This window comes from Limnohabitans sp. T6-5 (assembly GCF_003063315.1).
In the GTDB taxonomy this organism is placed as follows: Bacteria; Pseudomonadota; Gammaproteobacteria; order Burkholderiales; family Burkholderiaceae_C; genus Limnohabitans_A.
This window is the reverse complement of sequence record NZ_NERV01000002.1, coordinates 904,787-962,457: the sequence shown is the minus strand read 5'-3', so window position 1 is coordinate 962,457 and position 57,671 is coordinate 904,787. Positions and strand designations below refer to the sequence as shown.

The 57,671-nt window shown below is 56.3% G+C and carries 53 protein-coding genes and 1 riboswitch (2 of these 54 running past the window's edge); of the genes, 33 read left to right on the top strand and 20 right to left on the bottom strand.

Translation table 11 applies throughout. The annotated features are described in order from the left end of the window. Positions 1-97, top strand: partial view of a cytochrome c gene (locus B9Z51_RS10290; RefSeq protein WP_108374248.1) — the 3' portion only. It extends 563 nt beyond the left edge of the window; 97 of the gene's 660 nt are visible here — the last part of the coding sequence; the start codon falls outside the window, past its left edge; its stop codon occupies positions 95-97. Positions 98-163: 66 nt separating this feature from the next. Here B9Z51_RS10290 and B9Z51_RS10285 read toward each other — a convergent pair whose 3' ends face one another. Beyond that, positions 164-598, bottom strand: coding sequence for a DUF1841 family protein (locus B9Z51_RS10285; RefSeq protein ID WP_199227520.1), 435 nt, complete (start codon positions 596-598; stop codon positions 164-166). Between the two features lie 160 nt (positions 599-758). Here B9Z51_RS10285 and pcaF point away from each other — a divergent pair, with 160 nt between their 5' ends. The 7 genes from pcaF (at position 759) to B9Z51_RS10250 (ending at position 9,174) form a co-directional block, all read left to right on the top strand. Continuing rightward, on the top strand, positions 759-1,961 hold the full coding sequence (gene pcaF / locus B9Z51_RS10280; protein ID WP_108374244.1) for a 3-oxoadipyl-CoA thiolase: 1,203 nt from the start codon (positions 759-761) through the stop codon (positions 1,959-1,961). A 572-nt stretch (positions 1,962-2,533) separates the two neighbouring features. Then, positions 2,534-3,409 carry a branched-chain amino acid ABC transporter permease gene (locus B9Z51_RS10275; RefSeq protein WP_108374242.1) on the top strand — a complete coding sequence of 292 codons (876 nt, stop codon included), beginning with the start codon at positions 2,534-2,536 and terminating at the stop codon, positions 3,407-3,409. A gap of 9 nt (positions 3,410-3,418) precedes the next feature. After that, a complete protein-coding gene (locus tag B9Z51_RS10270; RefSeq protein ID WP_108374240.1) occupies positions 3,419-4,495 on the top strand; it encodes a branched-chain amino acid ABC transporter permease in 1,077 nt (358 codons plus the stop codon). After that, positions 4,492-5,322 carry an ABC transporter ATP-binding protein gene (locus B9Z51_RS10265; protein WP_108374238.1) on the top strand — a complete coding sequence of 277 codons (831 nt, stop codon included), beginning with the start codon at positions 4,492-4,494 and terminating at the stop codon, positions 5,320-5,322. The genes B9Z51_RS10270 and B9Z51_RS10265 overlap by 4 nt, the downstream gene beginning before the upstream one ends. Continuing rightward, the gene (locus tag B9Z51_RS10260; protein WP_108374236.1) at positions 5,319-6,110 is read left to right on the top strand and encodes an ABC transporter ATP-binding protein; all 792 of its coding nucleotides are present in this window, start codon (positions 5,319-5,321) and stop codon (positions 6,108-6,110) included. The genes B9Z51_RS10265 and B9Z51_RS10260 overlap by 4 nt, the downstream gene beginning before the upstream one ends. Positions 6,111-6,113: 3 nt before the next feature. Further along, a complete protein-coding gene (locus B9Z51_RS10255; RefSeq protein ID WP_108374234.1) occupies positions 6,114-7,970 on the top strand; it encodes a long-chain fatty acid--CoA ligase in 1,857 nt (618 codons plus the stop codon). Between the two features lie 37 nt (positions 7,971-8,007). Continuing rightward, positions 8,008-9,174: an ABC transporter substrate-binding protein gene (locus B9Z51_RS10250; RefSeq protein WP_108374232.1), complete on the top strand. Its 1,167-nt coding sequence runs from the start codon at positions 8,008-8,010 to the stop codon at positions 9,172-9,174. Between the two features lie 301 nt (positions 9,175-9,475). Here the strand turns inward: B9Z51_RS10250 and B9Z51_RS10245 are convergent, their stop codons facing one another. The 3 genes from B9Z51_RS10245 to B9Z51_RS10235 form a co-directional block, all read right to left on the bottom strand. Beyond that, entirely contained in the window at positions 9,476-10,648 is a 1,173-nt protein-coding gene (locus B9Z51_RS10245; RefSeq protein ID WP_108374230.1) for an acyl-CoA dehydrogenase family protein, read from the bottom strand. A gap of 30 nt (positions 10,649-10,678) precedes the next feature. Then, entirely contained in the window at positions 10,679-11,362 is a 684-nt protein-coding gene (locus B9Z51_RS10240; protein WP_108374228.1) for a TetR/AcrR family transcriptional regulator, read from the bottom strand. A 124-nt stretch (positions 11,363-11,486) separates the two neighbouring features. Continuing rightward, a complete protein-coding gene (locus B9Z51_RS10235; RefSeq protein ID WP_108374226.1) occupies positions 11,487-12,650 on the bottom strand; it encodes an acyl-CoA dehydrogenase family protein in 1,164 nt (387 codons plus the stop codon). Between the two features lie 68 nt (positions 12,651-12,718). On the opposite strand from B9Z51_RS10235, the gene B9Z51_RS10230 reads away from it, so the two are divergent. The 4 genes from B9Z51_RS10230 to B9Z51_RS10215 all read left to right on the top strand — a co-directional run bounded on the left by B9Z51_RS10230 (position 12,719) and on the right by B9Z51_RS10215 (position 19,823). Further along, on the top strand, positions 12,719-13,981 hold the full coding sequence (locus B9Z51_RS10230; RefSeq protein WP_108374224.1) for an acetyl-CoA C-acetyltransferase: 1,263 nt from the start codon (positions 12,719-12,721) through the stop codon (positions 13,979-13,981). 22 nt (positions 13,982-14,003) lie between these two features. Continuing rightward, positions 14,004-16,157 (top strand): 3-hydroxyacyl-CoA dehydrogenase NAD-binding domain-containing protein, encoded by a 2,154-nt coding sequence (locus B9Z51_RS10225; RefSeq protein WP_108374945.1) that lies wholly within the window; start codon positions 14,004-14,006, stop codon positions 16,155-16,157. Between the two features lie 781 nt (positions 16,158-16,938). Continuing rightward, complete coding sequence (locus B9Z51_RS18825) at positions 16,939-17,607, top strand: hypothetical protein (RefSeq protein WP_233254904.1); 669 nt, start codon at positions 16,939-16,941, stop codon at positions 17,605-17,607. Then, positions 17,604-19,823 carry a hypothetical protein gene (locus B9Z51_RS10215; protein WP_108374220.1) on the top strand — a complete coding sequence of 740 codons (2,220 nt, stop codon included), beginning with the start codon at positions 17,604-17,606 and terminating at the stop codon, positions 19,821-19,823. Before B9Z51_RS18825 ends, B9Z51_RS10215 begins: the two co-directional genes overlap by 4 nt. A gap of 116 nt (positions 19,824-19,939) precedes the next feature. On the opposite strand, the gene B9Z51_RS10210 is transcribed toward B9Z51_RS10215, so the two are convergent. From B9Z51_RS10210 to B9Z51_RS10200, 3 genes are all read right to left on the bottom strand, one after another. After that, positions 19,940-22,897, bottom strand: coding sequence for a DEAD/DEAH box helicase family protein (locus B9Z51_RS10210; protein WP_108374218.1), 2,958 nt, complete (start codon positions 22,895-22,897; stop codon positions 19,940-19,942). Then, complete coding sequence (locus tag B9Z51_RS10205; RefSeq protein WP_108374216.1) at positions 22,894-25,737, bottom strand: MIT C-terminal domain-containing protein; 2,844 nt, start codon at positions 25,735-25,737, stop codon at positions 22,894-22,896. The genes B9Z51_RS10210 and B9Z51_RS10205 overlap by 4 nt, the downstream gene beginning before the upstream one ends. Positions 25,738-25,849: 112 nt before the next feature. Further along, entirely contained in the window at positions 25,850-28,027 is a 2,178-nt protein-coding gene (locus B9Z51_RS10200) for a site-specific DNA-methyltransferase (RefSeq protein WP_108374214.1), read from the bottom strand. Positions 28,028-28,146: 119 nt separating this feature from the next. On the opposite strand from B9Z51_RS10200, the gene B9Z51_RS10195 reads away from it, so the two are divergent. Then, positions 28,147-28,560, top strand: coding sequence for a transcriptional regulator (locus B9Z51_RS10195; protein ID WP_108374212.1), 414 nt, complete (start codon positions 28,147-28,149; stop codon positions 28,558-28,560). Between the two features lie 66 nt (positions 28,561-28,626). Further along, the gene (locus tag B9Z51_RS10190; protein ID WP_369958943.1) at positions 28,627-28,947 is read left to right on the top strand and encodes a hypothetical protein; all 321 of its coding nucleotides are present in this window, start codon (positions 28,627-28,629) and stop codon (positions 28,945-28,947) included. Between the two features lie 124 nt (positions 28,948-29,071). Here B9Z51_RS10190 and B9Z51_RS10185 read toward each other — a convergent pair whose 3' ends face one another. From B9Z51_RS10185 to B9Z51_RS10160, 6 genes are all read right to left on the bottom strand, one after another. Beyond that, positions 29,072-29,476: a YkgJ family cysteine cluster protein gene (locus tag B9Z51_RS10185; protein WP_108374210.1), complete on the bottom strand. Its 405-nt coding sequence runs from the start codon at positions 29,474-29,476 to the stop codon at positions 29,072-29,074. Between the two features lie 70 nt (positions 29,477-29,546). Continuing rightward, positions 29,547-30,704: an NAD(P)/FAD-dependent oxidoreductase gene (locus B9Z51_RS10180; RefSeq protein WP_108374208.1), complete on the bottom strand. Its 1,158-nt coding sequence runs from the start codon at positions 30,702-30,704 to the stop codon at positions 29,547-29,549. Between the two features lie 12 nt (positions 30,705-30,716). Continuing rightward, positions 30,717-30,881: a rubredoxin gene (locus B9Z51_RS10175; protein WP_108374206.1), complete on the bottom strand. Its 165-nt coding sequence runs from the start codon at positions 30,879-30,881 to the stop codon at positions 30,717-30,719. Between the two features lie 45 nt (positions 30,882-30,926). Then, positions 30,927-31,400, bottom strand: a complete 474-nt coding sequence (locus tag B9Z51_RS10170; RefSeq protein WP_108374943.1) for a rubrerythrin family protein — start codon at positions 31,398-31,400, stop codon at positions 30,927-30,929. A gap of 297 nt (positions 31,401-31,697) precedes the next feature. Beyond that, a complete protein-coding gene (locus B9Z51_RS10165; RefSeq protein WP_108374941.1) occupies positions 31,698-32,660 on the bottom strand; it encodes a DMT family transporter in 963 nt (320 codons plus the stop codon). Positions 32,661-32,680: 20 nt separating this feature from the next. Then, complete coding sequence (locus B9Z51_RS10160) at positions 32,681-33,319, bottom strand: trimeric intracellular cation channel family protein (RefSeq protein WP_108374204.1); 639 nt, start codon at positions 33,317-33,319, stop codon at positions 32,681-32,683. Positions 33,320-33,466: 147 nt separating this feature from the next. Between B9Z51_RS10160 and B9Z51_RS10155 the strand changes: the two genes are divergently transcribed. From B9Z51_RS10155 to B9Z51_RS10110, 11 genes are all read left to right on the top strand, one after another. Beyond that, positions 33,467-33,961: an Rrf2 family transcriptional regulator gene (locus B9Z51_RS10155; RefSeq protein WP_108374202.1), complete on the top strand. Its 495-nt coding sequence runs from the start codon at positions 33,467-33,469 to the stop codon at positions 33,959-33,961. A 207-nt stretch (positions 33,962-34,168) separates the two neighbouring features. Beyond that, complete coding sequence (locus tag B9Z51_RS18820) at positions 34,169-34,402, top strand: hypothetical protein (protein ID WP_233254903.1); 234 nt, start codon at positions 34,169-34,171, stop codon at positions 34,400-34,402. A 12-nt stretch (positions 34,403-34,414) separates the two neighbouring features. After that, the gene (locus B9Z51_RS10150) at positions 34,415-35,842 is read left to right on the top strand and encodes an alpha/beta hydrolase (protein WP_233254902.1); all 1,428 of its coding nucleotides are present in this window, start codon (positions 34,415-34,417) and stop codon (positions 35,840-35,842) included. Between the two features lie 12 nt (positions 35,843-35,854). After that, on the top strand, positions 35,855-36,091 hold the full coding sequence (locus B9Z51_RS10145) for a DUF2789 family protein (RefSeq protein WP_108374200.1): 237 nt from the start codon (positions 35,855-35,857) through the stop codon (positions 36,089-36,091). 136 nt (positions 36,092-36,227) lie between these two features. Then, positions 36,228-36,983, top strand: coding sequence for a sulfite exporter TauE/SafE family protein (locus tag B9Z51_RS10140; protein ID WP_108374198.1), 756 nt, complete (start codon positions 36,228-36,230; stop codon positions 36,981-36,983). Positions 36,984-37,024: 41 nt separating this feature from the next. Continuing rightward, positions 37,025-38,011, top strand: a complete 987-nt coding sequence (locus tag B9Z51_RS10135; RefSeq protein ID WP_108374196.1) for an NADPH:quinone reductase — start codon at positions 37,025-37,027, stop codon at positions 38,009-38,011. Positions 38,012-38,108: 97 nt separating this feature from the next. Further along, positions 38,109-38,951: a GNAT family N-acetyltransferase gene (locus B9Z51_RS10130; RefSeq protein WP_108374194.1), complete on the top strand. Its 843-nt coding sequence runs from the start codon at positions 38,109-38,111 to the stop codon at positions 38,949-38,951. A gap of 83 nt (positions 38,952-39,034) precedes the next feature. Continuing rightward, complete coding sequence (locus B9Z51_RS10125; RefSeq protein ID WP_233254944.1) at positions 39,035-39,871, top strand: UDP-2,3-diacylglucosamine diphosphatase; 837 nt, start codon at positions 39,035-39,037, stop codon at positions 39,869-39,871. Next, a complete protein-coding gene (locus B9Z51_RS10120) occupies positions 39,868-40,938 on the top strand; it encodes a glycosyltransferase family 1 protein (RefSeq protein WP_108374192.1) in 1,071 nt (356 codons plus the stop codon). The genes B9Z51_RS10125 and B9Z51_RS10120 overlap by 4 nt, the downstream gene beginning before the upstream one ends. A 48-nt stretch (positions 40,939-40,986) precedes the next feature. Then, on the top strand, positions 40,987-43,071 hold the full coding sequence (gene ppk1, locus B9Z51_RS10115) for a polyphosphate kinase 1 (RefSeq protein ID WP_108374190.1): 2,085 nt from the start codon (positions 40,987-40,989) through the stop codon (positions 43,069-43,071). A gap of 7 nt (positions 43,072-43,078) precedes the next feature. After that, on the top strand, positions 43,079-43,543 hold the full coding sequence (locus B9Z51_RS10110) for a histidine phosphatase family protein (protein WP_108374188.1): 465 nt from the start codon (positions 43,079-43,081) through the stop codon (positions 43,541-43,543). Positions 43,544-43,558: 15 nt separating this feature from the next. On the opposite strand, the gene B9Z51_RS18245 is transcribed toward B9Z51_RS10110, so the two are convergent. From B9Z51_RS18245 to B9Z51_RS10095, 4 genes are all read right to left on the bottom strand, one after another. Then, the gene (locus tag B9Z51_RS18245; protein WP_146187738.1) at positions 43,559-44,101 is read right to left on the bottom strand and encodes a hypothetical protein; all 543 of its coding nucleotides are present in this window, start codon (positions 44,099-44,101) and stop codon (positions 43,559-43,561) included. Between the two features lie 63 nt (positions 44,102-44,164). Continuing rightward, on the bottom strand, positions 44,165-45,661 hold the full coding sequence (locus tag B9Z51_RS10100) for a Ppx/GppA phosphatase family protein (RefSeq protein WP_108374184.1): 1,497 nt from the start codon (positions 45,659-45,661) through the stop codon (positions 44,165-44,167). Between the two features lie 114 nt (positions 45,662-45,775). Then, positions 45,776-46,153 carry a GNAT family N-acetyltransferase gene (locus tag B9Z51_RS19080; RefSeq protein WP_369959067.1) on the bottom strand — a complete coding sequence of 126 codons (378 nt, stop codon included), beginning with the start codon at positions 46,151-46,153 and terminating at the stop codon, positions 45,776-45,778. A gap of 88 nt (positions 46,154-46,241) precedes the next feature. Beyond that, complete coding sequence (locus B9Z51_RS10095) at positions 46,242-47,024, bottom strand: acyl-CoA thioesterase (protein WP_233254901.1); 783 nt, start codon at positions 47,022-47,024, stop codon at positions 46,242-46,244. A 151-nt stretch (positions 47,025-47,175) separates the two neighbouring features. Beyond that, positions 47,176-47,380: riboswitch (cobalamin riboswitch) on the bottom strand. A 533-nt stretch (positions 47,381-47,913) separates the two neighbouring features. Here B9Z51_RS10095 and B9Z51_RS10090 point away from each other — a divergent pair. Continuing rightward, the gene (locus B9Z51_RS10090) at positions 47,914-48,864 is read left to right on the top strand and encodes a cation diffusion facilitator family transporter (RefSeq protein WP_108374939.1); all 951 of its coding nucleotides are present in this window, start codon (positions 47,914-47,916) and stop codon (positions 48,862-48,864) included. Between the two features lie 57 nt (positions 48,865-48,921). Here the strand turns inward: B9Z51_RS10090 and B9Z51_RS10085 are convergent, their stop codons facing one another. The 3 genes from B9Z51_RS10085 to B9Z51_RS10075 form a co-directional block, all read right to left on the bottom strand. Beyond that, positions 48,922-49,734 carry a CHAD domain-containing protein gene (locus tag B9Z51_RS10085; RefSeq protein ID WP_158272865.1) on the bottom strand — a complete coding sequence of 271 codons (813 nt, stop codon included), beginning with the start codon at positions 49,732-49,734 and terminating at the stop codon, positions 48,922-48,924. An 87-nt stretch (positions 49,735-49,821) separates the two neighbouring features. After that, entirely contained in the window at positions 49,822-50,643 is an 822-nt protein-coding gene (locus tag B9Z51_RS10080) for a PPK2 family polyphosphate kinase (protein WP_108374178.1), read from the bottom strand. A 9-nt stretch (positions 50,644-50,652) separates the two neighbouring features. Beyond that, positions 50,653-51,933, bottom strand: coding sequence for an MgtC/SapB family protein (locus B9Z51_RS10075; protein WP_158272864.1), 1,281 nt, complete (start codon positions 51,931-51,933; stop codon positions 50,653-50,655). Between the two features lie 239 nt (positions 51,934-52,172). On the opposite strand from B9Z51_RS10075, the gene pstS reads away from it, so the two are divergent. The 7 genes from pstS to phoR form a co-directional block, all read left to right on the top strand. Further along, entirely contained in the window at positions 52,173-53,189 is a 1,017-nt protein-coding gene (gene pstS / locus B9Z51_RS10070) for a phosphate ABC transporter substrate-binding protein PstS (protein ID WP_108374174.1), read from the top strand. A gap of 121 nt (positions 53,190-53,310) precedes the next feature. Then, positions 53,311-54,288: a phosphate ABC transporter permease subunit PstC gene (gene pstC / locus B9Z51_RS10065; protein WP_369959064.1), complete on the top strand. Its 978-nt coding sequence runs from the start codon at positions 53,311-53,313 to the stop codon at positions 54,286-54,288. Positions 54,289-54,310: 22 nt separating this feature from the next. After that, positions 54,311-55,159: a phosphate ABC transporter permease PstA gene (gene pstA / locus B9Z51_RS10060; protein WP_108374170.1), complete on the top strand. Its 849-nt coding sequence runs from the start codon at positions 54,311-54,313 to the stop codon at positions 55,157-55,159. 26 nt (positions 55,160-55,185) lie between these two features. Continuing rightward, a complete protein-coding gene (gene pstB, locus B9Z51_RS10055; protein ID WP_108374168.1) occupies positions 55,186-55,965 on the top strand; it encodes a phosphate ABC transporter ATP-binding protein PstB in 780 nt (259 codons plus the stop codon). Positions 55,966-55,979: 14 nt separating this feature from the next. Beyond that, positions 55,980-56,678, top strand: a complete 699-nt coding sequence (gene phoU, locus B9Z51_RS10050) for a phosphate signaling complex protein PhoU (protein WP_108374166.1) — start codon at positions 55,980-55,982, stop codon at positions 56,676-56,678. Then, on the top strand, positions 56,675-57,370 hold the full coding sequence (gene phoB / locus B9Z51_RS10045) for a phosphate regulon transcriptional regulator PhoB (RefSeq protein ID WP_108374164.1): 696 nt from the start codon (positions 56,675-56,677) through the stop codon (positions 57,368-57,370). The genes phoU and phoB overlap by 4 nt, the downstream gene beginning before the upstream one ends. Before the next feature lie 13 nt (positions 57,371-57,383). Further along, on the top strand, positions 57,384-57,671 hold the start of the coding sequence (gene phoR, locus B9Z51_RS10040) for a phosphate regulon sensor histidine kinase PhoR (protein WP_108374162.1). 1,041 nt of this gene lie beyond the right edge of the window; 288 of the gene's 1,329 nt are visible here — the first part of the coding sequence; it begins with the start codon at positions 57,384-57,386; its stop codon lies off the right edge, out of view.

Here is a 57,671-nt window from a genome sequence, read left to right as displayed (position 1 = left end):
CAAACAATTTTCCAATGCTGAACTCAAGGCTTTGGCAGGTTATGTGGGCTCTTTGGATGGCGATTTGAAGACTGTTCCCCAGTCCAAGTTCCGCTGAGCTTTCAGATTCACGCACAACATAAAACCCGCTTCGGCGGGTTTTTTGTTGTCTGCGACAAGGGGCTCAGTCTTTGGTGGCGTGGCGTTGCACGCAGGCAATGTACGCTTCTCCGTCGGGCATGCGGCCTGAGAGCTGGCTTTCATGCACCATGCGGCCCAGGCATTCCATGGCCTGGTGGTGGGCGTCGTGCAATGAATTGAGTCTGTGCGTCAGCAATTCGACGGCCTGGCGTATGCCCCGAGGCTGGTCGATGCTGCACTGTTCGCTGATCGACAAGTGCATGGACAGGTGCAAAAAAGGGTTTTGCTGGCTCGGGCTGGCCGTCTGCATGCTGGCCAGGGCGACATCGACATCGGCCAACTCAACGTGGTATTCGGGGTGCTCGTCAATCCACTGGCTGACCAGCATTTCCATTGGCTCCAGAGGGGCGGTCGTTCTCGCTTTGGCGTAGACACCACAAAAAAATCGCCGGACGTCGGCTTGGGAAGGTTGAATCAGCATGGGGTCAATTGTCCTATGTCTTGGCGGGGTAGCCTGGGCACAGGCATGGCTGGGCACATCCAGCCCTACTTCGGACAATTAAAGACCTAGAATCAAGCCAGCAAACCCCCAAAACATGCAATAAAATGCATGCAGCCCTATTCTGGAGACTGAAAACATGAACCAAGCTTACATTTGCGACGCCGTTCGCACCCCCTTTGGCCGCTACGGCGGTGCTTTGAGCAGCGTGCGCACCGACGACTTGGGCGCCGTGCCCCTGCGCGCCCTGATGGCCCGGAACCCGAATGTGGACTGGGCGGCAGTGACCGATGTGCTCTACGGCTGTGCCAACCAGGCCGGTGAAGACAACCGCAACGTGGCCCACATGAGCAGCCTGTTGGCCGGTCTGCCCATCGACGTGCCTGGCGCCACCCTCAACCGCCTGTGCGGCTCGGGCCTGGACGCCATCGGCACCGCAGCCCGCGCCATCAAGGCGGGCGAAGCCGGTCTGATGATCGCGGGCGGCGTGGAAAGCATGAGCCGCGCCCCCTTCGTCATGCCCAAGGCCGAGAGCGCCTTCAGCCGCAACAACGCCGTGTACGACACCACCATTGGCTGGCGCTTTGTGAACAAGCTGATGAAGGCGCAGTACGGCGTCGATTCGATGCCTGAAACGGCCGAGAACGTGGCCACCGATTTCAAGATCGAGCGCGAAGCGCAGGATTTGATGGCCTACAACAGCCAGTTGCGCGCAGTGGCCGCCATCAAAGCCGGTCACCTGGCCCGCGAGATCGTGGGCGTGAGCATCCCCCAGAAAAAGGGCGATGCCATCATTGTGGATACGGACGAACACCCCCGCGAAACCAGCCTCGAAGCGCTGGCCAAGCTCAAAGGCGTGGTGCGCCCGGACGGCACCGTGACCGCAGGCAACGCCTCGGGCGTGAACGACGGCGCTTGTGCGCTGCTGCTGGCCAATGAAACCACAGCTGCCAAAAACGGTTTGACGCCTAAGGCCCGCGTGGTCGGCATGGCCACCGCCGGTGTCGCGCCGCGCATCATGGGCATTGGTCCCGCGCCTGCCACGCTCAAGGTACTGGCTCAGACGGGTTTGACCATCGACCACATGGACGTGATCGAGCTGAACGAAGCGTTTGCCGCGCAAGGCCTGGCCGTGCTGCGCATGTTGGGCTTGAAAGACGACGATGCCCGCGTGAACGCCTGGGGCGGCGCGATCGCCTTGGGCCACCCGCTGGGGGCATCGGGCGCACGCCTGGCTACCACGGCCATCAACCGCCTGCACAGCACCGGCGGTCGCTATGCGCTGTGCACCATGTGCATTGGCGTGGGTCAGGGCATTGCGCTGATCCTCGAGCGGGTCTGAGTTGGCCACCTGAATGTCGGATCTGAAGCCGTCGAGGCACAGCGCAGCGCAGATCAATACGCACAGAGTCCGACATGCCTTGGTACGCCTCTGCGGCCAAGGCAAGCGGTGTGGTCGTGCCATCAAACGTCGGGGTCTTCGACCACCGACCTACAAAACACCGCGCCCTCGTCGGCACTCACAGAGTCCGACATCTGCCCGCTGACCCGCAACGCCAAAACCAGACGCAACGGGCAAATCACAAAAATGTCGGGGTCTTCGACCACCGACCTACAAAACACCGCGCCCTCGCAGGTCGGCACTCGCAAAGTCCGACATGTCTTGGAATATCGTTGCAGTCGTGGCAAGCGATGTGGGCATTCGATCATCTGCCACCGCTCAAGTCGCCGATCACCCAAAAATACTCAGAGAAAACAAGACACTTTCGTGTCAGTGGATGGGGGTCAACCCCTAGGGGCAGCAGCGGGTCAGGCATGCACAATCGCACGATCGTTCGCAAATTCAAAAATGGTAAGGATTGGAAGATCTGAACCTGTTCAGGCGGCGACAGAAATACAAAAAAGGAGACAAGCGTGCAATTGCTGCAACTGCTGATCAGCGGTGTGGCCCAGGGCTGTATTTACGGACTCATCGCCCTGGGTTTCGTGCTGATTTACAAGGCCACCGAAACGGTGAGCTTTGCCCAGGGCGACCTGATGATGGTCGGCGCCTTCGCGGGTCTGGCCGCCATGACCTGGCTGGGCTTCCCTTTCTGGGTGTCGGTGCCTGCGGCCATTTTGGCCATGGGCGTTTTTGGCGTTTTGCTCGAGCGCCTGGTCATTCGTCCCATTCTGGGGCAACCTGCTTTTTCGATCGTGATGCTCACCATCGGGGTGGGCTATGTGCTGCGCGGCCTGATCACCATGATCCCGGACGTGGGCACCGACACCCACACCATGCCCGTGCCTTATGCCGGACAGGTCTTGCAGATGGGTGGACTCGTCGTGGCTGCCGAGCAGTTGGTGGTGATTGCGTTCACCACGGTGTTGTGCCTGGGCTTGTTTGCCATGTTCAAGTACAGCAAGCTGGGCATTGCCATGCAGGCGTCGTCGCAAAACCAGTTGGCGGCCTACTACATGGGCATTCCGGTGCAAAGCCTCAACGGCTTGGTCTGGGGTCTGGCTTCGGGTGTGGCCGCGGTGGCGGGTTTGCTGCTGGCGCCCATCACCTTTGTGCACGCCAACATGGGCTTCATCGGCCTGAAAGCTTTCCCCGCAGCGGTGGTTGGCGGCTTTGGCAGTTTGCCGGGCGCCATCGTGGGCGGATTGGTGATTGGTATTGTCGAGTCGCTCGCGGGCTTTTATTTGCCTGAAGGCGTGAAAGACATCGCGCCTTACATCGTGGTCTTGCTCATGCTGGTGCTCAAGCCCAATGGCTTGTTCGGCGAAAAACTGCGCAAGAAAGTCTGAGGCCCTCGCATGCGATTCATTTTCAAAACCCAATACAACCAGGACATCACGCTGGCCAAGCATGGCGGTCATGTCTTTTGGTACAGCTTGCTGGCGTTGTTCCTGATCGCCGCCCCTTGGGTGGTGGCTGAATACTGGCTGGCGCAATTGACCTTTGTGCTGATTTACGCCGTGGTGGGCTTGGGCCTGATGCTGCTTGCGGGCTTTACCGGCTTGTTCTCCATGGGGCATGCGGCCTTTTTGGGCGTGGGCGCCTACACCGAAGCGGTGATGGTCAATGCCGGGGTCCCGTTTCCGCTGGCGCTGGTGTGCGCCGGGCTGTTCTCGGCCATTGCAGGTGTCATCGTGGGCTTGCCCGCGCTGCGCGTCAAAGGTATTTACCTGGGCATGGCCACTTTGTCCTTCGGTTTCATCGTCGAAGAGGGCATTGCGCGCTGGGAGCACATGACCGGTGGCAATGCCGGTTTGAGTGTCAACCCGCCCGCCATGTTGGGATGGACCCTGGACAGCACCGAAGAGTTTTATTTTCTCTGCCTGGTGGTGGCGGTGGGGGCCACGCTGGCCATCCTCAACTTGCTGCGCTCATCCACCGGCCGTGCTTTTGTGGCCATCCGTGATTCTGAAATTTCGGCACAAAGCATGGGCATTCATCTGGCCCGCTACAAGACCTTGTCGTTCGCCTTGTCGGCCGCGCTGGCGGGCATTGGCGGCGCTTTGTATGCGCACAAAATCCAGTTCCTCTCGCCCGACCAGTTCAACATCATCCAGTCGATTGACTTGCTGTTGATGGTGGTGATCGGCGGCTTGGGTTCGGTGCATGGTGCGTTTTTGGGCGCGATATTTTTGATCGTCATGCCCCAGCTGATTTCCATGGGCAAAGACTTTTTGCCTGCCGCCATTGGCGGTGCGACCGGCCTGCAGGGCACGGTCTACGGCATTGTGCTGATTGCCTTTGTGCTCTTTGAGCCCATGGGCCTGTACGGCCGCTGGCTCAAGGTGCGCACCTGGTTCCAGCTGTTCCCGTTTTACCGCCGTGGCATGTTCAAGCGTCAAAAATCCTTCCAGAAGTCGGACCGCCTCAAATGAACGACGACATCCTCCTTTCTGCTCAAAATCTGAGCGTCCGCTTTGGCGGTGTGTTGGCCGTTAACAACGTCAGCTTCGACGTCAAACGCGGCGAAGTCTTCACCCTGATCGGCCCCAACGGCGCGGGCAAGACCACCGTGTTCAACCTGATCAGCCGCATCTACACGCCCACCACGGGCACGATCGACTACGCAGGCCCCAAGGGCACGCTGCGCCTGACCGAGCAGCCTGCGCACAACATTGCCGGCTTGGGCATTGCCCGCACTTTCCAGAACATCGAACTGTTCGAACACGCCACCGTGTTGCAAAACCTGTTGATTGGTCGCCACACGCACCGCAAAACCGGTTTGTGGAGTGAGATGTTTTTCAGCAGCAAAACCCGTGCTGCCGAAATCGAAGCGCGTGAAAAAGTCGAAGAAGTCATCGACTTCCTGGACCTGCAACACCACCGCGATTCCATGGTCGCAGGCTTGCCCTACGGCGTGCGCAAAGTGGTGGAGCTGGCCCGCGCCCTGTGCACAGAGCCCAAGCTCTTGTTGCTGGACGAACCCTCGTCGGGCCTGAACGTCGAAGAGACCGAAGACATGGCCTTCTGGATTTCCGACATCCAACACGAGTTGGGCATTTCGGTGCTCATGGTCGAGCACGACATGGGCTTGGTGTCCAAAGTCTCTGACCGCGTGCTGGCCATGAGCCAGGGCCAGGAGCTGGCCACCGGCACGCCCAGCCAGGTGCAAAGCGATCCGGGTGTCATCGAGGCGTATTTGGGCTCGGTGGACGATGTGTCCAGCCTGCGCCGCGAAAACCACTCAGCGGAGGCCGCATGAACACCGCCGTGAACGAAGACAACATCGTCCTCAAACTGCTCAACGTGGAAAGCGCCTATGGCCCAATCAAGGCCATTCGGGGCGTGAGCCTGCAGGTGAAAGAAGGCGAAATCGCCACCGTGCTCGGCTCCAATGGCGCGGGCAAAACCACCATCTTGAAAACCATCAGCGGCATCATCGATCCGCGCAAAGGCTCGGTCGAATTCAAAGGCCAGAACATCACGGCGATGGACCCCGCGCACATCGTGCAACGCGGACTGATGCATGTGCCCGAAGGCCGCGAGGTCTTCCCGCTTCTGTCGATCCGCGACAACTTGCTGATGGGCGCTTTTACCCGCAACGACCGCGATGGCGTGGCCCGCGACATGGAAGCGGTGTTCAACTACTTCCCGATCTTGCGCGAGCGTGCTGCACAAGATGCGGGCTTGCTCTCGGGCGGCCAGCAGCAGATGCTGGCGATCAGCCGTGCCCTCATGGCCAACCCCGATTTGATCTTGTTGGATGAACCCAGCCTGGGCCTCAGCCCAAAGCTGACCAAAGAAATTTTCGAGATCGTCGTGCGCATCAACCGTGAGCGTGGCACCACCATCTTATTGGTCGAGCAAAACGCCAACATGGCGCTCAATGCCTCGGACTATGGTTATGTGCTCGAAAACGGCCGCATCGTGATGGAAGACAGCTGTGCCCGCTTGCGTGAAAAGGACGACATCAAAGAGTTCTATCTGGGCATGAAGGAAGAAGGCGTGCGTGCCGACCGCCGCTGGAAAAAGAAGAAAACCTGGAGATAAGAGATGAGCAACCTCTGGGACGCCTCGGGCATTGCGCCCAACAAAAACATCGTCATGGCGGGTGAAACCATTCCCGCGATTTTCTGGAACGCGGTGGCCGCTCGCGGCCCCCATGTCTGGATGCGCCAAAAAGATTTGGGCATCTGGCGCAGCTGGACCTGGAACGAAACCGCACAAGCCGTGCGCGAGATCGGCCACGGCCTGATGTCGCTGGGCTTTGAGGCCCACCACACCGCCTCCATCCTGTCGAACACCAACATCGAGTGGGTGCTCTGCGACCTGGCCGTGCTGAGTGCCGGTGGCGTTGCCAACGGCATTTACCCCACCGACGCCGCTGAGCAGGTGCATTACCTCAGTGATGACTCGGGCACATCGGTTTTGTTTGTCGAAGACGACGAGCAACTCGACAAAGCGCTGGCCGTGCGCGACAAATTGCCGCTGCTCAAAAAAATCGTCGTGTTCGACATGGACGGTCTGCGCGAGTTCCACGACCCGCAAGTGATCAGCCTGGACGACTTGCGCGCCTTGGGCCGTGAGCACCTGAAAGCCCATCCCGACATGCTGGTGCAGCGCACCCAGGCTTGCCGCCCCGAGGACCTGGCCATTTTGGTCTACACCTCGGGCACGACCGGCAAGCCCAAGGGCGCCATGCACAACCACCGGGGGCTGGTGCACAGCGTGCGCGGCTACAACACGCTGATCGCGCGTGATGAGACCGACGAGTGCATGTGCTTCTTGCCCCTGTGCCACATCGCCGAGCGCATGGGGGGCGAGTATTTCTCACTCTACACCGGTGCCAAACTCAATTTTGTCGAGAACCCCGAAACCGTGCCCGAGAACGTGCGCGAGATCGCGCCCACGGTGTTCACCGGTGTGCCGCGTGTGTGGGAGAAGTTTTATTCCGGCGTGATGATCGCGCTGAAAGAGGCCGGGGGCTTCCAGCAGGCAATTTATGCCTGGGCCATCGGTGTGGGCCAGCAGGTGGCCGACTTGGTGCTGGCGCGCAAGCCCGTGCCAGCGCATTTGAAGCTGCGCTTTCATTTGGCCCGCTGGCTGGCACTGAACAATGTGCGCAAGATGATCGGCATCCACCGCGCCCGCTTTCTGGTCACCGGTGCAGCGCCCATTTCGCCTGATTTGGTGCGCTGGTATCTGGCTTTGGGCTTGCCCATGCTGGAAGTCTGGGGCATGACCGAAACCTGTGGTGCTGCCACCGGCGTGCCCGCTGACCACATCAAGCCTGGCTCCATTGGCCCTGCCGCCGACTTCAACGAAGTGCGTCTGGACCCGGTGACCGGTGAGATCCTTGTGCGCGGCATCAACGTCTTCATGGGTTACCTGAACCTGCCCGAGAAAACAGCCGAGACCATCGACGCGGACGGCTGGCTGCACACCGGCGACGTGGGTGTGGTCGACGAGGAAGGGTTTTTCCGCATCACCGATCGGATGAAAGACATCATCATCACGGCAGGGGGCAAGAACATCACCCCGAGCGAGCTGGAAAACGAACTGAAATTCTCGCCCTACATCACCGACGCGGTGGTCATTGGCGACAAACGGGCTTACCTCACAGTGATCATCATGATCGATCAGGAAAACGTGGAGAAATACGCACAGGACAACGATGTGCCTTTCTCCAACTACGCCAGCCTGACCCGCGCTGCCGAGGTGCAAGACCTGATCCAAAACGAGCTCGAGCGCGTGAACAAGAAATTTGCCCGCGTCGAACAGATCAAGAAGTTCTGGCTGCTGGAGACGCAACTCACGGCCGAAGACGAAGAGCTGACCCCCACCATGAAGCTCAAACGCAAACTGGTTCAACAAAAGTACGCGCCGCAAATCGAGGCAATGTACCGCTGACCGATTCACTTTTCACTTTCAACAGGAGACAAGCCCCATGAAAATCAAACTCAGTCTGATCGCCGCGGCGATGGCCTTGACCGCGGGAGCGGCCATGGCCGAAACGCAAGGTGTGAGCAAAAACGAACTTGTGCTCGGCTCTATTCAGGATTTGTCGGGCCCGCTGGCTGGTTTTGGCAAGCAGGTGCGCTTGGGCATGATGCTGCGTGCCGATGAAGCCAACGAACAAGGCGGTGTCGGTGGCCGCAAAATCAAACTGTTGGTGGAAGACTCTGGCTACGACCCACGCCGCGCCGTTCTGGCGGCTCAGAAGCTGGTCAACCAGGACAAGATCTTCGCCATGATCGCCCACATCGGTACGGCCCAGAACATGGCCGCCATGCCAGTGCAGTTCCAAAAGAACGTGGTCAACTTTTTCCCCGTGACCGCTGCGCGTGAAATGTACGAGCCCTTCCACAAGCTCAAGTACTCGTTTGCCGCGACCTACTTTGACCAGATGCGCCAGGCTGTGCCTGCGCTGGTCAAGGAAAAAGGCGCCAAGCAAATTTGTGCCATGTACCAGGACGATGAATTCGGCCTCGAAGTGTTCCGCGGTGCCGAAGCAGGCCTTAAGGACGCCGGTGTGCAGTTCGCCGAGGTCACCACTTACAAACGCGGCGCAACAGACTTCGCTTCGCAGATGCAAAAACTCGCTTCTGCCAAGTGCGATTTTGTGGTGATGGGCACCATCATCCGTGAAACGATTGGTGGCATCGCCACAGCACGTCGTCTGGGCTTTAACCCGACCTTCGTGGGATCGAGCGCGGCCTACACCGACCTGATCCACAAACTCGGTGGCCCCGCCATGAACGGCTTTTATGCCACCATGACCGTTCAGCATCCTTACCTGGACGAGGCGGCTCAACCCATTCGTTTTTGGGCCAACAAGTACAAAACCAAGTTCAATGAAGATCCGACCGTGTTCTCGGTCTATGGTTACAACGCGTTGGATTCCTACCTGCGTGCGGTTGAAAAAGCCGGTGCCAACCTGACCACCGAAAGCTTCATCAAGGCCATGGATACGATGAAGCTGCCCCCCGACATGTTCGGTAGCCCTGAAATGACGTTCAGTGCCACCAAGCGTCTGGGCAGCAACATCTCGCGCATGTCACAGATCCAGGAAGGTCGCTGGAAAGTCGTGTCCGACTACCCGAAAGCCAAGTGATCCAGGCAGCTTGATGCTGCATGCAGCAAAAAAAACCGCCAGAGCCTGCGAGGGCCTGGCGGTTTTTTGTATGACTGCTTGATCCGGTGGGGTCAGTTTGGGTTGACCGACCGACGAGACGCTATTTGTAGGTCGGTGGCTTCAGCCCCGACAAGAGCCTGAGCCAAGCCCGCCCATGCCGGATCAGAAGGTAAGCGCTGCAACACCCATGAAAATTCAATCCTTAACGCAGCGGTAGCAAGAGAGGTGGCAGAGTAAACCATGCTGGTGACGCACTGTGATGGCTTTATCTGCTGCTGCTTCAGGCCATGGGCCGTTTGGCAATTCCCATCATCTTGGCCAGGATGCCCAGCATGACCTCGTCGGCACCACCGCCAATGGATGCGAGGCGGCCATCGCGGTACATGCGCGAGACCTTGTTTTCCCAGGTGAAGCCCATCCCGCCCCAGAACTGCAGGCAGGTGTCTGGAACGGTTCGGTTCAGGCGACCGGCCTTGAGTTTGGCCATGGTGGCCCATTCGGTCACGTCTTCGCCCGCGATGTAGTGCTCGCAGGCTTGGTAGGTCAGGGCGCGCAGGCTCTCTACATCGGCCTTGAGTTCGGCCAGCTTGAACTGCACCCATTGTTGGTCTGCCAAGGTTGAGCCAAAGAGTTTTCGGTCTTGCGCCCATTCCACTGTCCACTGAATGCAGTTGGTCAGCGACTGGAGTGTGCTGGCCGCGCACCACAGGCGCTCTTCCTGAAACTGCTGCATCTGGTAGATAAAACCCTGGCCTTCGGCGCCGATGCGGTATCGCTGAGGCACCCGCACTTCGTCAAAATAAATCAGGCCGGTGTCACTGCTGTTCATGCCTATTTTTTTGATCTTCTTGCCCACTTCAATGCCCGGCAACAGTTTGCCGTTTTCGCGCATGGGCACCATGACCAGGCTTTTGTTCTTATGGATGGGCCCTTCACCCGTGTTGACCAGCATGCACATCCAGTCGGCCTGCAGGCTGTTGGTAATCCACATTTTCTGGCCGCTGATCACGTAGTCGTCGCCGTCCTTGTGCGCCACAGTCTTGATGCCCGCCACATCGCTGCCCGCACCGGGCTCGCTCACGCCAATGCAGCCCACCATGTCGCCTGCAATGGCCGGGGCCAGAAATTGCGCCCGCAATTCGTCACTGCCAAAGCGTGCCAGCGCAGGCGTGGCCATGTCGGTCTGCACGCCAATGGCCATGGGAATGCCGCCGCAGTCGATGTGGCCCAGCGCCTCGGCCATGGCCATGCTGTAGGAGTAGTCGAGTCCCCCACCCCCAAAGGCTTCAGGCTTGGTCAGTCCCAAGAGGCCCAGATTGCCCATCTTCTTGAAGACCTCATGCGCCGGGAAGATCTCGGCCGCCTCCCACTCGTCCACATGGGGGTTGATCTCGGACTCGATGAATCGCTTGAGCGTGTTCTGAATTTCGCGGTGTTCGTGGGTGAATTGCATGGCGTGTCTCCAGGGGGGGTATCGAATTTTTTACAGTGCAGAGTTGGCTGCGCCGTCTCTTAAAAAAAGTTTCAAAGCCGAGTCAGTCAGTTCGTCCAATGTGGCGCGAGGCGCTGATCCGCGCGGCTTGGCCGATGCGTTGGGGGCTTCATACCATTGCACCGACCAGTTGAGCGCACCAAAAATCATCAGCCTGGCCAAGCTCACGGGAGCTTGCAGTTGGCCGCTGTCATGCAGCGCTTGCAGCACCGGAATCCAGGCGGCTTCGTAGTCGTCTTTGATGCCGGTGATGGTCTGGTGCTGTTCGTCGTTCAATGAACGCCATTCGTAGAGCATCACCGGAATGAAATCACTGTCAGGACCCAGCAACACATCGAATTGATTGCGGATCAGGGCGCGCAGTTGTTCGCGGGGTGATCGGTCTTGGCCTTGCCCTGCGCAGGCAGCCCTTTGCCGCTCGCTGGCCTGCTTCATGCCTTCCACCATCACGGCCAGCAGCAGGTCATGTTTGTTGCCAAAGTGATAAAAGGGCGAACCCGCTTGCATGCCCACCTGCGCCGCAATTTCGCGGGTGCTGGTAGCGTCATAACCCTTGAGGTGAAACAGGCGCGCTGCGGCCGCAATGAGAGCCTGGCGGCGGTTGCCGTCGTCGCGCTCGTTCTCGGTCTTGCGGGGGCGACCCCGCGCGCGTTTGGGTTCAGCCAGCTCAGTCATGCTTGCTTATTACTCATTTGTAGGAGCCAGCACTGCTGGCGATGAGCGAGCGTGATCCAGGGGTGATCGCTTGCAGGCAAGCTCCTACAAAAATCCAACATCATGTTCGCTGGCGACGGCACCTTCAGCGCCCCGCCAAACCCATGCTGCGCGAGATCACTTCTTTCATGATCTCGTTGGTGCCGCCGTAGATGCGTTGCACGCGGGCGTCGGCATAGGCGCGGGTGATGGGGTATTCCCACATGTAGCCGTAGCCGCCGTGCAGCTGCACGCACTCGTCCATCACCTTGCATTGCAAGTCTGAGCACCAGTACTTGGCCATGCTAGCTGTGGCGGTATCCAGTTTGTCCTGCAGCAAAAGTTCAGAGCACTTGTCCACGAACACACGGGCAACTTGTACCTCGGTTTGCAGCTCGGCCAAGGTGTAGCGGGTGTTTTGGTAGTTGCCTACGGCCTGGCCAAACACTTTGCGGTCTTTCACGTATTGCACCGTCCAGTCAATGGCTGCCTGCGCGGCCGCAATGCCGCCAATCGCGATTTGCAAGCGCTCCCAAGGCAGCTGCTCCATCAGGCAAATAAAGCCCTTGCCCTGCATGGCCGTGCCGCCCAGCAGCTGGTCGGCGCTGACCTTGACGTTGTCAAAGAACAACTCGGAGGTGTCTTGGGCTTTCAGGCCCAGTTTCTTCAAACGTTTGCCTTTTTCAAAGCCGGGCATGCCGCGCTCGATCAAGAACAAGCTGGTGCCTTTGGCACCTGCAGCCGGGTCGGTCTTGGCCACCAGAATCACCAGATCGGCGTGCCAGCCGTTGGTGATGAAGGTTTTGCTGCCGTTGATGAGGTAAGTGCCATCGGGCTGCAAGAGCGCGGTGGTTTTGACGCCTTGCAGGTCCGAGCCCGCAGCGGGCTCGCTCATGGCAATCGCGCCCACCATTTCGCCGCTGGCCAGCTTGGGCAGGTACTTTTGCTTTTGTGCTTCGGTGCCGTAATGCAGGATGTAAGGGGCGACGATCTCGCTGTGCAGGCCGTAGCCGATGCCGGTAAAGCCAGCGCGAGACAATTCTTCCATCTGCACCACCGAATACAGCTTGTCGGCATCCGAGCCGCCATAGGCTTCGGGCAGGGTCATGCACAAAAAGCCGTTTTCACCGGCCTTGCTCCAGACGGCGCGGTCTACATAGCCTTGCTCTTCCCAGGCTTCGTGGTGGGGGGCGATTTCCTTGTCCATGAAGCGGCGAAAGCTGTCGCGAAAGGCTTCGTGGTCGGCGGAAAAGAGTGTGCGTTCAATGATGGTGTCACCTTCAAGACTTGGGGGTTGGTATTTTCACAAAGCGTTTGCTTGGTAAAAGTCTATACTGAATGCTGAAACCCACAACACAGGGCAATCCCCCTGATGACACCGAGGAGACAGACCCCATGAGCGAAGCATTTGTTTATGACGCCATACGCACACCGCGTGGCAAAGGCAAAAAAGACGGCAGCCTGCACGAAGTCAAGCCCATCAGCTTGCTGTCGGGCGTCCTGCGCGAGCTGCAAAGCCGCAACCAGTTCGACACTGCGGCAGTGGACGACGTGGTCATGGGCGTGGTCTCGCCCATTGGCGAACAGGGCTCGGTGATCTCCAAAGTGGCGGCGCTGGCTGCGGGTTGGGACTGGCGCTGCTCAGGCGTGCAGCTCAACCGCTTTTGCGCCTCGGGTTTAGAGGCCGTCAACACCGCCGCCATGAAAGTGCGCAGCGGCTGGGAAGACCTGGTCGTGGCCGGTGGCCTCGAAAGCATGAGCCGCGTGCCGATTGGCTCGGACGGCGGCGCCTGGGCGCAAGACCCCGAGACCAACAGCGCCACGCTGTTTGTGCCGCAAGGCATTGGCGCTGACCTGATCGCCACCATGAGCGGCTTCACGCGCCACGATGTGGACGCCTTTGCGGTCGAGTCGCAAAAGCGCGCCACGGCCGCGCGAGCAGCGGGTTACTTCGATGGCTCGGTCGTGCCGGTCAAAGACAAGCTGGGCCAGGTCATCCTGGCGCAAGACGAATTCATCAAGCCCAGCACCACGGTGGAAACACTGGGCGGCCTCAAAGCCTCGTTTGAACAACTTGGCGCGATGGGCTTTGACGCCGTGGCCTTGCAGCGCTACCCGCAGGTCGAGCGCATCCACCATGTGCACCACGCAGGCAACTCGTCCGGCATCGTGGACGGCGCAGCGGCGGTGTTGATCGGGTCAGAGGCCGCTGGCAAAACCCATGGCCTCACGCCGCGTGCGCGCATCGTGTCGGTGGCCTTGTCGGGTGCTGACCCGACCATCATGCTCACAGGCCCCATGCCCGCCGCCCGCAAGGCGCTGGCTAAGGCGGGCCTGACGATTGACCAGATCGATTTGTTTGAGGTGAACGAGGCGTTTGCTGCCGTGCCCATGAAGTTCATGCAAGAGATGGGCGTGCCGCACGACAAGGTCAACGTCAACGGCGGCGCGATCGCCATGGGCCACCCGCTGGGGGCCACGGGCGCGATGATCATCGGCATCCTGATCGACGAGCTCCACCGCCGCAAGTTGCGTTACGGCATGGCCACTTTGTGTGTGGGCGGCGGCATGGGCATTGCCACCATCGTTGAACGCGTTTGATCGGGGAGACACCAAAATGATTTTGAAAACACTGCGCTACGAACTGGCGGACGGCATCGCCACCATCACCTTTGACGAGCAAGGCTCGCCGGTCAACACCATGTGCCTGCAATGGCAGGCCGACCTGACACAGGCGGCCGAGCAGGTGGCCAAAGACAAGGCATCTTTAAAAGGGGTCATCTTGGCCTCGGCCAAGTCCACCTTCTTTGCAGGGGCCGACCTGAAAGGTGTGATGCGCTCGCAAGCCTCGGACGGCCCGCGTGTCTTTGCCGAGATCGAAGGCATCAAGAAAGCTTTCCGCACCATCGAGACGCTGGGCGTGCCGGTGGTCAGCTGCCTCAACGGTACGGCGCTGGGCGGCGGCTGGGAAGTGGCTTTGATCGGCCACCACCGCATCGCCACCGCCAACCCCAAAACACAATTTGGCTTGCCCGAAGTCACGCTGGGTTTGATTCCTGGCGGTGGTGGTATCACCAAGATGACGCGGCAACTGGGCCTGCTGGCCGCGCAGCCCTATGTGCTGGAAAGCAAACTCTTTGGCCCCGAAGAGGCGCAAAAGTTGGGCTTGGTGCACGAGATCGTGGCCAGTGATGACGAGCTGCGCCCCCGCGCTTTGGCGCACATTGCGGCAGCCCAAGGTCAGCCCGAAGCCGCCCAACACCTGTGGGACCGCAAGGACTACAAAATGCCTGGCGGTACGCCGAGCAACCCCAAGATCGCGGGCATGCTGAGCGTGGCCCCTGCAGTGCTCAAACAAAAAACGCGTGGCCTCTACCCCGCCCCCGAAGCGGCGCTGGCCGCCATGGTGGAAGGCGCGATGGTGGACTTTGACACCGCCATGCGCATCGAAAGCCGTTACCTCGCTGGCCTCATGACCAGCCAGGTGGCGCGCAACATGATCAACACCTTCTTCTTCAACATGAACAGCATCAAGGGCGGCCAAAGCCGCCCCAAGGCTGCACCGCGCTACAAGCCCCAAAAAGTGGGCATCTTGGGTGCGGGCATGATGGGCTCGGGCATCGCGTATTCACAAGCGAGCCGGGGCATCGCCACGGTGCTCAAAGACGTGAGCGTTGAAGCCGCTGAAAAAGGCAAGGCCTACAGCCACAAGCTCACGCAAAAGCGCGTGGACAAAGGCCGCATGGCGGCTGACAAACAAGCGGCCCTGTTGTCACTCATCCAGCCCACCGCCAGCGCCGCAGACCTCAAAGGTTGCGACCTGATCATCGAAGCCGTGTTTGAAAACCGCGAACTCAAAGCCCGCGTCACGCAAGAGGCCGAGCCCATGTTGGCCGAAGGCGGTTTCTTTGCCAGCAACACCTCGACCTTGCCCATCAGCGGCTTGGCCACTGCCAGCGCCAAGCCCGAGAAATTCGTGGGCATCCACTTCTTCAGCCCCGTGGACAAGATGCAGTTGGTGGAGATCATTCGTGGTGCGCAGACCGATGACGAAACCATCGCCCGTGCATATGACTACGTGCAGGCGCTGGGCAAGCTGCCCATCGTGGTGAACGACTCGCGCGGCTTTTACACCAGCCGCACCTTCGGCACCTTTGTGATGGAAGGCGCGGCCATGTTGGGCGAGGGCATCCCCGCCCCCGTGATCGAAAACCTGGCCATGCAAGTGGGCATGCCCGTGGGGCCGCTGGCCGTGCTGGACGAAACGGCGCTGTCGCTGTCGGTGCATGTGCTGGACCAAACCCGTGAAGACTTTGCCAAAGAAGGCAAAACCCACACCGCCACACCCGGCGAACTGCTGGTTGAGCGCATGGTCAAAGAACTCAAGCGCCCCGGTCGCGCCGCAGGCGGTGGTTTTTACGACTACCCCGCTGGCCAGAAAAAAGTGCTGTGGCCTGAACTCAAAACCCGCTTTGAAAAAGCCGACGTGGCCTACAACCAGCAAGACATCAAAGACCGCCTGCTGTACCGCCAAGCCGTGGAAACCGCCCGCTGCCTGCAAGAAGGCGTGCTGACCTCGGTGCACGATGGCAACATCGGCTCGATCTTCGGCATCGGCTTTCCGGCTTGGACGGGTGGGGCGCTGCAATTCATCTACGGCCAGGGTGTGGATGCGTTTGCCAAACGGTGTGCTGAACTGGCCGCGAAGTATGGCGCGGGGTTTGTGCTGACGGCAGAAGTGATTGACAGCTTGAAGCAGCACCAGCCGGTGTATTGAGCCTCAAGCCTGAGAAGGCGTGCACGAAAAAACGCAGCGCTTGGGGGACCAGGTGGCTGCGTTTTTTGATGAGGACTGTGAAGGCTGTTGCGGGCTAATCGGATCGATCTTTTAAAGAGTTAAATGCTTTGTTGGAAATCGGGCGACTAATTAACCACTTGCACCGGTCGTTCAGACAATAACGACGGGCATAAATCTCGGTAGCGACCTGAAAGGTCGTGTATAAACTGGTTGCCTTGACCGAGCTACCGTGGTAGTTCATTTTCGCTCTATCAGAGCCGACGGCCAGAACAAAAAAATGAACATATTCATATCTGAAAAATGTACGGTTGACGAGGTACGTGCATGGGACATGTCTGCTATCCGGGGGGTTCGATTAACCCGAGGTTCAAGTTTTGAACCAGGCGCGCATGGACTTGCGTTGGCCAAGCTTGCGAGCCACGTTAAAGGCGAGCTTGAGGTGCAATGCTCCTTTGCTGAACCCGAGACTTCAAATGAATTCGAGACGACCTTGCTAAGTGGGGCATTTGGCATATCGCTCATCAGACATGCAAAGCAGATTACCTTTGGACCTAGCCATAACCCCGCGTCAGATAAGCTGGGAGGGAACCTCGCTCGTTTCTATCGCGAGCGGGGTGGGCTTTTGGGAATGGGGCAAAACTGTTCCCTAGTCTGCGTAGATCCTGGACACAGTCTGCCTCCAAAACTCAGAGCCTATGCTCGCCATGAGGACAGAGACTTTCCGTTGGACCGAAGCGGCTTTCACCAATTGCTCTCGTCCATGGCTCAGCTTCTTGGGTTTCACTATTTTTTGAATTCGTCAACGGTCTCTGACCTTACGTCATTCGTCTTTGAGTGCTTCGTCAACTCCCAAGAACATGGCCAGTCGACCCTTAGCACAAACAGCGTTGCGCGGCAGGGAGTGCGTGCACTGATGATGGACAAGGTGGTCATCAAGAGCACTACCAAGCACAATTCGCTGTCTGAGGAAATGCAGAAGTACATTGCGCGCAGCTCAGAAGCTGCTGGCGGGAAATTGGGCTTGGGTCTCGTGTGCATGACTGTGGCCGACCAAGGTGACGGCATCCAGCACACCCTGCCGCCTGACACGCCCAATGAGACTCCGATTCAACGCTTCGCAAGAGCATTCACTGCGGACGTCACACGAAAGCCTAAGGGTGATATCAAACGGGGTCGTGGGCTATCAAATGCATTGTCGGCAGCTCACCGGATGCGTGCTCGTATCGAAATTCATTCCTCCGGTGTGCACTTCGTTCAAGATTTCTCGTTGGAAGATAGCGAGTATCCACAACTAGATGTAGCTGCCATCGTTGAGGACCCTTCAACAAAAGGGTGTGGAACTGTGGTTTCGATCTGGGTGCCAGAGTTCGAGTCTGGGCTGGATCAGCGCGAGCTCTTCGACCGAAAGAACCTTCTGCCAGTCGCATGAAGACCTTTGTATATACGGATGTCCTGTCGGATCTCAATGACCTTGAGACCTTACTGACTGCATTGAATGAGCGCGAACTACATGAGTGCGACAGCATTCTGATTTATGTCGACGGCCCTCAATGGGTTCACGTGTCCACTGAGGATCTTCCTTTGGCCGACGAAGTAGTCGTCGCACGTAAGCAAGCGCGTGAGCGTGTTCCCAACAAGGTGCTTTACTTTGCACCTAATCCCTCTTGGCTATCTGGCCGAGATGCACACCCCTTGACGGTTGGTCGCTTAAAGCCAGTCCGCATTAGCTACGAGAATGATCAAGCGCATGTTTTTGAGCCGCTGGCGAAGGTCGAATTAGACGACTTGATAGAGCAGGCCATGTGCGCAGCTGTCAGGGATGGCTTGGCACGCAGCATTGTTCGAGCCCCAGCCGGTGCGCATTTTGAACTCCCTTCACAAGCGCACGCCTCTCACTTCATCAGACTCTCAGAGTCGTTCGATTGCATTGATTCAGTCCAGCGCACTGCCTATTGGATAGCGGTCTCGTTGATGGCAAATTTGGAGGACGACGAGAGTCCGCCAGACCGCACGATCCTAGTTGATCACCCAAGCATGCTTTTGCTAGGAACGCACGTCAATCTCGTCTACGGCGGAAATCGTAACGTTCTCGCGCTGAATGGCTACCCAAATGAGTCCGCTTTACGTGCAGCTGCTTCTCGACTCTTAGAAGGAGTTGTTGGTCCGGTTACCGCGGTGATTGGCATTGCCTCAACAGGTAAGTTGGCGAAAATTCTTAAGGAGCTTGCTGGCGACAAAGAGGTCGAGTTAGATTTTTGTCTGGCGTTCTCGGCTGTCGACATTCCTGACGGGCTGAAGCCGCTTGCTCATTTGCCTTTGGATGGGTATGTGCACTCAGCTGACGCTGCGAGCTGTAGCATGTGTGGCCCGGACCGACGAAAACCCATCAAGATCCAAAGCAACTCTTTTTTTGTCAGCCTTGCGGATGACAAAGATATCAAACTGCCAGAGAACTACTTTGTCCTTCAGCGCCCATTTCTCGATACATATGGCGTTGTCGAGGGAGCACTTAGAGTTCATTTTGACGAAGCCAATGAGGCGTTCCCACGCCACCATGCGTACGGTATCGACGTAACTAAACTGCTCACACATGGTGGGTTCTCCGCTGAAGTCCACAGTAAACTGGACTCGCTGAATCCCAAGCCCGATTGGGTCCTCATCCCCAGTCACAAGGCCAGTAGGCTGCTGCGTGCGACCATAGCAGCGTGGCGAGACATCCCAGTCATGGAGGTAGGTGAGTTAGATAGCGCGAAGTTAGAGGTGTCTAAGAACCCGGTGGTCCTGGTCTTCGACGACAAGGTGATCTCTGGGCAGACTATGAGAGACCTAAATTCTGAGCTACGAAGAACGCGGGAGACACTCTGGAAGAAGCTCGCCCATGTGCACTTCTTCGCGCCGATCGTGACCACCCCATCGGAGGTTGAATTAAGCTCAATTCGCAAGGGACTGACCACTCGACACGCGTGGACAGCGACTTGGCATCAACTTTACTGGATTCCGTTGCCAACTTGGCACAAGAATGATGAATGCCCATGGTGCAAAGAGCAGCAGTGGTTGACTACGCTAGCGGAAAAGAGTGATAGCTTTGACAGTCAGCTTACCCTCAGAAAAGGGGTGCTGAGCACCAAGGAGGATCTTGGCGCGATGCACTGCATCGCGCCAGCTCCCGCAGGGCATCAATGTCCGCCTTTGGCGGCTGGCTCCGTAGCTGGGGATGAGGGCTCCACCCAACTTCAGGTTTTGATTGCCACGGCAAGTGCTGTACAGCAACGTAGAACAGCTGTCGTGGACCCTCTGGATCCCCATTCGTTAACGAACCCCACTCGCATGGATGGTTTCGTTTTTGAAAACGCTTATACGGAGCCACTCATCGCTTGCTCGATACTGCGCGCGCTCAAGCCTGATGAGGTTTCGACCAGCATGATTGCTTTTCTAGCACGCGTGCTCCGCGACCCCAATACTCACGCTGGTGCAGGGGCTTACCAAATTGAGCTCGCCATCGCACTGCTTGCTGGAAAGCTGGGAACTTTACACGACATTGGTTCAGCCTGGGAGGTCTTGAGGGCCTACGGGGTAAGCGAGGAAAGCCTAAAGGGCTTGGGGTTCGTCAAAGCAGCAATCGAGCCAAAATTGGCGACTGGCTAGTTGGGCCATTTAAGTTCACTCTCTGTTATCAGCCGTTCTGACACTAGGGTCGGCTTTGTTAGGTTTGACGAGTCATTCCTCGGTGAGGATTGTCGACTTCAAAATCGAGTCACCCCTCAAATCAACCGCTGCTGCAGCGAAGCCTCACCCAGCGGCCGCAGCCTTGCATAGTCCAGCAGCTCCGCCAGCCTTGCACCTTTGCCCTGCCACTCATACACAACACCCTCGCCCAGCAGCACGTAGTGCCAGGGCGGACCGCCGCGTTGTTCTTCGCTCAGGTTGTTGATGCGTTCACACCACGCCAGCGCGGCTTTGAGTTTGCGCTGCACGTTGGGGTGAATGGTTTGTTCCTGGCCTTTGGTTTCGACCAGGTACACCGCACCCGCGGTGCGCACCAGAAAGTCGGGTGAGTAGAAGGCGGGCAGGCCGTCGTCTTTCACGTAGCGCAGGCGGGCAAAGGTGTGGCGGTTTTCGCTGATCTTGCAAAACGCCAGCACTTGCGTGTCGGCTTGCGCCCAGTGGATGAAGGCGCGCTCCAGCCCGCCGTTGCGGCTGGGCCAGCCCAGCCGGGTGTAGATGCATTTGGACACTTCCAGCGACGCACTCTCGCGCACCATGAGCTTGGGTACTTCGCTCAAATGCCGCAGATGCACCTCGGTTTGGCCTGTTGTGTGCTTTTCTTCCGATTCGAGCAGGCCGACGGCAAACACTTTGGTGATGTGGTCCACCACGGGCTGCAACAGCAGCAAGCGCCAGTTTTCATCTTCCAGCGGGTTGAAGGTGCCAGCAAACAGTTGCGTCCAGACGTAGTCGTCAATCCAGCCGGTCAGCTCGGCGGTGTTCACTTGCAGATAGGGCTTGGCCAGGTGCGTGGCGATCTTGTTGCCTTTGGGCAGTGGCTCGCTCAACGCCTGGCTGATGCGCCGCGTCAGGCGCGATAGGTAATCGTTGTAGCCGCTCACGTTCATCACCGCACCGTCCACCCGGTAGTCGCCAAACAGCGTGGCGCTTTGCAGGTCTTGCGAGACAAAGGTGTCGCCCTTGCCCAGCATGCCCTTGAGCTGGTCCGCCGCCATGGCCGTGAAGGCTGGCAGGGCAGTTACGTCGATCTGGTTGTGGTCGCGCAGTTCGTCGGCTTCTTGCAGGATGAACGGGATACCGAAGTCAAAGGCTTCAAAGTCTTCGCGCAATTCAGCGGCGATCACGTCACCCGTGGCCGAGCTGCCGTCCCCGTCGTCATCGCCTGTGGTGCCCGCCAAGCCTTCGTTGATCAGTTCATCATAGAAAGACTGAAACGCCGGGTGTTCCACGATTGACAGCACATCGAGCAAGCTGCCGGGTTCTTTGCTGGCCTCGATCAGTTCGCGGTTTTCGCGTTTGATATCGTTGTATTCGGCGTCGCGCCACATCAGGCGCAGGCCACGCCCAATGGTTTGCTCCAGCAGAATTTGCGCCTGGCTGGAGCGCAGGGGCACGATGACGCAGATGTTGTTCACGTCAAAGCCTTCGCGCAGCATCAACACGCTCACGATCACACGCGGTGTGGCGTGGTGGTCCACGCTAAACAGGCGTTCGCGCACAGGGGCCCAGTCTTTTTCGCCCAGCTCGGCCTTTTTGCCCGAGTCGATGGTCATCACCTCGTCTTCGCTCAGACCTTCCTGGTCGCGCAAGAACTCGGCCACCAGCGGTGACACGGTGGTGTCTTCACAGACCACCAGCATCTTAGGGTGGCGGTGCGGATCAATGGCGGCAAAGTCTTTTTCGAGTTTGCGTAGCTTGGCCAAGCCTGCCCTCAGCATCACGCGCTGGCCTTCGCTTAGAGCCGGGTTGCCCGATTCATCGCGCTCGGCCTTGAACTCCAGCGGCAATGCGCCGATTTCCTTGCGGCGGTCCAGCACCAGCGACTTGACCAGCCCGGCGCGCATGGCGCTCTTCAGGTCAAAGTCGGTCACGATGTGCGGAAAGAACACCTTGCGCTTGATCTTGCCCGAGCCCACATCGTTGTAGGGCGTGGCCGAAAAGTCCACCTGCACAAAGCGGCGGCCCTTGGTCTGGGCGATGCGGCTCAGGCTTTTTTGCCATTCCACCTCAGTGGTCTCGCCTTCACGCTTGAACTCGTGGATGTGGTGTGCCTCGTCGTTGAACACCATCAGCTCGGGTAGTTGCGCCAAAAACTCCAGCACATTGCCGCGTGCATAGCGGCGGTCCAGCACGTCCAGGCTGTTGCCCGTGGCGCGTCCGGGTGTCAGCGGCAGCACCTGGGCCACCACGTCTTGCGGGTCCAGCGGTGCGCCCAGTGTTTCGACTTCTTCAATGTCTTCCGTCACATCGCCTTCGGCCAGCAGGTGCCAGTTGGTGATGGCGATCATGCCGTTGCCAGTGGCTTTCAATCCGATCTCGTTCTTGCTGCAGACGTTGCCCCTCACAAAGGCAAACACCGATTCGCGGTGCGCCTCGGGGATGAACAGGTCGGCAAACTTGGCCATGTCGGAACTGGCAAAGTCACGCGAGCCGTTGCCACCAGCGACCAACTTGCCGCAAAACGCATCGAGCAAACGCTCATAAACAATCAGGCCTGGTGCCACCACCATGAACTGACGGGTAAATCGCGGGTCGTCCATGCCATCAGCCAGTGCGGCGGTTTTGTTGAGCAATTGCCAGATCATCAGCGCTTGCAGCACCCAGGTCTTGCCCGTGCCCGTGGCCATCTTCAGGCAGTACTTGGGGTGGCCGTGTTTGTCGGCCGACACTTCGTTCAAGCGCGTGCCTGTCAGCAGCGCATCGGGTGCGGCGGCGCGGTACAGGTCCAGCAGCGTCCAGCGCTCAAGGTCAGCGCCCAGCACCTCGTGCGCCACGATGGCGTTCAATATGGCCTGCTGTTGTCCGGCATGGAAGTTCAAACCACCCCGGGCCATCACCATGTCTTCGCCAAACCACCAAGCCAGCAGGTCGGCCGTGGTGGGGGTGACCAGTTCTAGAATGTCCGCTGCACCCGATTCTAGGCCTAGGCAGAGCTGATTCGTTTTGGCGGTCAGGCCTGCGGCCAAGGCCAGTTGATCTGAATCTGATTTCATGATGCGTCAGAGGCAGTCAGTGTGTGGCCGGGTACCACGAATACATCGATTTCTGTCGCCCGTACATGTCGGCTTGCTGGGCGGTGAGCGGCCAAACCTGTTGCTGGTTTGTAGACATCCAGACCACGCCCCAGTTTGAACAGCACGCCATGGTTCAGTCGCAAGTACCGGTCATGCAGACCGTTTTCTCGTCGCAGTGTCAGCGCCACACCAAACTGCTGAAACAAGTCCTTGGCCACTTCGTCCAAAACACGGTTTTGCTGGGCGATCATTTCGCCGTCAAGATGGGACGTGACGATCTCAATGGCTTTGGGTTTGGCGGCTTCTGCCACATGCATGAGGAACTCTTGCACGTTGCGCAGTTGGTTTGCCTTTGACAGATGAGGGTCAATCAAAGACAGCTGTAATGCACCCTGCAAGAACCGAGATTCAAAGAGTTTTTCGTACGACCAACCGATCGAACCTTCTTGCAACTGCAAACGACTGATGCACACCGTTGCGGTCGTCTGTACCTCATTGGCCCAATCTGCGCTTTCGTACATAACGAATAAATCAGATGCAGCCTTGTTTGTCGTGGCAATAGGTGTATTCGCGCTGTGCTGTGCTGACTTTGTGGATTCCACGACAAGTGTTGGACTCTTTGGCATGACGGTTCGGAATCTTTCTAAGGTCCCAAGCAGCTCATTGTTGATGCCTGTAATTGCAGCGGTGGCTTCTTCCGTTTGACCGGTCAGATGCAAGGTGGCTGCTGCCAAAATGTTGTCTGCCGCTTGTTCCAGCAATACATCGACACTGTCCAGGGCATCGCGTGGTGCTGCCTTTGCTTCGGCCAGCAAAAATTCACCGAAGCGGTGACTGCTTTCTTTCAAATAGCTTTGCAGCGCGTCGGTCAATAGCGACTTGACTTCGCGGTAGAAAGATTTGATTTGCTCGTTTTGGCGAACGGTCGTGCCGGTTTCCCAGATGTCCGCCACTAACCTACGCTTCTCAGAAATTCGGTCGGCTACGCTGTCAGTCACGAAATCATCCAGCAGTTGCTGCACTTTGCGCTCTTCAATCGCGATCATTTCCTGGGCGTTTTGCATGGAGCGCTCCAGCACCCCTTTCAACTTGCCTGAAACGTCCAAAGGCACATTGGTTCCCAGCTCCAGACGCTCAGATATTTCTTCGCTGTTTTTGGACAGACGCAAAAGTGCTTCTTCAAATCGCTGAGCATAGTTCGAGAAAAGAGCTGTCCGGGTATCCAGCAACTGTTGCACTCTAGGGAAAATGAGACTTGCGGTGGCACCCTGCAAGCCAGACAAATGCCCCCAACCACCGTATCGTCGAGTTTTCCAATGACGTCCCATGTCGTCAGATTCAATGGCCGAAAGAGGCTGCTCGGCCAAGGCTGTAATCAGGCTCAGTAAGACTTCATCGCGCTGGGGTTGCTCGCTCAAACGCTCTGTCATGAGCTGGATTTGTTGCTCAACAGTCCGGGCAAACCCTTTGCGAGCCTCCCCAAATTCACCGTGAAAGGTCTTTAGCTTTTGTTCAGCCACCTCCTTGTTCTGGGTGATCTGAAGCGATTGCAGTTTGTTTTGAAGTACGGACTGCAATTCCAACAGCTGATGACTGGCACCTTTGATGATATTTTCGGCAGTCTGTGCCAAGCGTGATTCTGTGGACAACAGTTTCAGAAGATCTGCTTTCAATTGATCTACGCCACCCGGGTCTGATGGGGTAATTACAAACGGCAAATTCTTTTTTTCTTTCCAATCCCGGTGCAGGCGTGCGGATGTGAAAGCAATTGGCACTTCGCCCAATTGCTCCTGGTAGCGGTGTAGGCTGCCGTCTTGTTCCAAGTCTTTCAGCGTTTCGGAAATTTCCCGTGAAATCTTGATTCGTTCACGTGCGATGCAGTCGGCAATCGATTCAGGGTCTTCGTCGTTGTCCTCGGCTTCCGCAAGTACTTTGTTGTAGGTTTCGTCAATTTGCGTCACCACCACAATCAATTGCTTGACAGTGCCTTTGCGCAACAAAGAGAGCAGGAAGTCTTTTTCGGACTGACCATAGGAAGCGCCAGATTTGGTCAAAAACAGCACCGCATCCACATCCGCGACAACCCTTTCAGTCAGGGTCACTCGGAATCGCTCCGTATCGTCCAGGCCGGGCGTGTCAATCAACAGTACGCCTTGATCCAGTATCTCTGCTGGGGCAGTGATGTCGATGCTGTCCACAAGGCAATGCAGCGGGCTGCTTGCAGTGGTGTACTCCTTGAGCTTGCGCCGAAAATCAGTAGTGGCTTTTTTGGTCGATTGCGCTGGCAGCTCCAGCGTCACAGTGTGGCCACCCTCTCGTACGTGTTCCCTCTCTAGCCCTTGTAGATCAAAAACCGTATCTGGCTCACCTTCCTTGTTTTTCTTGGGAATAGAAAAACTCACCCAGCTGCGTACCCGATGAACATCAAGATGTTTAGGGTCATCGGTGTGTAGTTTTTTGAGTTCATGCCACCTTGTCTGGTCCACAAACCTGATGTTGGCCCTCACGTTTGAACCGTGCTTGAACGTGGTCACTGCCGCAGTCTCTGGCAATGTACCCTCGCTGGCCAGTCGGTTGTTCAGCAACTCGTTGACGAAAGACGACTTGCCCGCCTTGAATCGGCCCACCACAGCGACCTTGAACTCGCCGGGTACTTGTTGGCTTTCCAACAATTGCTTCAGTGCATTGGCACTGCGCAGACATTCCTTGCCAATGTTGGCCACTTTGATCGTTGCTCGACTTTGCAATCCACCCTGTACTTGTTGCAAATGCGAAGACAGGTCTTGAATGTCACGTCGAAGCTGTTTAGGTGCTTTCATATTGTTATTCCCTGATGTTCAAAAGAGAGTTTTTTGGGGGGTGTTCAAACCATGTTGGTGGATGGTTTTCAATCGGATACCGTCAAATCTGGCTGAAAGTCGACATAAGGGGTTACGACGCGGCCTCCACAGTGGCCACTACTTCGGCTTCAAAGCCAAACACATCGACCACGCGCACGCACACCTTGCGTGGCCCTCTCTTTACCGGCACGGTCACTTGCCCCTGCGTGACCACACGCAGCACATCGGCATCGTTGGCGGTGTTACCCCGGTAGTCTTGCCAGACTGAGCGGAACACCTTGCCGTCATAGTCCGGGTCCACCGCCCAATACTCGATCAGGGCCAGCGGCTCTTTGTTGGCTACTTGCTGCAAGGCTTGGCGGTTGGCGTCGTCCAGGTTGATCGCTTCGGGCGAGAGCAGCACATAGTTTTTGAGCTTCACCGTGAGTGTTTCGGTCGGGGGTGCATCGCCTGCACTGGCTGACACCTGGCGCGTGATTGGCTCGATGGTCAGGTATTGAAGTGACGAGAACCGCACTTGCCCGCGCAGCTTGTCGATGCCACCTTTTTTCTTGAGTCGGTCCATCAGGTCGGGTGGAATAACCAGCACTTCCAGTCGGCTGTCGTTGAGCGCCGTGATGGTTTCGCCAATCGACGGCTCAAAGTTCCAGCCCAGCACCACCACACGGTCCCAGCCGCCCATCAGGTTGTCGCGCTGGGCGACTGCCTTCTTGAGCGTGGCCATACCGGTGAGTTTGTTGGGCGAATCGGCCAACACAAGGGTTTTGCTGCCACGGCCTGCTCCGAGTGCCATTCCTGCGATTTGTCCAAGGTTGCGCTGTGGGTTCACATCCGGAGGCAATGGCAGGGCTCCGTAGAGCGACAACACGATCTGCGACAAATCGCCAATGCGGAAATCGCGGCCCAAATGTGCTTTGGCAGCTTCGACTTGGTAGTCGCCGATGGCTTGGTAGAGGAAGGGCTTGGCCTCTTGGTCGATCAGGCGTTTGCGCATGATCATGCAGGCGGGTTTGCCAATGTCTGTGATGATCCAACGGCGGCCAAGTTTCTCTGCGACTGCGGCTGTGGTGCCGGAGCCACCGTTGAAGTCAGCGACGATGCCATTTTCAGGGCAAGAAGAACGAACAATACGCTCCAAAAGACTTTCGGGTTTTTGTGTGTCGTAATCGATCCTCTCCGCAACGTTAGCGCCCAAGCCGCCTAAGCTTTTAAGGTCATCCCATATGTCTTGTGTTGGTTTACCGGGCATCTCGTCTAAATAGCGCTTGTACTTTGGAACAGTTCCAGGCTTTGTCTGGATCACTCGGCCATCCTTGATCAGCTGATCCATTTTTTCTTTGCTGTACCGCCAATAGCGATAGACCCCCATTACTTCGTAATAGGGGTTGCCTTTTGTCGCGCCACCAGGGCCTTGTAAATTGTCAAGCCAGTATCTCCGACCTGATTCTGGTTCGATGCTTTTGTAATACGTGTCTTTGTATTCTTGGGTATAGGGAGTGAACTGCTGTGTAAAAAAATATTGTTCCGACTTTGAATAGAAAAATATCATGTCGTGCAAGCGACCAAAGTGCGCTGAACCTTGCTTTGAATCACTGTGCGCATGGCCGCGCTTCCAGATCAACTGATTAATTAATTGGTCTTTCCCAAACACCTCATCCAAAACCAGCTTCACGTAATGCCCCACATGCCAATCCAGATGCACGTATATGGAGCCAGTATCGGCCAACAGTTCACGCATCAAGATCAAGCGCGGCGTGATCATGGCCAGGTAAGACGCAGTGCCGTCGCTCCAAGTGTCTGAATAGGCGAACTGCTCGATGACGGTGGGCTTTTGTTCGATTTCCACCCCCGGCAAAGTGACCTTCGTGCGGTAGTCGGCCTTGGAGTCGAACGGCGGGTCGATGTAAATCAAATCGACTTTGCCGCGCAGGCTCGGCGTGTTGTCGTCCCCCGCCAGCAAGGCTGCCATGGCCAACAGGTTGTCGCCATAAATCAGTCGGTTGGCCCAAGGCACTTCGGGCACAGCGCCCAGCGTGGCTTGCGGGTTGTCTAGCAAGCTGGCTTGCCCCGGTGCAAACACTTCGCGCTGGCTGGCCCGGTTTTGTTGGGCGATCCAGTCCTGTGCCTTGGTGTCGCGTGCAGGCAGCACGACCTCACGGGTTTGCAGGCCCACGCGGTGACGACTTTCGATGCCCTCCAGGATTTTTTCGGCTTGTTTACGGCCGTTGGCCACGATTTCAGGGAGTTGTTCGAGGAGGGACTTCGGCATGTTGTCAGCACAGGCACTGCATCTTTGAATGCCTGTTCAATCGAAAGTTGAATAGAAAATTCAACCAATAGTACAACACAAAGTTAAATGGATATAGAACAGAAATTTACTGTTCCTGCATGGATCAAAAGCTGGAATTCTCAGAGCGCTTGCAGGCCGCCATGCGGTCCGCAGGACTGGAGCCGCGTCCAGCGGTTTTGTTGAATTTGTTCAATACCAACTACTGGGGCCGGTCTGTGACGTTCCAGGCGGTGTCCCGGTGGCTGAAGGGGGAATCCATCCCGGCGCAGGACAAGTTGCTGGTGTTGGCTTCCTCGCTCAACGTGGAGCCAGAAGTCCTGCGCTTTGGTAGTGCCGTGCGCAAGTCCATTGAACAGCGTCAAAAACGCTGGGACGAGGGTGTGGGTTATTTGGAGCGCGAAACTTTTGACGCCTTTTTGCAGCTTCCTGCGCCGCAGCGCAAGATCATTCGGGAAGTGATCTTTACTTTTGCCAAGGCGAATGGGGTGGAAGATGCACCCGCCAAGAAGTAAGGTTTGCTTTGGATCGATCGGCTCGGCTTGCAAGACATCAAGGACCGCTTGCTGTAACGCCAAGCGGTGGAGTCCGCCCGCTACCTGCAACAAGGCGTGTTGACATCGGTACACGACAGCAACATCCGCTCAATCTTCGGCATTGGTTTTCCGGCTTGGACGGGCGGTGCGCTCCCGTTCATCTCTGGCCAGGGCGTCGATGCATTTGCCAATGCGTTTGCTGAATTGGCGGCGTTGTATGGGGGTGGGGTTTTCATTGACACCAGAAGTCATTTCCAGCCTCAAACAGCACCAGCCGGTGTATTGAGGGAGCTGGGCCGTGGACGGCCTTCAGAAATAAAGCAGCCCCGTGAGGCTGCTTTTTTTGCTTTTGACGTCTTTGACTGAACAGGCTGTTTCAAACGGTGATCAGTTGCAAGCGTGTGCGCTTGAACAGGGGAGCATCGGTCAATCCGAGATGTTGTGCCATGCGAGTGCCGACCTGTAGATCTCGCATGCTTTGTGGCAGCGCTCAGCGTTTTTTGATCAACAGTCCATAAGGGCAGTGCCCCGGGCGTGGACCCACTTGTGGGTGCAGTCGGCAGGTGTTGGGTCGTTTTTCGTAAACGGTACAACGCCGGGTGATGGCATCGAGAAACTGGCAATCACCGCTGGCTCGGCGCGAGAGGGTGAAGATGCTGTTTTTGAAATTGAAGTGCTCAATCAGGCCTGCTTTGCTCAGGCGCTTGGCGATTTTTTTGGGGTCTTCGTGTTCTGCTTCAAACGCATCCACCAGTTCAAGCCGCACCAGGTCGGGCAGCTTGACTTCGACAGGCATGGTGCAGCAGTTGGCCGCGCAGGTGTCGCACATGCCAGCGCGGTAGCGGCTCCAGCTGTCGGGGCGGTCAACATCAACAATAGAGGTGGGGGATTTCATGGCACCGATTGTCTCAAACTGGTGCCAGCCTCCAGCGCAGGGCTTGGGAATTGCGCTGGAGGAGGGGGTATCAAACCAGGTCGGCAGACAGGGCTGACACGAGCTGGTTTTTCAGAGCGGTGGATGATCCGGCCAGTGCAAAGCCAAGCAATTTCCCCTCTGCAGAGGCGAAGCGTGCGCTGACGCCGTCTTCGCTGTGTGTACTGGACCATTCGCCCTTGGCCTGGGCGGGCGGCGGGACCACCACCACGGGCATGGCTGGCGTTTTGACCACAACGGGCATCACGGGCCAAGTCAGTGCGGCCGGGGTGCCTGCCAGCTGGGTGGCGATCACCCGGGCGGCTTGCATGATGGGCATGACAAAGGACCGCACTTGGCCGTCGATCTCGGCCCCGTCACCCAGCGCGAAGATGTCGGGGTCGCTGGTTTCTAACTGGCTGTTGACAACGATGCCTCGGTTGGTGGTCAAACCACAAGCACTTGCCAGTGCGATGCGTGGACGCAGACCGATGGCTGAAAGTACCGCATCAGTGGCAAGCGTCTGGCCGTTGGCCAATTGCACTTGCAAGCTGCCATGTCGCGCATCAACCGCCTGCACGCTGGTGCCCCAATGAAAGCGAATTCCTGCTTGTTGCAATGCCGATTGCAGGTGTTGCGCCACAGTGTCGGGTAACAATCGGCCCATCGCTTGCAGACCCGGGTCGACCACATCTATCTCGTAGCCTCCCAGCGCCAGGTCGTTGGCAAATTCACAGCCAATCAGGCCAGCGCCCATGATGGTGATGCGCTGTCGACCGGCAATTTTTTGTCGAAAGCGGTCGTAGTCTGCCAGGTCATTGACGGACAACACTTGATTGGCGGCGTTACCTGCCAGAGCCACACGAATCGGGGCCGCTCCTGTGGCCAGAACCAGCTTTGCATAGGAAACAGTACCTTGGCTGGTCTGAACCGTTTTGCTGGCGCGGTCCACACCCGTCACGTCGGTGTGAGCTTGTACTGTGACGCCCAGTTGCTGCGCGATTTTGTCGGCAGTGCTGTTCACCAACTGGGCTGCAGTTTTGCCGCTGGCCAGTGCGTTGGACAGCATGGGTTTGCTGTAGAAGTCTCCGCTGTCACGCGAAATCAAAGTGATGGGGGCTCTCTTGTCGAGCTTGCGAAGCTCGCGGGCCACGGTCCAGGCGGCCAGACCGGAGCCCACGATCACCACGGGGGCGGTGTTGTGGGTCATAGACGCTCCTGTTTAAATGACGGTCATTTCGAAATCAGCCTTGGCCACGCCACAGTCGGGGCATTCCCAGTTTTCAGGAATGTCTTCAAAACGTGTGCCGGGTGCGATGCCGTCTTCAGGGATGCCTTGGGCTTCGTCGTAGATGAAACCGCAAACGATGCATTGCCAAACTTTCATGGTGTTCTCCAAATAATTAAATCGTTGAATGGGTGTTGACCGGGTTCACGCCTGGATGGCGTCAAGGGCCTTCTGGTAGTGGTTGGCGTGACGCTCTTCCACTTTGGCCAGTGCTGCAAAACGCTTGGCAGCTTTTTCCAGCACGGCCTTGAACTGTGCTGCGTGTTCTTTGGATTCGCTGATTTGCTCATCCATCTCTGCCACTGCAGCGGCGTTGCCTTCTTCCACAGCGGTCTTGCGGAAACCGGGGTACATCTCGCTGTACTCATAGGTTTCGCCTTCAATGGCGATTTGCAAGGCCTTGGCGGGCGTCATCTCGCCAGCCGGATAGAGCAGATCGAGGTGACCAAATGCGTGCATCACTTCCTGCGCGGCAGTCTCTTCAAAGATCTGTGCGGTGGCTTCGTCACCAGCGGCACGGGCCAACTTGGCAAAGTAGCGGTACTTGATATGGGCCATCGATTCGCCAGCAAATGCGGCTTCGAGGTTTTGGTAAGTTTTGATGTCTGGACGTGCCATGGTGAACTCCTTCGGGTGCTTGATGTGTTGCGATGGAATGAATTGTGAGTTTTGCAGACAAATCAGTCCAATGGATAATTTCTCTTTAATCAATCTAATAAATAGATGATCAGGACATGGTGATGCTGGCTGATCAAACGGTGGAGACACCGGATTGCCTTGGCCGGATGTCTGAATGGCACAGCGCAGCCATGAGGCACTTTGGATGCATGTGCATAGACGCGTAGACGCCTCAAGGCGTTGAAGAACACCTTGGGGTCAGACGGATGGGATGAGTCGCCCGCAGCGGCGGCTTTTTTACAAGGGTTTGATCCGCACGCCCCTCAGTACACCCAGAATCAGCAATGCAATGCCTGTCAAGGTGAGGGGTTCTGGCCATTGCGCCCGCAGTAAAAATGCGTAAGCCAGGGCGGCCAAGGTTTCAAACACGATCAATTGCCCGGCCAGCGCTGTGGGCAGGCGCTGGCTGGCGGCATTCCAGCACAGCGTACCCAGCCACGAAGCCAGCAGACCTATGGCCATCATGAGGCCCACAAAGTTCCAGGGCCTGGGGCCCAGTGGCATGGGCAACGGGTCTTGGGTTATCCAGGCCCACCCCCAGAATCCGGCATAGCCCAACAGGGCCAAAGGCAAGGTGGCCAAGCCTTGTGCTGTGGCCCAAACACGTGGGTTTCGATCGGTGTGTCCGCGCAGCCAGTCGGCATTTTTCAGCGGATACCAGGTCCAGCAGGCCAGGGCACCAACCGCCAGCATGGCCCCTGTGAAGTAACGTGCAGTGTCCGCGTCTGGGTTCTGGCGCAGAGCCGCCCATTCGACATGGTTGACGCAAGCAATGCCCAGCAAAATCAGTCCGAGTGAGGGCAGAAGTTGGAGCCAGGGAAAACGTCCGTCTCGCTGATGGTTCAGCAGGTTGGCACATACCGCAATCACCACAGGCAAGGTGCCGATGATCATGGTGGGCAAGGCACCGCCTGCACGCTGGATGGCACTGGCCAGAAACAGGTAATAGAGCACGTTGCCAATGGCGGCGAGTTTCAGGGCTGCCAGCCAATCGGTGCGCGTGAGGCGTTTGAGCTCAGTCCGATCCAAGAAAGCCAGCGGCAAGGCGATCACGCCAAACGCCAGATAGCGCCCGAAGGTGTGCAGCGCGGCCGGGTACTCTGGCAACATGAGCGGGCCTACAAACACCAGACCCCACATCATGCCGGCGGCTAATGAAAAAAAGATGCCGCCCCAGTAGGCGCTTGCGTTTTCAGGCATGTCGTGGTTTTGCAAACGGTTCAGGCGCGCCATGCAGGTAATTGCCAATTGCGCCACAGTGCCAAAGCCCTCAGTCCCACGGTGACACTCAGGCAACCCAGCAAGGCGATCCAGCCAGGAGCATCCAACGACCACAAACCTACATAAGTCCATCCACCAGCAAAGGCGCACACCGCATACGGACGATGGTCTTTGAAGGCAGTGGGAATTTCGTTACAAACCATGTCGCGCAATACCCCGCCAAAGACACCGGTGATCAGCCCCATCAGTACGGCAACGACTGCGGGCAGGAGGGCTTGCAGCGCATGGTGCACGCCGGTGGCAGTGAACAGTCCCAGGCCCATGGCGTCTGGCCAGAGGATGGCTTTTTCAGTCACTTCGAAATGCCGCTGACGCATGAACAACATGGCCAGAACGCACAAGGCCAGCACAATCCACAACATTTCGGTGTGTTGTACCCAAAAAAAGGGGCGTTGATCGAGCAGCAAATCGCGCAGGGTGCCGCCGCCAAACGCAGCCAGAAAAGCCACCACGCACACACCCACAGCATCGAGCTGTTTGCGGGCGGCTTCCATCAGGCCGGACAGGGCAAAGGCGGCCGTGGCAGACAGCTCAACCAGCAAACGCAGGGTGTCACCCCAAGACTGAATTCCGTACATATTTGGATTATCAACTGGGCTACTTGCTACTTTTGCCACGCAGGACCTCAGGGCGTGTGTGACGTCTCATTTTTGAATGAATTATCCGAAATGGTATTTTTTGTGACCAATCAGTCATAGAATGTCTGAAGGTTAACGGAGTGCAGCATGCTTTTGAAAAAAACCGCCAAAGCCGTGGACATCGCGGTGTTCATTGCCTCTCAGGCCATCGTTCAGCCAGTGACAACCGATGAAATTGCCAAGGGCCTTGGCTTGTCTTCGTCCTACACCGAGGCCATCTTGAAGGATTTACGCCAAGCGGGTGTCATCCGCGCACACCGTGGGCCGGGCGGTGGCTACCAAATCAGAGGCAATCCCGAAGACATTTCGCTGTGGGATGTGGTGAAGCATTTTGAAGTTGAACACCACTTTGATGTGCTTTATCCCGAGGGCGATCATCCGTTGAAGGCCCTTGAAATTGGAATCCAGAACAAACTGCAAAGTGTGCTGAATGCCCAAACCTTGGCTGATGTGGCGGTGCCGGTCATGCCCAGTGCAGAGCGGGTGACGAGCATGCTCGGTCAGTTCAGGCTCAAACCCTTGCCTGCGCCGGTCATGCCCAAGGCACCCAATTCGGTGTTTCAGTTGAGCATGATGCTTTGAGGCTGCTGGTGCCGCAGTGGTCAGTCAGGTCCAGGGCGATAACTGGCGAGCATTGATCGTCCGATAGAGCCGGATTGATCGAAAGGTCAATGGCTTGAGAGCAGCCCTTTACCTAGCATCGGGACTGTGAGTCCTACTTCAAGAAAATCCCTGGCGGCGGCATCGCCCCGTCCCGCTCCTGTTCTGGACCGTTGGGCGCATGCTCAGATGTCTCCATGGACGTATGGTGTATCGACGGCATCTTTGCGCATGGCTTTTGAGGACTGGTTGATCTATTTGGGGTCCAACCCTTCAGAGCAAGCTGATCTGATTCACAAAGCCTGGCGTAGCGCAGAGCAAATTGTGATTTGTGCCTCGCAGTCCCACGAGGTCACCTGCAAGCCTTGTGTCGTGCCGATGGTGCATGACACGAGCTTTGCGCACTCGGGTTGGCCGAGCTGACCATTTAATTTGATGAGCCAGTCATTTTTGATCACCCAGCAATGGTGGCATGACGCGACGACCGGCGTTCGAGGTGTATCACCGCACCACGAGTCGGTTGTCAACTTCACCGTGCGGCAGTTTCTGGACAGGGTGTCGCCCGCCAATTTTGTGTGGACAAATCTTGAGGCGCTGGAGCTCACCCGGAAAACTGCTGGGGCCAATTTGCGCCTGGGATGGAAAAATTGGCAAGAAGATGAACAGCGTCAACGCGCAGGCGCTCCACCGAAAGGTACAGAGGCCCATCAGGTGGGCGTGAATGTGGCCGTGACGCAGGGCAAGGTGATTTTTCGCAACCACCTGATCGAGCTGATCCAGTATTCACCCGCCACGGCGCAGGTCTGTCCAGAGCCGATTCTGATCGTGCCTTCGTGGATCATGAAGTACTACATCCTGGACCTGTCACCGCACAACTCCCTGATGAAGTATCTGGTCGATCAAGGCCACACGGTGTTTGCCATGTCCTGGGCCAATCCCACGGCCGAAGACCGTGATCTGGACATGGACGACTATCTGCGCATGGGGGTGATGGCCTCGCTGGAGGTTTTGAATACATGGGCATCTGAGCAAAAAGTCCATGCCGTGGGTTATTGCCTGGAAGGGACTTTGCTGGCGATTGCAGCGGCGGCCATGGCGCGTGATGACGATGATCGCCTGGCCAGCATGACGTTGCTCGCAGGGCAGGCCGATTTCTCGGAAACCGGTGAACTGGAGTTGTTCATTGATGACAGCCAGGTGGCGCATCTGGAAGACATCATGTGGGACAAGGGCTACCTGGACAGCACGCAAATGGCAGGCGCCTTTCAATGGATGAATTCCAGCGATTTGAACTGGTCCAGAATTTTGAAGGATTATTTGCTATGCGAACGCTCCTCCGTGTGTGACCTGATGGACTGGAATGCCGATGACACGCGCTTGCCTTATCGCATGCACACCGAATATTTGCGGCGCATGTTTTTGCACAACGATCTGGCCAGCGGGCGATATCCGGTGAATGGCGAGCCCATCGCCCTGACGGCCATCGGGTGCCCGATTTACGGCATTGGCACGACACGCGACCACGTAGCACCCTGGCGCTCGGTGCACAAGCTGCATTTGCTGACGAATGTGGACACCACTTTCTTGCTGACTTCGGGCGGGCATAACGTGGGCATCGTCAATCCACCCGGCGTTGAAGGCCGCAGCTATCAAGTATTGACCCGCCTGCACGATGGGCCTTATTTGGATCCGGATGCTTGGCTGCAGACGGCAGCTCAACATGAAGGCTCTTGGTGGCCGCATTGGACAAGTTGGCTCAAAGACCATTCGGGAGAGTCCATCACCGCACCGCCCATGGGCTGGCCAGACAAGGGATTGGTCCCGCTGTGCGATGCATCAGGCACTTATGTGCATCAAAAATGAAGTTCATACCCCATGACATCACCGCACCATCCATTTCATGAACTGTTTGAACAGTTGGGCTTGCCCAGCGACGCAGACAGCATTGCCCGATTTTTGCGCGAGCACGGTGACTTGCCAGGTGATGTGGCCTTGTCCGATGCACCGTTCTGGTTGCCTGCCCAGGCGGCCTTCTTGCGGGAAACATTGCATCAAGACTCGGACTGGTCACACCAAGTCGATCAATTGAATAAGGCCTTACACGGGCTTTGAGAGGACTTGCGGCAGAGGGGGCTCGGCGGCCGTGTAGCGCAGATGCGCACACGACAGGTGGCGGTAGCGTGGGCGGTTAAGATCATTTTCGTTCTGATGGGGCTGAGCCCGTTGGACGTTTCAGGATCTTGCCTTCATGGATTTACCTTTCAACACGGACCCGTTTTTCTACGCGGTCTCCGTGCCTGCAGTTTTGTTGTTGGGCATCAGCAAAAGCGGTTTTGGTGCGGGTTTGGGCTCTTTGGCTGTGCCCATGATGGCTTTGTCGGTCACAGTGCCTCAAGCTGCAGCCATCTTGATGCCGGTGCTGTTCGTGATGGACGTGTTGGGGATGGCCGCTTTTCGCAAGGATGTGGACAAAGACTTACTCAAGTTCATGCTGCCTTTTGCCATGCTGGGCATTGTCATCGGAACACTGCTTTTCAAATACCTGAACCCTCAGACGGTGGCGGGCGTTGTGGGGGCATTCACTTTGACGTTCCTGATGCAACGTCTGCTGTTTCCTCCCCGTGCTGACAGCGCGCCCCCACCGCGCTGGCTGGGGGCCATCTTGCTGAGCACATCTGGCTTTACCAGCTTCATCGCCCATGCGGGTGGTCCACCGGTCAATGCGTATGCCATTCCTCTCAAACTCAAGCCCGTGGTGTTCACGGGCACCATGGCCTTTTTGTTTTTCTTTGTGAACATGGCCAAGTGGGTGCCTTATGCCTGGCTGGGTTTGCTCGACATGCGCAACTTTGCCACCTCCTTGGTGCTGCTGCCTTTGGCGCCGCTGGGTGTATGGGCCGGAGTGCGCATTGCGCGGCGCATCCAGCCTATCTTGTTCTATCGCTTCGTCTACACCGGCATGTTCCTCACAGGCTGCAAGCTTTTGTGGGATGGCCTGCGTTGACGTGAAAACAACTTATTTCGATCATTGAAAGCAAACTTGTCATGAAAGCTGCCTGGTATACCCAAAACGGTGAGGCCCAAGACGTGATGGTGGTGGGTGAATTGCCTACCCCAGAACCCGCCGCAGGGGAGGTTTTGGTTCGCCTGATGACCTCAGGCGTGAATCCCTCGGACGTTAAATCTCGTCGCGCCAAGCCTTTGACCGATCCTTTGATCGTGCCTCACAGCGATGGGGCAGGTGTGATTGAAGCCGTCGGGGCAGGTGTGGCCGCTTCCCGCGTAGGCGAGCGGGTCTGGGTCTGGAATGGTCAATGGCAGCGCCCTTGGGGCACTTGTGCGGAGCTCATCGCATTGCCGCAAGCCCAAGCGGTGCCACTGCCGCAGGGTACGGATTTCGCTGCCGGGGCTTGCATGGGCATACCCGGACTCACAGCTGTGCAAGCCGTGATCCTGGCTGAGCGTTTGGCGGGTAATTTGCGCGGCCAAACGGTGCTGGTCACGGGTGCGTCTTCGGCTGTGGGGCACTACATCACTCAAATGGTGACTCAGGCGGGTGGCCATGTGTTGGGCACCGTCGGCTCGCCAGCCAAAGCGCAACATGCACAAGCTGCAGGCATGAAGGAGGCCATTTATTACAAAACCGAATCGGTGCCAGAACGGGTCAAGACGCTGACGCAAGGCCGCGGGGCTTCTGTGATCATTGACATGGATTTTTCGACAACAGCGAGCTGGGCTGCACAAGGTGCATTGGCAGCGCATGGCCAAGTGGTTTGTTATGGCTCCAACGCGCCTGACGTCAGCATGCCTTTCAGGCCCTGGTTGTTTCAGTCGATGGGGGTCAAGTTCTTTCTCGTCTATGACCTGACGCCAGCGGATCGGATTGCTGCCTTGGCACGCCTGAATGATTTGCTACTGTCGCAGTCATTGATTCACACCATTGGTGCGCGCTGCACGCTGGATCAAGTGGCGCATGCGCATCGCCTGGTCGAGGCGGGACAGACCTTGGGCAATGTGGTCATTGACTTTTGAAATCATGGTTCTTGGTCATGAAAACTTCACGCGAATGACTTTTTGATGTCATCCCCTCCTTCGATGATCCAGACAGGATCACCAAGGAGAAGATGCCATGAGAGAGTTACCCAACCCCACGTTTGCACTGTCCCCACTCAGTTTGCCCAGGGGGTCGCTTCATCCGGCGCAGTCCAACTCCGCTGTTGATTTCCTGCCTTGTCGCGCCAAAAGCGCTATTGAGGTTACTTGGGCAAAACATCAAGACGAAGTGCGCGAAGCGCAGCGACTGAGGTTCGACATTTTTGGTACCGAGATGGGCGCGCGTTTGTCCGCCAAAATCGCAGGCCACGACATTGATCTGTTTGACGATTATTGCGAGCACCTGCTGGTACGTGACACCCACACGGGCAGTGTGGTGGGCACCTACCGAGTGCTGACCCCTGCGCAAGCCAAGCGCGCAGGCAGCACGTACAGTGACACCGAGTTTGATTTGACGCGCTTGCGCGACATGCGCAACCGCATGGTGGAGCTGGGTCGCAGCTGCGTGCATGCCGAACACCGCCAGGGCGGGGTGATCATGGCTTTGTGGGGCGCGTTGTTTGAATTCATGGAGCGCAACCGTCTGGACGTGATGATCGGCTGTGCCAGCATTCCGATGTTGCACAACGGGGTGGTCAGTGGTGATGCGGCAGCCAGCATCTGGAATCAGTTGCGTGAAACACATCTGGCATCCATTCAATACCATGTGCGTCCACGTTTGGCACTGCCAGTTGAAGAGCTCAACGGTCAGCTGATGATTGAGCCGCCTGCTCTGATCAAAGGGTATTTGAGATTGGGCGCCAAGGTCTTGGGCGCACCGGCCTGGGATCCTGACTTCAATACGGCCGATCTGCCCATGATGATGCGTACGGCAGATTTGCCTGCACGTTACCGCAAGCATTTCGCCGGATCGGTTTGAACATGTCATTCGCTGCCTTGCAAAAAGCCATGTTGTTTGATGGGCCTCATGCAGGTGTCGGTCAAGAATTTATCGCGGCAGAAATGCTGAACGGGTTCAAGGAAACCAGTCACTTGGAGGACGATGATGCGGTTGAGGGGCGTGCCCGTTTTCGGGCGATATTCATTTCAGACCTGCACATCGGAACGCCGGGATTTCAGGCAGAAGCTCTGCTGGATTTTTTGAAGCACCACCCCAGCGACACTTTGTACCTGGTTGGCGACATTGTGGACGGCTGGCAGTTGCGTCGTCGCTGGTTTTGGCCTCAAAGTCACAACGATGTGCTGCAAAAACTGTTGCGCCGAGCGCGCAAAGGTTGTCGCGTGATTTATGTGCCCGGCAACCACGATGAGTTTGCGCGCCATTTTGTCGGTCACGCATTTGGTGGCATTGAGGTGATTCATGAAACCTGCCACACCACGCTCACAGGCCAAAAACTGTGGGTGATTCATGGGGATTATTTTGATGGCGTGATCCAGTGCGCCAAATGGCTGGCGTATTTGGGTGACTGGCTGTATGAATTGACACTGCGATTCAACCGTCACCTCAACAGTGCCCGTGTACGCTTGGGACTGGATTATTGGTCCTTGTCGGCATACCTGAAATTGAAGGTTAAAAAGGCAGTCAATTTCATCAGCGACTTTGAAGTGGCCGTGGCGCAAGAGGCGCAACGTCGAGGTTATGACGGTGTGGTGTGTGGGCATATTCACCATGCCGAAATTCGCGATGTCAACGGCGTGCTGTATTGCAACGATGGTGATTGGGTCGAGAGTCGAACTGCTTTGGTCGAGCATGCTGATGGCCGATTGGAAATCATCTATTGGAGATCGTCCCCAGCGGTGACCGTGCGTGAAAAGTTGATGAAGGAGCACGCTGCATGAAGTTGGCATTGATCACTGACGCGTGGCATCCACAAGTCAATGGGGTCGTCATTACCTTGCAGGAGCTGGTCCAGGCATTGACTCCCTTGGAGGTTGAGGTACAGGTGATCCATCCGGGGCTTTTCAAAAATCGGCCATGCCCGGGCTACAAAGGCATAGATCTGGCCGTGCATCCTGACAAGGCTTTGGCGCAGATGCTTGATACCTTGCAGCCCGATGCGATTCATTTAGCTACTGAAGGACCCTTGGGGTGGTCGGGGAGGGGGTATTGCATGAGGCGCCGACTGGCTTTCACCACAGCATTTCACACCAAATTTCCCGAGATACTGCATGCCGCATTGCGGATTCCCTTGTCGTGGGGTTATGCGTTGTTTCGCAGATTTCACCGTCCATCTTCGGGCGTGATGGTGCCAACGCAAGGCGTCCTGAATATGCTTCAGTCTAGAAAATTTGTTCAACTCAAGCTCTGGACACACGGAGTTGATTTGCGGTTGTTTCAATACCATGAGCAACCATTGGCGTGTGCCGAGTTCGCAGGCTTGCCCAGGCCCCTGAGCCTGTTCGTGGGTCGTGTCTCGTACGAAAAAAACATTGATGCATTTTTGAGTTTGAAACTTCCAGGCACTCGCATAGTGTGTGGAGTGGGACCATTGGAAGCTTCGTTGCGCAAGAAATATCCGGGTGTGGTGTGGTTGGGCGTTTTGCCACGCGAGCAGTTGGCCCGAATTTATGCCGCGGCCGATGTGTTTGTGTTTCCGTCACGCAATGAAACCTTTGGCTTGGTAATGCTGGAGTCCATGGCCTGCGGCACGCCTGTGGCCGCTTACCCCGTAGATGGCCCCTTGCAGGTGTTGGGCTCCGACACAGGCCAAGTCTGGGGCGGCGTTTTGAATGAGGACTTGGCATTGGCTGTTGCCCAGGCCAGCCGCGTGCCACGAGTGGAAGCGCGCAGGCGCGCCATGTCCTTTGATTGGCCTGAAACGGCCCGATTGTTTGCAGCGCATCTGGTGCCTTGTCGCAGTGACGATAAATTGACGGAATCATTCACTGAACTGTCAATAAATTGAGTTGCTGATTTTTTACGATCGTTGTGATTCCAATGAGAGTGTGGTGATATGTCGAGTTCCAAGGTCGCGGTGAGCGACAAATCTCCTGAAAAATCCGTATTGCTGGATCGGGATCTGAGCATTCTGTCTTTCAACGAACGGGTGCTGGATTGGGCGCACCGTGCAGAGGTTCCTGTTCTGGAAAGATTGCGCTACATGTGTATCGTGTCGTCCAATATTGACGAATTTTTCGAGGTCAGGGCCGAGCCGCATGTGATGGGCGCCCTGCAAGGTTTGACCGCCGGACCCTATACGCAACTCAGCCTGGAAGCTATCACCGCTCAAGTCAATGCCATGGTGGCGCGTCAATACAAGCTATACAACGATGATTTATTGCCCGCATTTGAGCGTCAAGGTATTCAGATCTTGTCCCATGGTGAGCGTAATGCTGGGCAACGGCGGTGGGTGCGCCACTATTTTCAAACAGAAGTTCAGCCGCTGCTGGTGCCGGTCGGGCTCGATCCTGCACACCCGTTCCCTCAAGTGGCCAACAAGTCCTTGAATTTCATTGTTCAGCTGTCAGGCAAGGACGTCTTTGGTCGTGCCAATGAAATCGCTATCGTCAAAGTGCCGCGTATTCTGCCCAGATTGATTCCCTTGCCATCGAAAATTAGTGGCGGTGCCACGGCGTTTGTGCTGTTATCCAGTGTGATAAGGGCACATTTGGCCGAATTGTTTCCTGGCCGTGAAGTCGGTCAGTTTTCTCAGTTCAGGGTGACGCGCCACTCGGATCTGGCGGTCGATGAAGATGATGTGGACAATCTGCGAACAGCTTTGCGTCAAGGACTGGTCCACAGACATTACGGTCAGGCGGTGCGCCTGGAAGTGTCCTCAGACTGCTCGCTGCGGTTGGCCGAATTCTTGCGCCAAGAATTCCAATTGCCTGCACTGTCAGTGTTTCGAGTCAACGGGCCGGTGAATCTGGTGCGGTTGATGCAACTGATCGATTTGGTCAAGGCCCCGCAATTACTCTTTCCCCCTTACAAAGCCAGTTTTCCAGTGCAGCTGTCCAGCCACTGCTCGGTGATGGCTCGGATGCGCTTGGGCGATGTGGTGATTCACCAACCCTTCGAAAGCTTTGATGGTGTCCTGGCTTTTTTGCGGGAAGCCGCTTTCGACCCGCAAGTGTTGGCCATCAAGCAAACCATTTACCGCACTGGCAATGATCCAGTCATGATTGATTTGCTGCGAGAAGCCGTGCGACAAGGCAAGGAGGTTACGGCTGTGGTGGAGCTCAAAGCTCGATTTGATGAAGAAGCCAACATCAACTGGGCCGAGAAACTGGAGTCTATTGGTGCCCAGGTGGTTTACGGCGTGGTGGGACTCAAGACACACGCCAAGATGCTGTTGGTGACGCGGCGGGAAGGCAAAACCTTGCGCCGTTATGGCCATTTGTCGACGGGCAATTACAACCCGCGGACAGCACGTCTGTACACCGATATAAGCTATTTGACGTGCGATGCAGACATCACGGCAGACATGGACCATTTGTTTTTGCATTTGGCCAGCCAGAGTCGGCTGCCCAGAATGAAGCGTTTGCTGGTTGCGCCATTCCATTTGCATGCTCAGATGCTTGCACGGATTCAAGCCGCTGGTGATGCCGCAGCCGCGGGCCTGGAGGGGCGTATCGTGATCAAAATGAACGCGTTGACCGATGAGCCCATGATCGAGGCCTTACTGACCGCAGGGCAACAGGGCGCACAGATAGATCTGATTGTTCGCGGAGCATGCATGTTGCCTGCCGGGCTGCCGGGGGTGAGCGAAAACATCCGTGTGCGCTCGGTGATCGGTCGTTTTCTGGAACATTCACGGGTGTTCTATTTCCGTGCCGGTCATGACGAGTCGTTGTACTTGTCCAGTGCCGACTGGATGAGTCGCAACATGATGCGTCGTGTTGAACTGGCATGGCCGGTCAACGATCCCGCGCTGCGTCAGCGCATCATTGATGAATGCATTCTTGCTTATTTGCATGACAGCCGTGATGCATGGGATTTGGGGGCCGATGGGCGCTACCACCGGGTGGGCCTTCATGCACCCGGGCACAGCGCGCAAAGCGCATTGATGGCCCGCTACAGCGCAGCAAGACAGGAGTAACCACTACATGGACTTGATCTTATGGCGACATGCGGAGGCCTTCGATTTGGAGACTGGCCAAAATGATCTGGAGCGGGCTTTGACGGCGCGAGGACAAAAGCATGCCAGCCGCATGGCGGCATGGTTGGAACGTCAGTTGCCCGAAGGCGCCCGAATTCTCTGCAGCCCTGCCGTGAGGGCTGAGCAAACGGTCCATGCTTTGGGGCGAAAATACAAAATTCGTGATGCCCTTTCGCCAGGTGCGAATGTGGATGATTTGCTGGAGGCAGCAGGCTGGCCCGATGCCAAAAACGCGGTGGTTCTGGTGGGCCATCAGCCTTCGTTGGGGCTTTTGGCCTCTCGTCTTTTGAACATGGGGAATGGACCTTGCCCCATTCGAAAAGGTGCCATTTGGTGGCTACGCAGTCGTCACCGCGAGGGACATGCCCCGCAGACGGTGATCATGTCGGTCACGGTGCCCGACAGACTTTGATGCAGCTTCTTGCATTCAGCCTTTTCTGTTACGCCCCGTTTTGATGGTGGGCACGTCTGTCAATGCCTTTTTGAAGGCCAGGTCTGGCGATCCGGACAGCAGTTGCAGACCCGCTCGGATGAGCTCACTTTTCTTGCTGACCATGCCCAATGTCAGGGCACGTTTTTTCATATCGGCCAATTGTGCAAGTTCTGTCTTCGGAAGGGTGAAGTTGTCGCGCACGATTTTTATTTTCTTTTCTTTCCCGGCTTTGACTTTGCTGGGGGGGGCGTTTTCGCTTGGGACTGTTTTTGTGGCAGGCCGTGCAACTTTTGTAGATGGGGATTTTTGAGTGGCTTGAGCTTTCTTGGCGGCCCCAGGTGTCGTTGCTGTTTTCACGCGGGTCTTGGATGCAGGAGATTTTGCGGTACTTTTTCTGCTGGGCTTGGACGTTTTCTGTGCATTGGCAGGTACTGCTGCTTTGGTGGCCAAGGCGTTGGACAAATCAGCGGATGCCACTGGGTTTGTTTCGGGTTTTGTCAATGCAGTGTTGGTTGTTTTGTTGTTGGATGTGGTCATGGGGTCCTCTTTTTAACGGTGCATCCAGTTTGGGCTGTTAACTCAGGCTGTTCAATACCGTTTTTAGAGGACTTCCATATGCAAATTCCAGCCGATTTTTTGCCAGGCTTCGGCCTCTTCTCGCAGCAGGTGCGCTGATTGCGGCCATTGTTCTGTCCAGGTGCTTTGGAAGCTTAATCGCGCGTTGCGGCGCATCACATCGCAACGCAGCTGCACACTGCTGATGTCGGGGTCTCGGCGAGCATGACAAAAGATCACTGCCAGACGCAGCGCCATCAGTTGCTGAACGAACAAAGGATTGTGCAGTTCAGCCTCGAGTTTTCGCAGTTTGCCACGATGCCCGAGGACCAACTGGCTCAGACGGTGCAGCTCATCAATGGTGAAGCCCGGAAGATCGGTGTTGTCCAGAATATAGGCGCCGTGCTTGTAGTAATCACTGTGCGCAATGTGCATGCCGACTTCATGTAAATGAGATGCCCAATGGACTTTTCTCAAATGCCGTTCGGTGTAGTCCTTATCTGTGCTTTGTATCAGTGGTGACAAAAGGCATTGTGCTGTATGTGAGACGCGCTCAGCTTGGGCCATGTCTACTCCAAATCTGTGGGTAAGCCACTCGATCATGTTGGAGCGCACATCGGTTTGCGGACTTTCCCTGTCCAGCAGATCGTACAAGGCGCCATGGCGAAGGGCGCCTTGCGCGGCGAACATTTGGTTGATTTGCAGAAGGTCAAACAGGGCTCTCAAGACAGCGAGACCACCACCAATGACTGGCTTGCGATCTTCTTTGACGCCTTCAATGCGCAAGTTGTCTGATTTTTGCGCTTTGAGCAATTTGTCCTTGAGCCAGTCGAGTCCTTCGCGGTTGACGATGCCTGGTGGCCACCCCGCCAATGTCAGCACATCGGCCACCGCACCCACGGTGCCCGATGAGCCATAACATGTGTCCCAACTGTCTCGGGTATAGATGGTTTGTGCTTCATCCAATACAGCTTTGGCGGCAATTTCAGCGGCTTTGAATGATGCGTTGGTCCAAAGACCGTCGGCGAAATATTTCATGGACCAGCCCACACTGCCGACGCGGTAGGACTCGAGTGCCTTGGCTTCTGCGTGCTGGCCGAGGATCAGCTCTGTCGACCTGCCGCCAATGTCGATCACCAAGCGGCGCTCGTCTGATTGCGGCAGCAAGTGTGAGACACCCAGATAAATCAGTCGGGCTTCTTCCCGTCCTGTAATCACTTCAATTGGAAAGCCCAGAATCGCTTTGGCTTTTTCCAAAAATACCTCGCGGTTGCGTGCCTCACGCAGCGTTTGCGTGGCCACGGCACGAACCTGGCGGGCTTTGAATCCGCAAATTCTTTCTCCAAATCTCGCCAGACAATCCCATCCGCGTTGCATCGCTTCTACGGTCAAGTTGCGCTCATCATCGAGCCCGTTGCCTTGACGCACGGTTTCTTTGATGTATTCCACACGTCGCAAATGACCCGCATCCAAATGACCAATTTCCAGTCGGAAGCTGTTAGAGCCGAGGTCAATGGCCGCAAAAAGGGTGTGGGGATGCATTGAGTAGTGATTGGAAAAGAATGGGGGCCAATGAAATTATGTGACCGGTGTTTGAAAATTTAATGACAATTGGAGAAGTTTGATGAGTCGGCGTTTTTCTATGACCGTATTGTTCTAGTGTGAATGTGTCATCCTCATAACTCCGAGTTCGTTCCGAACCTGCAAGTGGAGCAACTTTGATGGCATCGTTAATTTGTACCCGAGTTTTTTGGTCATAGCAATGACGGCGATATGCCCATGATGACAGACCAGACACTCTACTTCTGGTGTCTGTTCAACGGCGGTAGAAAGTAAGACGGCTCCAACGCCACGGCGACGTATAGGGGCACTCACTGTCATTGCCAATTCCCACTGGCCCGATTGTCGACTTGGACTCAGTTGCAAAGCGCCTATTAACCCAAGATCATTTGGCAACCAGGCGCCCCACCATCGCTGAGTTTGCCAATCGATGTCCGCGACCCAAGATAGCAGGGCTTCGTCTTTTATCGACATGCCAAAGCGGTCGTATCTATCGTCTGGAGACAGGGACAGTAAATGTAGACCCAATGCTCCTCGATGCACCGGCCGCAAGGGTGAAATTTCAAGCATCGATGGAAACATAAATGAGCTCCGTTGAGGTGCAAAGCCATCGTTCACCATTGAGTGGAGATTCAGCCCACATGTCTACTTGCACTCGAATCGAGCGACGCCCTGTTTCAATGACAAGCCCTTCTACTGTCACTATGTCACCTACTCTGGCAGGCGCAGTAAAACTCAACTTCTCGCTACCAGCCATGACCACGGTACGGCGAACATGTCGCGTAGCGGCCACGAAACCCGCCTTGGCCATCCAAGACATTGCAGGGCCTCCATGCAACACGCCTCGGTGATTGACATGTCCTGGAAAAATAATTTCTGCGATGCGGGTGATGGCTTGCGAGATTGCAGGTTTGGTTTGCGGGTCCGAGGTCACGTTCAGTGCAGTTTTATGAATTTCTAAGCCATCATCCGCTTGACGTACCATGACAAATTCACCAGAAAGGCAAAGGCTACGCTCACCACTGAGCAGGTCTTCTGCCACCAACTGGGTGTCTACCGTGACAGATCGTCGTCCGCGCTTGAGCACTTGAGCGCGGCATTCAACTAAATGACCCGCTGGTGCGGGTGCTGCAAAATCTAATCGGCTAACTGCAGCGGTGACCACGGAGCCGCGCAATACCTTGCTGCCCATGATGAAAGCCATCCGATCCAGCATGGAAAGGGCTGCTCCGCCAAACAGCGTGCCATGGTGATTGGACTGATCTGGCCAAACCATATCGACCACTACCATCGGTGGGTATGGGGGACCTTCTGATACGGATGGTTGAAAAATTGCAATAGTCATTCGTTTCTCCGACTCAAGAGAGATGGGGAAAACGAGACAAGTCGAAGCACGCGGGAGACAGAAGCGTACGCAAAGCCACTCAAAGCGCGGCGCAAAGCGTGCAAGTGAACCACGAGACGGCGATCTTGCTCGAGGACACCCCGCCTCATGCATCATCACATCGCCCCGTGGCAGGTCTCCTGGCTCTCGGGTCATCATTCAATGCAGCCTTCCCAGCATCAAGCCAGTGGCAGTGGACATCGAACTCGCCGATCACAGTTGCGGGGGCAGCCACAGTTTGGATTGAATTTCAATCCTTCTGTCGTTCCCTTTTCATTCCTGCTGTCGAGCAAGAAACCGCGAGGCTTTATCAGTATATCAAGCAGCCACAGTTACTTGTGCTCGTAACTTGTGTGCTGCTGCGACCATGTACTCCAGCGCGGGAGTTGATCTTTTCGATGACAGATGGTTATGACTGCTGCCTAAATGCGCTGGCACAGAAGGGCCACGGCCTCTTGAGGTGCAAGCAATTGCAGCAATGATTGGCGATCTGGCCAACGCTAGGAAAATGGCAAGTGAGTCGGTTCAAAGCTACAGCGACGAGCAATCGCATCCCAGTCCACTACCATGCGGCTTTACAGGTCAATGAAACAAGTTACATACAGCCAATCCGCATACGAGCAGTAACGCTGCGTTCTGAATTGGCTATTGGTACACTTATTCAGCACTGCCGATTCCAATTTCGGCAACCCGTTGTAGGGTCATATTGGGTTGACAGTTTGGGACTGAATCCACCGGCGCTGGCAGATATTCCTAAAGGGTCATTGCATGTCATGACCTCCACTGCTTTGTGTATTACGATGCCCTGATATTTCGATTGGCCGTGGTCAGCCTTGGCAAAGAATTTTTTATGAATTTTACAGATCTCGCAGACGATACCGAGGACAGTTCCTACACATTGCAGCAGCGTCAGACTGCGGCAAACCGCAGCACTTGGGTGAGTGTCGGCATCAATGTGCTGTTGTGCAGTTTTCAGGTGGGCGTGGGCATTTTTTCGAAATCACAGGCCCTGATTGCTGATGGCATTCACTCCCTGTCTGATCTGGTGGCGGATTTTGTGGTGCTGATTGCAGGTCACCACAGCCAGAAAGATGCAGACGAAAAACATCCCTACGGGCACCACCGATTTGAAACGGCTGCCTCTATGGTGCTCGGGTTGTTGTTGTTGGCTGTCGGGGTGGGCATGTTGTGGTCGGCATTTGTCAAATTGCAGTCGCCACACAATGTGGAAAAAGTGCATGTGACGGCTTTGTGGGTGGCTGGAGCCGCCCTGGTGTCCAAGGAGCTCCTGTTTCGTTACATGCTGTCCGTTGCCAAACAGGTCAAATCCAGCATGCTGGTGGCCAATGCCTGGCATGCGCGCTCTGACGCGGCATCTTCATTGGTGGTCGGGGTAGGCATCGTGGGGAATTTGTTGGGCTATCCGATTCTTGACCCGATTGCTGCATTGGTCGTGGGCCTGATGGTGACCCGCATGGGCTGGAGCTTTACCTGGGATGCTTTGCACGATCTGATGGATCGCTCGGTTGACGAGGCCGAGGTACAGGCCATACAGGACACCCTGCTCAGTACCCCGGGTGTGCGTGGCGTGCACGATGTGCGCACGCGCAAGATGGGCGACATGATTGTGGTCGATGCGCACATTGAAGTGGACGCGCTGCAAACGGTCGAAGCAGGACATGACATCACCGTCGATGCCCGCAACCGGGTCATGCAACGGCATCGTGTGTTGAGTCTGATGACGCACTTGGACCCCTGGAAAAAACCGGATCTGGACCACGAACGGGTTCAACGCGGTTGATTTGCGGACAGATGTGTGCATACACCCCAAGCCCTTGATCAGGACATCTGCCCTTGACTACTTCAGGGGTTTACCTATTGCAGGCTGAGCCGTGTGCGCTTGTGGACCCAGGAATTGTTTTTGAAGCAGCGCCACCATGCCTGGGTATCGGTTCAGCTGTGTGATCAGTTCCAGGGCGATGTATTGATCACGCTGCACCCCCAGATCGACTTGCAATTTTTGTGCGCGCTCGTGAAACCGTTGCGCCGATGTGCGTGGAACCCTGGCCTGGAGGTTTTCAATCGCATAGCGTTGTTGTTTGGCCAAAATGCGTAATCGGTGCTGGCGCGCCAAATCGCTGGAATCCGCGCCGATTTTGAGTTTCTTGTGCCAGCTTTGCAGGCGCTTGAAAAGCCATTGCGAGAACTTCTTTCGGTCCAATGCAAGGTGTTTGGGGTGCGACTGCGTTGAAAGTTGGGCAATCCAATGAACCATGTTCAGCAGCATGCGTGTGGTTTCGGGATCATGCGCCTTTGTCTTGACGGCATGCAGGGCTTTCGTGCGTGCGTCTTGCAATGCCCGGATCATGTCCGTCCAGTCTGCTGGGGCCATGGCAGGATCTGCAGGCAGCGCTGCCCACCATGTTGGCAAGGTATCGTCCAGTGCCACATCCAGGTTCCTCAACTGATCAGTGGTCTGAATCAATGGCTTCAGTTCAGCCATGGGGGCCGGAGGAAAATCCTTCAGCAGTGGTTTGAAAAATCTCAGACTGCTTTGAAGTCGCCTCCAGCCGATGCGTGCCTGGTGCGTGATTTCTGTGTCGTGACGGGTTCCCAAAGCGCATTCATTAAGCGCCATGTGCATGAAGTTTTCCAACAATATGGCTGCCATGATGTGTTCGACACTTTGTCCACGCACACGGGTGACGGTGCGTGCAAAGTGTGCGGAAGTCGTGCTGTCTTTTGTGGGCATAGCCGATCAGCGCAAGGTGTAATCCGAGAGTTTTAATTTGGGTTGCGGCATGACCAGTTTCATGGACTCCAGGGTGTGCACCAGAAGTTCCGAGACAAACAAGTCCCTGTAGGCCTTGGAGTCGGCGGGCACCACATACCAAGGCGCATGTTCTGTGCTGGTCGCTTGCAGCGCATGTTCATAGGCGTGCATGAAGGCATGCCAGTTTTTCCTGTCTTCGAAATCAGACGCTTGCACTTTCCAGTGTTTCAAGGGGTCATCCATGCGAACTTGCAGGCGTTTTTTCTGCTCTTGTTTGGAGATGTGCAGATAACATTTCACGATGGCAACACCGGCATCGTGCAACAGGCTTTCAAAGTGCCGGATGTGATCGAGTCGTTTTGTGCAGTCTTCTTCGCTGATGTCTCCATGCACAACGGGCACCAGAACATCTTCGTAATGGCTGCGATTGAAGATGACCATCTCACCCAGCGCGGGCGTTTTGGCGTGTACACGCCACAAGAAGTCGTGGCGTTGCTCCAGTTCATGCGGCACACCAAAGGCTTCGGCTCTTACGCCCAAGGGACTGACGTGGGTGAACACGCTGCGAATACAACCATCTTTACCGGCTGTGTCCATGCCTTGCAAGACCAGGAGCAAGCCACGACTTTGACCCGCGTGCAAGATGGTTTGCAGCCGGTTGAGCTGTTCTGCCAAATCGTGCAGCAGCTCAGGCCAGTGCGTAATGTCTTCTTGCGTGAGTGCATCAGGTGGTGTGGTCGAATAAGCAGAAAAATCCATGACAGTGTCGGGCTTGACTCGACAGGCGTGCAAATCAAGGGTGTTCATGCCAAGCTTTCATAAGAAAAGAACGCTGAGCCCTAGCCACGGCGAAACGAGGGTGCCCAACCAGACGGCAGCCGTCACCAGACACAGACCCGGCAGCACCCAGGTTGCGAAAACGCGGCCACCTGCAGCCATTGCTACGGCCGCTTTGCTCAGGGTGTTGCTGCTGACCGCCAACAAAATTCCCCACTGTGCTTGATCCAGCGACGCATGGCCTTGATGCACCAGACTGCTCATGGATGCGACGCTGGAATGGGCGTCTGCAAAGCCCGACACGAATGCGCCAATCATCATGCCCATGGCCCCCAACCATTTCTGTAGTGCAGCGATTAACAGTGTGACGGACAAAACGACTCCGGTCATCACCAAGGTGGTTTTGTGGTCAAAGGCGTGACCCTTGATGGGCAAGTCATCCTGTGGTGTGCCACTGGTTTTCCGCCTGGCGATCCACCAGGCATAAAGACTGGCCGTCGTGATGCCCAAGCCAATTGGCAAAAGCATGTAAGGCAACAACGGTGGCAGCATCACCGAGATGAGCAAGCCCAACTGGACCATGGTGGAGACAGTTGACAGCACTGCGCCCACAGCAGCTGCATGGGTCAAGGCTGGAGATTTTTGCGCTGTCTGACCCATGCTCAATATGGTGGCGGTGCTGGACACAAAGCCGCCCGCAAACCCTGTCAGCGCCATGCCGCTGCGCTGCCCCATGATGCGTTTGGCCATATAGCCTGCGGCGCTGATGCTCATGGCTAAAACTACAAATTGCGCCAGTTCATGCCAGTTGATGGCCTGAAAGGGGCCCATGAATCGGTTCGGGGCCAGTGGCAACAAAATCATGGCGGCCGCCAAAAAGACAATCACGTCTTCCAACTCTTGTTCAGTGATGACCTGGCGTACGAATTGGTGCATGCGTTCGCGCGACGCCAGCAATGCGGTCAGCACAATGCCAAGAATGGCCGCCAGGCCGGGCGACGGCACTGACAGTGCGCCCAGCATGCAGGTCAGCAAGATGGCTGATTCAGAGGTTAAACCCGGGTCGTGGCTGCTCGAATGCTGGTATGACACCAGAGTCAGACCCCCCAGAACCAGCAGCATGGCACTGAGCAAATAGGTCGAGTCGATGCTTTGTGCCACGAAACCGCACAGGGCTGAAATGGCAAAAGTCCGAATGCCCGCAGCACGGCGGTGGGGGCCATCGCCTTTGCGCCGCTCTCGCTCTGCACCAACCAGCAATCCAATGCCCAATGCCACGGACAGCTTGAAAAGCACGAGCGAATCTATAGAAGTGAGCATGTGCTTTGGCGCAATGATTGGAATGGCTAAGGCATCAATGTAGGGGATGGAACCTTTCTGGGTTTGATTTGCGCCAACAAAAAAACAAGTTGATAGAACATTTGTGTGTCTCATCACACCGTCGAAAGCAGATTGACACAATATTGTCACAATTAGGTCATACATTCAAATCAGTTCCCCACCCAAGCATGGGCTCTCGGAGAGCCTGAATACCTCGTGAATTTGAACCAGGAGTTGACATGTTGAAAATCAAATCGGTCATCGGAGCCATTGGCCTGAGTGTTGTTGCTGCCACCACATGGGCGGCTGACATCACCGGCGCTGGCGCCACATTCCCATATCCCATCTATGCTAAATGGGCAGAGGCCTACAAAGCAGCCACGGGCACGGGCCTGAATTACCAGTCCATCGGTTCTTCCGGTGGTTTGAAGCAAATTCGGGCCAAGACCGTGACCTTCGGTGCATCTGATGCGCCGGTTTCGGGTGCTGATCTGGACAAGGACGGCATGGTCCAGTTTCCCGCCATTGTGGGCGGCACGGTGCCTGTGCTGAACCTCGAAGGGTTCAAGCCGGGTGAATTGCGCATCACCGGCCCTGTGCTGGCTGACATCTATCTGGGCACCATCACCAAGTGGAGTGATGCCAAACTGGCCGCGCTGAACCCTGGAAAAAAACTGCCTGACCAGGCCATCACCGTGGTGCACCGCGCTGACGGTTCAGGCACCACGTTCAACTTCACCGATTACCTGAGCGCGGTCAGCAAGGACTGGGCAGACAAAGTGGGTAAAGGTGCTGCTGTCAAATGGCCTGCTGACTCTTCTGTGGGCGGCAAGGGCAACGAAGGCGTCGCTGCCAACGTGAACCGCGTCAAAGGTGCCGTGGGTTATGTGGAATATGCCTATGTCAAGAAAAACAACATGACTTACCTGCAAGTGCAAAACGCTGCAGGCAAGTACGTGAGCCCTGACGATCTGACTTTTGCCGCTGCCGCTGCTGGCGCCGACTGGTTCAGCGTGCCCGGCATGGGGGTGTCCATGGTCAACGCCAAGGGCAATGACAGCTGGCCCATCAGCACCGCGTCGTTCATCCTGATGTACAAGAAGCCCACAGACAAAGCTGCTTCTGACGAAGTGCTGAAGTTCTTTGAGTGGTCTTTCAAGAACGGCAAAAAATTGGCCTCTGACCTGGACTATGTGCCGTTGCCAGATGCCCTCACCAGCCAGATCCGCGCCAAAGTCTGGTCTGAAATCAAATAAAAAGAAATGGAGGTCGTCTGAAATCACGACTTCCTGACCTCTCGCCCTTCAAGGCGAGAGGTTTTTGTTAAAAAGAGTGTTACCCACTATGCCGTTGTCACAAGGAATAACCATGGGCTCGATGGAGCAGGCCAGCCAAGTGCCCGATCACAATATGCTGTCCGTCGTGAAAAGGCAGCGCATCCAGGATTTCTTTTTTCACAAGATCACGCTGGGCTTTTCCTTGCTGGTTTTGTTTGCCCTCATGGGCATCATCATTTCACTGCTGATCAATGCCTGGCCAGCCTTGTCCAAGTTTGGTTTTCAATTTATCTGGCGTGTGGAGTGGGACATTGTCAACGACGAGTTCGGTGCCGCCATCGCCATTTTCGGCACCTTGGTCAGTGCACTGATTGCTTTGGTGATCGCGGTGCCCTTGTCGTTTGGCATTGCATTGTTCCTGACAGAAACCTGCCCCACTGCTTTACGGCGTCCGTTGGGCACTGCCATTGAATTGCTGGCCGCTGTGCCCTCCATCATTTATGGCATGTTTGGTTTGTTCATTTTTGCACCGCTGTTTGCCGAATACGGTCAGCCTGCCTTGCAGTCCACTCTGGGTCAGATGCCCATTATCGGCCGCTTGTTTGGTGGTGCGATGAACGGGGTAGGCATTTTGGCCGCAGGCATAGTTCTGGCCTTCATGATCTTGCCTTTCATTGCCGCCGTGATGCGCGATGTGTTTGAAATCGTTCCCCCCATCTTGCGCGAGTCGGCCTATGGCCTGGGCTGCACCACCTGGGAAGTGGTGCGCAGCATTGTCTTGCCCTACACCCAAAAAGGCGTGATCGGTGGCGTCATGCTGGGCCTGGGTCGCGCATTGGGCGAAACCATGGCGGTGACGTTTGTGATTGGCAATTCGCAGCGCCTGAGCGCATCACTGTTTTCACCGGGCACCACGATTGCGTCTACCCTGGCCAATGAATTTGGCGAAGCTGCTGACTTTCACCTGTCGACCCTGTTTGCGTTGGGCTTCTTGCTGTTTGTGATCACCTTCATTGTGCTGAGTGTGGCCAAGTTGATGTTGATTCGCTCAGAAAAAGCCAAGGGCACGAAAACCTGATGCACCGCACCGGAGAAATTAAATGGATCTGAAAATTTATAAACGCAGACAGTTGACCAACCGGATCGGGCTGACCTTGTCCATGCTGGCGATGGGCTTAGGGCTGTTCGTCTTGTTGTGGATTTTGTTTGTGCTTTTTTCGAACGGCCTGGCTGCGTTGGACTGGGCCATGTTCACACAGTCCACCCCTGCGCCTGGCTCTGAAGGTGGCGGCTTGGCCAATGCGATTATGGGCAGCTTGATGATGGTTTTGATTACCGCATTTGTCAGCACCCCGATTGGTATTTTTGCTGGTGTTTACCTGGCCGAATACGGCGACCAGAGCAAGACGGCTGAACTGACGCGTTTTGTGACCGACATCATGTTGTCGGCACCCTCCATTGTGCTAGGTCTTTTTGTCTATGCCATCCTGGTGGCGCAAGTTCATCACTTTTCGGGCTGGGCGGGTTCTTTGGCGTTGTCGCTGATCGCTGTGCCAGTGGTGGTTCGCACCACTGAGAACATGCTGCGCCTGGTGCCTGGCAGCTTGCGTGAAGCCGCGTTTGCCTTGGGCGCACCCCGCTGGAAAGTAGCCACCTTTGTCACGCTGCGTGCCGCCAAATCAGGCGTGATGACAGGTTTGCTGCTGGCGCTGGCGCGCATCAGTGGCGAGACCGCGCCACTGTTGTTCACCGCGCTGAACAACCAGTTTTTCTCCACCAACATGAACGCACCCATGGCCAATTTGCCGGTGGTGATTTTCCAATTCGCCATGAGTCCTTATGACAACTGGGTGCGCCTGGCTTGGGGTGGTGCGTTGCTCATCACCTTGACAGTTTTGGTCTTGAATATTTTGGCTCGCGTGTTCTTCCGCGACAAAGCGCTTTCCTGATTTTCTGAATGCACGGGACATAACCAATGCCATCTACACAACAAACAATTTTGAAAAATGCGATTGAAATTCGTAACCTCAATTTCTTTTACGGGTCTTTCAAGGGCCTGAAAAATGTCAACCTCGACATCGCCGAAAACAAGGTCACGGCCTTCATCGGCCCATCGGGTTGCGGCAAGTCTACCTTGCTGCGCACGCTCAACCGCATGTACAGCCTGTACCCCGGTCAGCGTGCCGAGGGCGAGATCAATTTCTATGGCCAAAACGTGCTGGAGTCCAAGCAAGACCTGAATTTGCTGCGCGCCCGTGTGGGCATGGTGTTTCAGAAGCCGACACCGTTTCCCATGTCGATCTACGACAACATTGCATTCGGCATTCGCTTGTATGAAAACCTCAGCCGTGCAGACATGGACGAGCGCGTCGAATGGGCGTTGACCAAAGCGGCCATCTGGAGCGAGGTCAAAGACAAGTTGGGGCAAAGCGGACTGTCCCTGTCGGGCGGTCAGCAGCAACGTTTGTGCATTGCGCGCACAGTAGCGGTGAAGCCTTTGGTCATCTTGCTGGACGAGCCAACTTCGGCGCTGGACCCGATCTCGACCGCCAAGGTGGAAGAGCTGGTCAGTGAGTTGAAGAAAGACCACACCGTGGCCATCGTGACCCACAACATGCAGCAGGCTGCACGCGTGTCGGACTTCACGGCTTATATGTACCTGGGCGAGTTGGTCGAATTTGGACAAACCGAGCAGATCTTCATGAAACCCGCCCGCCAGGAAACCGAAGACTACATCACCGGCCGTTTCGGCTGATTGGGAGAAGCCACATGGAAAAACATATTTCAAGTCAATTTGATGCCGACCTGACCAGCGTGTCTTCGCGCGTGTTGGAATTGGGAGGACTGGTCGAATCCCAGACCCGGCATGCGGTCTATGCTCTGGCCCAGTTCAGCTCCGAGGTGGCTGATCAGGTGATTGCCTCAGAAAGGCAAGTCAACACCCTGGAGGTGGAGATTGACGCGGAGCTGGCATCCATCATTGCGCGCCGTCAACCCACGGCCCGTGATTTGCGTTTGTTGATGGCGATTTCGAAGATCACGGGCAACCTGGAGCGTGCAGGCGATGAAGCAGAGCGCATCGCCCGCATGGTCAAGCAAATTCTGGAGCAAGGCAGTCCCCGCAATTTGCCATCCTCCGAGCTGCGCATTGCATCGGATTTGGCGTCTGGTTTATTGCGCAAGGCGCTGGATGCGTTTGCGCGCCTGGATGTGAACACTGCACTGAGCATTCTCAAAGAAGATGACTTGATCGATGCCGAGTTCAATGGTTTCGTGCGCAAGCTGGTGACTTACATGATGGAAGATCCGCGCACCATCTCGGCCAGTTTGGACTTGCTGTTTGTCGCCAAAGCCATCGAACGCATTGGAGACCATGCCAAGAACATTGCCGAATTTGTCATCTATGTGGTCAAAGGTTCTGATGTGCGCCACACGGCGCTGACTGACATTGAAAAAGCGGTGAAATGAGAAGCCTGCCCCGAATCCTGATTGTGGAAGATGAGCCGCCGATCGCTGAGCTGATCTCGGTCAATTTGCGTCACAACGGCTTTCAACCGGTCTGGGCCATGGATGCCGAGTCTGCTCAGCGTGAGCTGGATGAAATCCTGCCCGACGTGATTTTGCTGGACTGGATGCTGCCCGGCGAAAGTGGTCTGACGTTGGCGCGCCGATGGCGTGCTGCGACCCGAACCAAGACGGTGCCCATCTTGATGTTGACGGCGCGTGGTGATGAAGCTGATCGTGTGGCTGGATTGGATGCCGGTGCAGATGATTACATTGTCAAGCCGTTTTCTCCCCGGGAATTGCTGGCTCGAATTCGTGCAGTGCTGCGCAGGCGTGTACCCGAGTCTGCAGGTGGTTTGGTCAAAGTGGCGGAGTTGCAGCTGGACGCTGACACTTACCGTGTGAGCTGGCAGGATAAGCCCTTGAAAGTGGGGCCCACCGAGTTCAAGCTCTTGCAATACCTGATGCGTCACCCTGAGCGTGTGCACACCAGGGGTATGCTGCTCGACAAAATATGGGGTGATCATGTGTACATTGAAGAGCGCACAGTCGATGTGCATGTCAAGCGTTTGCGTGAATCTCTGGGTGACGCAGGCTGCATGATCGAAACGGTTCGCGGGGCAGGTTATCGCCTGACAGCATCACCAGCGGTTTGAGGTTGATTCCTGAATGCTGATACCCATTTTTGAGTTACTTTTTTGGGCGCTGCTGGTCGCTGTGCCTGCCTGGTTTTTTGGGGGGGGACAGGTCGCTGTGCTGGCGACATTCGTCTTGGTGGTGCTTGTGCATGTGAACTTTCTGTGGAAGGTGCAGCGCCTGGAGCACTGGTTGTCCAGTGCCGATTTGCATGCAGATGTTCACTGGAAGGGCATCTGGTCTGAAATCGGTCGACGCATTCAGCGGCTGCTGATTCAGCGCGAGAAAAAAGCGGCTACTGCTCAGCAGCGTTTGCAGCAT

Coding starts and splice junctions, on each gene's coding strand:
- B9Z51_RS18820 (WP_233254903.1), top strand. CDS start 34,169: ATGTCTCCATGGACGTATGGTGTATCGACGGCATCTTTGCGCATGGCT.
- B9Z51_RS10185 (WP_108374210.1), bottom strand. CDS start 29,476: ATGAAATCCCCCACCTCTATTGTTGATGTTGACCGCCCCGACAGCTGG.
- B9Z51_RS10130 (WP_108374194.1), top strand. CDS start 38,109: ATGAGAGAGTTACCCAACCCCACGTTTGCACTGTCCCCACTCAGTTTG.
- B9Z51_RS10260 (WP_108374236.1), top strand. CDS start 5,319: ATGAACACCGCCGTGAACGAAGACAACATCGTCCTCAAACTGCTCAAC.
- B9Z51_RS10170 (WP_108374943.1), bottom strand. CDS start 31,400: ATGGCACGTCCAGACATCAAAACTTACCAAAACCTCGAAGCCGCATTT.
- B9Z51_RS10265 (WP_108374238.1), top strand. CDS start 4,492: ATGAACGACGACATCCTCCTTTCTGCTCAAAATCTGAGCGTCCGCTTT.
- pstA (WP_108374170.1), top strand. CDS start 54,311: ATGGATCTGAAAATTTATAAACGCAGACAGTTGACCAACCGGATCGGG.
- B9Z51_RS10250 (WP_108374232.1), top strand. CDS start 8,008: ATGAAAATCAAACTCAGTCTGATCGCCGCGGCGATGGCCTTGACCGCG.
- B9Z51_RS10230 (WP_108374224.1), top strand. CDS start 12,719: ATGCTGAAACCCACAACACAGGGCAATCCCCCTGATGACACCGAGGAG.
- B9Z51_RS10210 (WP_108374218.1), bottom strand. CDS start 22,897: ATGAAATCAGATTCAGATCAACTGGCCTTGGCCGCAGGCCTGACCGCC.
- B9Z51_RS10245 (WP_108374230.1), bottom strand. CDS start 10,648: ATGCAATTCACCCACGAACACCGCGAAATTCAGAACACGCTCAAGCGA.
- B9Z51_RS10155 (WP_108374202.1), top strand. CDS start 33,467: ATGCTTTTGAAAAAAACCGCCAAAGCCGTGGACATCGCGGTGTTCATT.
- B9Z51_RS10160 (WP_108374204.1), bottom strand. CDS start 33,319: ATGTACGGAATTCAGTCTTGGGGTGACACCCTGCGTTTGCTGGTTGAG.
- B9Z51_RS10090 (WP_108374939.1), top strand. CDS start 47,914: ATGAATTTTACAGATCTCGCAGACGATACCGAGGACAGTTCCTACACA.
- B9Z51_RS10110 (WP_108374188.1), top strand. CDS start 43,079: ATGGACTTGATCTTATGGCGACATGCGGAGGCCTTCGATTTGGAGACT.
- B9Z51_RS10150 (WP_233254902.1), top strand. CDS start 34,415: ATGAGCCAGTCATTTTTGATCACCCAGCAATGGTGGCATGACGCGACG.
- B9Z51_RS10100 (WP_108374184.1), bottom strand. CDS start 45,661: ATGCATCCCCACACCCTTTTTGCGGCCATTGACCTCGGCTCTAACAGC.
- B9Z51_RS10175 (WP_108374206.1), bottom strand. CDS start 30,881: ATGAAAGTTTGGCAATGCATCGTTTGCGGTTTCATCTACGACGAAGCC.
- B9Z51_RS10125 (WP_233254944.1), top strand. CDS start 39,035: ATGCTGAACGGGTTCAAGGAAACCAGTCACTTGGAGGACGATGATGCG.
- B9Z51_RS10165 (WP_108374941.1), bottom strand. CDS start 32,660: ATGCCTGAAAACGCAAGCGCCTACTGGGGCGGCATCTTTTTTTCATTA.
- B9Z51_RS10080 (WP_108374178.1), bottom strand. CDS start 50,643: ATGAACACCCTTGATTTGCACGCCTGTCGAGTCAAGCCCGACACTGTC.
- B9Z51_RS10240 (WP_108374228.1), bottom strand. CDS start 11,362: ATGACTGAGCTGGCTGAACCCAAACGCGCGCGGGGTCGCCCCCGCAAG.
- pcaF (WP_108374244.1), top strand. CDS start 759: ATGAACCAAGCTTACATTTGCGACGCCGTTCGCACCCCCTTTGGCCGC.
- pstC (WP_369959064.1), top strand. CDS start 53,311: ATGGAGCAGGCCAGCCAAGTGCCCGATCACAATATGCTGTCCGTCGTG.
- B9Z51_RS18825 (WP_233254904.1), top strand. CDS start 16,939: ATGGCTCAGCTTCTTGGGTTTCACTATTTTTTGAATTCGTCAACGGTC.
- phoB (WP_108374164.1), top strand. CDS start 56,675: ATGAGAAGCCTGCCCCGAATCCTGATTGTGGAAGATGAGCCGCCGATC.
- B9Z51_RS10140 (WP_108374198.1), top strand. CDS start 36,228: ATGGATTTACCTTTCAACACGGACCCGTTTTTCTACGCGGTCTCCGTG.
- B9Z51_RS10215 (WP_108374220.1), top strand. CDS start 17,604: ATGAAGACCTTTGTATATACGGATGTCCTGTCGGATCTCAATGACCTT.
- pstS (WP_108374174.1), top strand. CDS start 52,173: ATGTTGAAAATCAAATCGGTCATCGGAGCCATTGGCCTGAGTGTTGTT.
- B9Z51_RS10085 (WP_158272865.1), bottom strand. CDS start 49,734: ATGGCAGCCATATTGTTGGAAAACTTCATGCACATGGCGCTTAATGAA.
- B9Z51_RS18245 (WP_146187738.1), bottom strand. CDS start 44,101: ATGACCACATCCAACAACAAAACAACCAACACTGCATTGACAAAACCC.
- B9Z51_RS10255 (WP_108374234.1), top strand. CDS start 6,114: ATGAGCAACCTCTGGGACGCCTCGGGCATTGCGCCCAACAAAAACATC.
- pstB (WP_108374168.1), top strand. CDS start 55,186: ATGCCATCTACACAACAAACAATTTTGAAAAATGCGATTGAAATTCGT.
- B9Z51_RS10200 (WP_108374214.1), bottom strand. CDS start 28,027: ATGCCGAAGTCCCTCCTCGAACAACTCCCTGAAATCGTGGCCAACGGC.
- B9Z51_RS10270 (WP_108374240.1), top strand. CDS start 3,419: ATGCGATTCATTTTCAAAACCCAATACAACCAGGACATCACGCTGGCC.
- B9Z51_RS10075 (WP_158272864.1), bottom strand. CDS start 51,933: ATGCTCACTTCTATAGATTCGCTCGTGCTTTTCAAGCTGTCCGTGGCA.
- ppk1 (WP_108374190.1), top strand. CDS start 40,987: ATGTCGAGTTCCAAGGTCGCGGTGAGCGACAAATCTCCTGAAAAATCC.
- B9Z51_RS10095 (WP_233254901.1), bottom strand. CDS start 47,024: ATGACTATTGCAATTTTTCAACCATCCGTATCAGAAGGTCCCCCATAC.
- B9Z51_RS10180 (WP_108374208.1), bottom strand. CDS start 30,704: ATGACCCACAACACCGCCCCCGTGGTGATCGTGGGCTCCGGTCTGGCC.
- B9Z51_RS10135 (WP_108374196.1), top strand. CDS start 37,025: ATGAAAGCTGCCTGGTATACCCAAAACGGTGAGGCCCAAGACGTGATG.
- B9Z51_RS19080 (WP_369959067.1), bottom strand. CDS start 46,153: ATGTCGATAAAAGACGAAGCCCTGCTATCTTGGGTCGCGGACATCGAT.
- B9Z51_RS10205 (WP_108374216.1), bottom strand. CDS start 25,737: ATGAAAGCACCTAAACAGCTTCGACGTGACATTCAAGACCTGTCTTCG.
- phoU (WP_108374166.1), top strand. CDS start 55,980: ATGGAAAAACATATTTCAAGTCAATTTGATGCCGACCTGACCAGCGTG.
- B9Z51_RS10195 (WP_108374212.1), top strand. CDS start 28,147: ATGGATCAAAAGCTGGAATTCTCAGAGCGCTTGCAGGCCGCCATGCGG.
- B9Z51_RS10145 (WP_108374200.1), top strand. CDS start 35,855: ATGACATCACCGCACCATCCATTTCATGAACTGTTTGAACAGTTGGGC.
- B9Z51_RS10120 (WP_108374192.1), top strand. CDS start 39,868: ATGAAGTTGGCATTGATCACTGACGCGTGGCATCCACAAGTCAATGGG.